Below are 55,555 nucleotides of genomic sequence, written 5' to 3' on the forward strand. Positions count from 1 at the left end.
TCCCATCGCGTTAAGCGAGTAAGATCCCTCGAAGATGACGAGGTCGATAGGTCCGAGGTGGAAGCGTGGCGACACGTGGAGCTGACGGATACTAATCGATCGAGGACTTAACCAAGAAAAGCGGAGGCGAGCGGTTCGCCGCGAAGGGCAAATGTTCTTCGCCTGGAGGGATGCTTGCATCCCGAAAGCGAAGGTTATTTGACCCCGAGCGGAGGCGAGCCGGAGCTAGACAGTACGAAAAGCGCAGGGCGCCTGGCTTCTTCCAAGCAGACGGTTATCTAGTTTTGAAGGAATGAACTCCTTCTTGACAAAATCAATCTGATGAATATAATAATATATGTCCAATAGAACAGCTTGCCTAGTGACTATAGCGGAGAGGAAACACCCGTTCCCATCCCGAACACGGAAGTTAAGCTCTCCAGCGCCGATGGTAGTTGGGGCCAGCGCCCCTGCAAGAGTAGGTCGTCGCTAGGCAGGATGAAGAAGCATGCCTTTTTTATGAAAGGCATGCTTCTTTTTTGCCTCATTTGTTTAGCCTCATTTGTTTATTTTTTCCTTGACCATATGCAAAACCGATATTGGTGTTTCATTTTTGGCAAAAAAGGATATCCTATGACTAGTCATTTTTGTCGGTAACTCTTGCATTTTTTTGTAATACACTATATAGTAGAGGTAAGGTCAAATATAGTCAAAGTCAACTTTGATTGTTAAGGAGGAGGGTAGAGTGCCAAATATTTCCGATATCATTGAGCAATATTTAAAACAGGTATTAAATATGAGCGACGAAGACATTGTCGAGATTAAACGCAGTGAAATTGCTAATAAATTTCAGTGCGTTCCATCACAAATTAATTATGTGATCAATACAAGGTTTACGCTCGAGAGAGGGTATATTGTCGAAAGCAAACGCGGAGGCGGCGGCTATATCCGCATTATGAAAGTGAAAACGAAAAGCGAGGCGCAATTAATCGATCAATTGTTGGAATTAGTCGGGCACCGCATCAGCCAATCCAATGCAGAAGATATCATTGAACGTCTTGTCGAGGAAAAAGTCATTTCTGAGCGGGAAGCAAAGATTATGTTAAGCGTGATGGATCGCTCTGTTTTATATATCGGTTTGCCGCAGCGGGATGAGCTGCGGGCGCGCATGCTCAAAGCGATGTTAACATCGCTGAAATACAAATAGGGGAGGGGACCGCGTTGATATGTCAAGAGTGTAAACAAAGACCAGCGACGATGCATTTTACGAAAATTATCAACGGTGAAAAAACTGAATTTCATCTTTGTGAACAATGCGCGAAAGAGCATGGCGATATGTTTATGTTTTACGAAAACGATGATTTTTCTTTAAACAATCTACTAGCCGGATTGCTTAATTTCCAAACGCCGATGAAAGAAATGGCCACCAATACGTTCTCAGGCCCGAATATTTTACAATGTGAAACATGTAAAATGACCTATCATCAATTCATCCAAATCGGGCGTTTTGGCTGCTCTGACTGTTATCGGACATTTGCGCGATATTTGCCCCCAATATTAAAAAGACTTCATAGCGGAAATACGACCCATTCCGGGAAAATACCGAAACGAAAAGGCGGAGTGCTTCATCTGCGCAAACAGATCTTCGTCCTAAAACAAAAGCTGCAGGAACTTGTAGCGAGAGAGGAATTTGAAAAGGCGGCAGAAGTCCGCGACCAAATTCGTTCTTTGGAATATCAGCTGCGTCAGCGTGGAGAGGGGGAAATGTAGCGGTATGTCATTTGAAAAGTTTTTTAATACGGCCGTTAGTTCTTGGATGAGCCAGGAAGGTCCTGATTCTGATATCGTGTTAAGCAGCCGTATCCGTTTGGCACGAAACATCGTTGACTTCCGTTTCCCAACCGTGTTTAGCAGCGAGGAGGCACAACAAATTGTTTCCCTATTCGAACAGACATTTGCCCATCGCTCTTATCATTCGGTCGGACGTTTTGAATTGTTAAAAATGTCAGAGCTTCAGCCGATTGAAAAAAGGGTATTAGTAGAAAAACATCTAATTAGCCCACATTTGGCAGAAGATTCGCCATTCGGTGCTTGCCTGCTATCGGAAAATGAAGAAGTGAGTATTATGATTAACGAAGAAGACCATATTCGCATTCAATGCTTATTTCCAGGGTTGCAATTAACCGAAGCATTGGAAGCAGCGAATGGGCTGGATGATTGGATTGAAGAGCATGTGAATTATGCCTTCGATGAAAAACTCGGCTATTTAACAAGCTGCCCAACCAACGTTGGGACAGGGATGCGCGCCTCTGTGATGATGCACCTTCCTGCCCTCGTTTTAACACAGCAAATCAACCGCATTATTCCAGCTATTAATCAATTGGGGTTGGTAGTACGCGGAACATACGGAGAAGGAAGTGAGGCTTTAGGTAATATATTTCAAATATCAAACCAAATTACATTAGGAAAATCAGAGGAAGATATTGTCGAAGATTTACAAAGCATCGTTAAGCAATTAATCGCCCAAGAGCGAATGGCAAGGGAGGCATTAGTCAAAACTTTAAACATAAAATTAGAAGACAGAGTATTCCGCTCGTATGGAATATTGGCCAACTGTCGGATGATTGAATCGAAAGAAGCGGCGCAGTGTTTGTCCGACGTGCGTTTAGGAATTGATTTAGGATACATTAAAAATATTTCGCGCAATATTTTAAATGAGCTAATGATTTTGACACAGCCTGGGTTTTTGCAACAATACGCCGGCGGTGCGCTGAGACCAGAGGAGAGGGATGTTCGTCGAGCGGCATTAATACGGGAACGTCTAAAAATGGAAGAGAGAAAAAATATGGAGGGTGATGAATAATGATGTTTGGCAGATTTACGGAACGGGCGCAAAAAGTATTAGCGCTAGCCCAAGAAGAAGCGATACGCCTGGGCCATAACAATATTGGCACGGAACATATTTTGTTAGCGCTGGTCCGCGAAGGGGAAGGAATCGCAGCGAAAGCATTAATGGCGTTGGGACTTGGGCCGGAAAAAATTCAAAAAGAAGTGGAGTCGCTGATTGGTCGCGGACAAGAAGTTTCCCATACGATTCACTATACACCGCGGGCAAAAAGGGTTATTGAATTATCCTTGGACGAAGCGAGAAAACTTGGCCATTCCTATGTGGGCACCGAACATATTTTGCTTGGTCTTATTCGCGAAGGCGAAGGGGTGGCGGCCCGTGTACTTAACAACTTGGGAGTCAGCTTGAATAAAGCGCGCCAGCAAGTATTACAGCTGCTCGGAAGCAACGAATCGGTTTCGGGTCATTCAGGAAGCGGTGCTTCCCATGTCAGCACGCCGACATTAGACAGCTTGGCCCGCGATTTAACGGCGATTGCCCGCGAAGGTCGATTGGACCCTGTTATTGGCCGAAGCAAAGAAATTCAGCGCGTAATTGAAGTGTTAAGCCGGCGCACGAAAAATAACCCGGTGTTGATCGGGGAGCCTGGTGTAGGGAAAACGGCAATTGCTGAAGGGCTTGCGCAGCAAATTGTCAACAATGAAGTGCCGGAAACGCTCCGCGATAAGCGGGTGATGACGCTGGATATGGGAACGGTCGTAGCCGGTACGAAATATCGCGGCGAGTTTGAAGATCGTTTGAAAAAAGTGATGGATGAAATTCGTCAGGCGGGGAATATCATTCTGTTCATTGACGAGCTTCATACTTTGATTGGCGCCGGCGGAGCAGAAGGCGCGATCGACGCATCGAACATTTTAAAACCGGCTCTTGCTCGCGGGGAGCTGCAATGTATCGGTGCGACGACATTGGATGAATACCGCAAATATATTGAAAAGGATGCAGCACTAGAACGCCGCTTCCAGCCGATTTATGTTGACGAGCCAACGGTGGAAGAATCGATTCAAATTTTAAAAGGGCTGCGTGACCGTTATGAAGCGCATCACCGTGTTTCTATTTCCGATGAAGCGATCATTCAAGCGGTCAAATTATCCGACCGGTATATTACAGATCGTTTTCTCCCGGATAAAGCGATTGACTTAATTGATGAAGCTTGCTCAAAAGTCCGTCTTCGTTCCTTTACCGCTCCGCCGAAATTAAAAGAACTGGAACAAAAACTGGAGGAAATCCGGAAAGAAAAAGATGCTGCAGTACAAAGCCAAGAATTTGAAAAAGCGGCTTCCTTGCGTGATATGGAGCAACGGCTGCGTGAAGAACTAGAAGAAACAAAACGGGCATGGAAGGAAAAACAAGGCCAAGAAAATTCGGAAGTAACGGTCGAGGACATTGCCATGGTCGTATCGAGCTGGACAGGAATCCCAGTTTCAAAATTGGCGCAAACAGAAACCGAGCGCTTGCTGAAACTAGAAGAAATTTTACATTCGCGTGTCGTTGGGCAAGACGAGGCCGTCAAAGCCGTAGCAAAAGCAGTGCGCCGCGCCCGTGCTGGATTAAAAGATCCAAAACGTCCAATCGGCTCATTTATTTTCCTTGGACCGACTGGGGTTGGAAAAACGGAGCTGGCCCGAGCGCTTGCTGAAGCGATGTTCGGCGATGAAGACGCTCTTATCCGCATCGATATGTCGGAATACATGGAGAAACACTCGACGTCCCGTTTAATCGGATCGCCTCCTGGTTATGTCGGATATGAAGAAGGCGGCCAGCTGACCGAAAAAGTGCGCCGCAAGCCGTATTCGGTCGTATTGCTGGATGAAATGGAAAAAGCCCATCCGGACGTATTTAACATTTTGCTGCAAGTGCTAGAAGACGGTCGTTTAACCGATTCGAAAGGAAGAACGGTAGATTTCCGTAATACGATTATCATCATGACGTCGAACGTCGGCGCGGACGCGTTGAAACGGAATAAATACGTCGGCTTTAGCGTCCAAGATGAAGATCAGAAGTACAAAGACATGAAAGGAAAAGTCATAGATGAGTTAAAGAAAGCGTTCCGTCCAGAGTTTTTAAACCGAATTGATGAAATTATCGTCTTCCATTCGCTCGAAAAACAACATTTAAAACAAATTGTCAGACTGATGGCAGGCACATTAATCAAACGCTTAAAAGAGCAAGATATTGATTTAGAGCTGACGGATGCGGCGATTGAAAAAATTGCCTCGGAAGGATATGACCCAGAGTATGGTGCTCGCCCACTGCGCCGCGCTCTACAAAAACATATCGAAGACCGTTTGTCGGAAGAGCTGTTAAAAGGAACGATTGCAAAGGGACAAAAAGTCATTGTCGATGTTAAAGACGGAGAATTCGTTGTATTATCAGAACAAGCGGTAATGTAATCAAAGTTTTTGCGAAAGGTATGCGGCAGCTCCATTGCCCATACCTTTTTGTTTCAATGTAAAAAAGAGAGGGTTTTTTCGATGGGGAAAAAGAAAACGAAATTTGTTTGTCAAGAATGCGGCTATGAATCAGCGAAATGGCTTGGAAGATGTCCAGGATGCAACACTTGGAATTCGCTGGTCGAAGAAATAGAGCGAGTAAAGCCGGCAACAAGAGGAGTGTTTGTCCATTCTGCATCTGATGCCTTGGCTAAACCGGTGCCGATTACTACCGTAACGACCACGCAGGAGCCGCGCATGCAAACGAATATGTCCGAATTTAACCGCGTATTAGGCGGAGGAATTGTAAAAGGTTCGCTCGTGTTAATCGGCGGGGATCCTGGTATTGGAAAGTCAACGCTTTTGTTGCAAGTTTCTGCGCAGCTTGCTGCGATGCAGCATAAAGTATTGTATATATCAGGCGAAGAATCGATTAAGCAAATGAAGCTACGCGCTGACCGCCTCCATGTGGTCTCCGATCAATTGTATGTGTTAGCGGAGGCAGATTTGGAATATATTGTAGAAGCAATAGAAAATATTCGCCCTGCTTGTGTGGTCATTGACTCTATTCAAACCGTGTATCGCGCTGATATTACATCTGCTCCGGGAAGTGTGGCGCAAGTGCGCGAATGCACGGCGGAATTAATGAAAATCGCGAAAACGAAAGGAATCGCCGTTTTTATCGTCGGGCATGTGACGAAAGAGGGTGCCATTGCCGGTCCGCGAATTTTAGAGCATATGGTTGATACTGTTCTTTATTTCGAAGGGGAGCGGCATCATACGTATCGCATTTTGCGGGCGGTAAAAAACCGGTTTGGTTCTACCAATGAAATTGGCATTTTCGAAATGAGGGATGTAGGGCTTGCCGAAGTCGAAAATCCTTCAGAGGTGTTTTTGGAAGAACGCTCCCGCGGTGCGGCGGGTTCAACGGTTGTTGCAGCGATGGAGGGAACTCGTCCTGTATTAGTCGAAATTCAAGCATTAGTATCGCCAACGAGCTTTGGCAATCCGCGGCGGATGGCAACCGGTATTGACCATAACCGTGTTTCTTTGTTGATGGCGGTATTAGAGAAGCGGGTAGGTCTGCTTTTGCAAAATCAAGATGCCTATTTGAAAGTGGCAGGAGGAGTCAAATTGGATGAACCGGCGATTGATTTGGCGATCGCCGTCAGCATTGCCTCCAGCTTTCGCGACCAGCCGACGAATCCGTCTGATGTGATTATCGGAGAGGTCGGTTTAACCGGGGAAGTGCGCCGCGTGTCCCGCATCGAACAGCGCGTGCAAGAGGCCGTCAAATTAGGCTTTTCTCGTATTATTATTCCAAAAAACAACTTAACGGGCTGGAATCCTCCTAAGCATATAACGGTCATTGGTGTATCCCACGTTTCCGAGGCGCTCGAGCATACGTTGCAGTAAAATCGTTACAAACCTATGCCAAATGTTTAAAAAACATTAAAAACTATGCTATTATTGGTTTCAAACATTGGAAACTGTTTATAATGTTAAATAGGGAGGTGAAGATCCAGACATGGTAAAGCGGATCGTGCAGCTATTTTTTCTTGTTGTCGGAGGAACATTAGGTGCTGTTTTTTTGCCTGATTTATTGCGGATCATGCATATAAGCGCTGTGCCGCTCTTAAATAATTCCTATACATTGGCAATATTAGGGGCAATTATTTTCTTTATGTTGACATTTTGGCTAGTCGATTATGTAGTTGATATGATTCGTTGGATGGAAGAATCGCTCGTTAAAGTGCCTGTTGCCGATTTATTGTTTGGCAGTTTAGGGCTCATTTTTGGCCTTATTATCGCATTTTTAGTTGTCATGCCGCTGCAATCGTTTCACATTCAAGTTGTCAATACGGTTCTGCCAATCTTTTTGACGATTTTGCTCGGTTATTTAGGATTCCGCGTTGGTTTTAGCAAACGGCATGAATTAATGAACTTATTTTCTCTTTCTAACCGAATGGCGAAGAGAAAAAGTGGAGAAGGAGAGGCAGAGCAGCCAAAGGGCGGTTCAGTGAAAATTTTAGATACAAGCGTCATTATTGACGGTCGGATTGCAGACATTTGTCAAACTGGTTTTTTAGAAGGACCCATTGTCATTCCGCGCTTTGTGCTGGAAGAATTGCAACATATTGCCGATTCTTCCGATGTGTTGAAACGCAACCGCGGCCGCCGCGGGCTGGACATTTTAAATCGCATCCAAAAAGAATTGGATATAAAAGTAGAAATTTATGAAGGCGATTTTGATGATATTCAGGAAGTCGACAGCAAGCTGGTGAAGTTAGCAAAATTGTTATCAGGAGTTGTTGTTACGAACGATTTTAATTTAAATAAAGTATGTGAGCTGCAAAATGTGCGTGTTCTTAATATTAACGATTTAGCCAATGCGGTGAAACCGGTTGTTCTGCCTGGGGAAGAATTAAACGTCCATGTTATCAAAGATGGCAAAGAGCATAATCAAGGAGTAGCGTATTTAGATGATGGCACGATGATCGTCGTCGAGGATGGAAAAGAGTACATTGGCAAACGGGTTGACGTCTTGGTGACGAGCGTGTTACAAACATCTGCAGGGAGAATGATTTTCGCCAAGCTAAAACTGTTGCAAAAAGCACTTTAAACAAATGAATAGGGGAAACGGCAATGAAGTATGAGGTAGTCATTCCAGCAGCTGGGCAAGGAAAGCGAATGAGAGCGGGAGTGAATAAACAGTTCATTGAGCTTCGTCATGAACCGTTGATCGTGCGCACATTGAAAGTGTTTGACAGCGATGAATGGTGCGACGGCATTATTGTGGTGATTAACGAAGCGGAAAGAACCCAATTTGAACAATTACTTTCCCGCTTTCATCTCAACAAAATTATCGCAGTGGTCAACGGCGGCAAAGAGCGGCAGCATAGCGTGTACAATGGACTGAAAGCGCTCAAAAGCAGCAATATTGTCCTTATTCACGATGGCGCCCGTCCATTCGTTACCGTGGAGCACATTCATGAATTAGTAACAGCAGCAAATGAGTATGGCGCAGCGGTTCCGGCGGTTCGCGTCAAAGATACGATCAAGAAAGTCCACGGACAGTTTGTGAAAGAGACGATGGAACGTTCTAGCTTGTGGGCTGTACAAACTCCACAAGCTTTTCATGTTTCTCTCATTTTACAGGCACATGAGCAAGCAAAAAAGGAAGGTTATATCGGCACGGACGATGCCAGCCTCGTCGAGCGAATCGGCGGAAAAGTAAAGATTGTGGAAGGCGATTACCGCAATATTAAATTAACGACACCGGATGACCTATTGTTTGCGGAAGCGATTTTATCGAGCCGCGCCAGTTTAAAAGGGAGGGGGAACGACATGTTTCGCATTGGTCAAGGATTTGATGTGCATCAGCTTGTTCATGGTCGTCCTTTAATTATAGGTGGCGTTCGCATTCCCTACGAAAAAGGGCTGCTTGGCCATTCCGACGCCGACGTATTGCTGCATGCGGTTGCAGATGCTTGTCTAGGGGCGATCGGCGCCGGCGACATCGGGAAGCATTTCCCGGACACAGACAACCGTTTTAAAGACGCGGATTCCGCGTTATTATTAAAACATGTATGGGAGCTAGTGAAACAGCAAGGATACGTGCTTGTGAACGTCGATTGCACGATTATTGCACAAAAGCCGAAAATGACGCCATATATTGAACAAATGAAAGAGAAAATTGCCGAATTGTTAGAAGGAGAACCATCACAAGTCAATGTAAAAGCCACAACGACGGAAAAGCTGGGCTTTACCGGCCGGGAAGAAGGAATTGCTGCGCAGGCAGTCGTATTATTGCAAAAACGGTAAGCTTCTGCGATGGACTGTATCGCGGAAAACAATCTATTTTGAACTTTGCCGCGATAAAATGTACAATAGTGGTACAAGCTTGATTATATTGGAGGTTATCAACAATGGCACAAGAAGTACGAGTGCGCTATGCACCAAGTCCAACCGGCCATTTGCATATTGGCGGGGCGCGGACAGCTTTGTTTAACTATTTATTTGCCCGTCATCATAACGGAAAATTTATTGTACGCATTGAGGATACGGATATTGAACGCAACGTAGAAGGCGGTGAACAATCGCAGCTGGAAAATTTAAAATGGCTCGGTATTGATTATGATGAATCCGTCGATAAAGACGGAGGATATGGTCCGTATCGCCAAACAGAACGTCTTGATATATACCGTAAATATGTTGATGAACTTTTAGAAAAAGGATACGCCTATAAATGTTTCTGTACGCCGGAAGAGCTCGAAAAAGAGCGGGAAGCACAAAGAGCAGCAGGTATCGCGGCGCCACAATATAGCGGAAAATGCCGCCATTTAACGAAAGAACAAGTTGCCCAATTGGAAGCGGAAGGAAAGCCATATACGATCCGCATCAAAGTTCCTGAAGGAAAGACATATGAATTTGAAGATATGGTGCGCGGAAAAGTGACGTTTGAATCGAAAGATATCGGCGATTGGGTCATTATGAAAGCGAACGGCATCCCGACATACAATTTCGCCGTTGTCATCGATGATCATTTAATGAAAATCACACATGTGTTCCGCGGCGAAGAGCACTTATCGAACACGCCGAAACAGCTGATGGTGTACGACTATTTCGGCTGGGAGCCGCCGCAATTTGCCCATCTGACCTTGATCGTAAATGAGCAGCGCAAAAAGCTTTCGAAACGCGACGAGTCGATTATTCAATTTGTCTCGCAGTATAAGGAGCTTGGCTATCTTCCGGAAGCGATGTTCAACTTTTTTGCGCTGTTAGGCTGGTCGCCAGAAGGAGAAGAAGAAATTTTCTCGAAAGAAGAACTAATCCGTATTTTTGATGTTTCCCGATTGTCCAAATCGCCGTCGATGTTCGATACGAAAAAGCTGACATGGATGAATAACCAATATATTAAAAAGCTAGACTTAGACCGGCTGGTGGAAATTTCTTTGCCGCATTTAATTAAAGCAGGGCGCCTGCCGGAGCAAATGAGCGAAGAACAGCGGCAATGGGCGCGCGATTTAATTGCCCTATATCAAGAGCAAATGAGTTACGGAGCAGAAATTGTAGAGCTATCGGAGCTGTTCTTTAAAGAAGAGATTGAGTATAATGAAGAGGCAAAACAAGTGTTGGCGGAAGAACAAGTTCCGGATGTATTGAAAGCATTTTTAGAAGAAGCGAAGCAACTCGAGCCATTTACGGCGGACAATATTAAAGCAGCCATTAAATCCGTGCAAAAGGCGACAGGACAAAAAGGGAAAAAATTGTTTATGCCAATCCGCGTCGCCGTAACCGGGCAAACTCATGGTCCGGAATTGCCGTTTGCGCTCCAATTACTAGGAAAAGAAAAAGTGATCAGCCGATTAGAAAAAGTTATTCATTAACCATTTTTGTACGCTTTTCATATAGTTTAAGTAAAAATGAAAATATGGAAAAAGCGTTGATGAGGAGAAGTAGGAAACATTGGCATTCCAGAGAGAATCACCTTGGCTGGAAGTGATTCATGACCGATGTTTTCCGAAATGCCCCTCGGAGCCTCCTTTCGAACCGGAACAGGGACGTTCTGTAGTAGATGGGAGCGGAGTTTCTCCGTTATCAGACTAGAGCGAGCTAAACGATCGTTTAGCTAAACAGAGTGGAACCGCGCGCAGAGCGTCTCTGTGTCTTTGGCACAGAGGCGCTTTTTTCTAATGAAAAAACAAAACCGTTATCGATATAATGCAAATTATTAAATAATGGTGGGGGGAGGACTATATGTTTAAAACACTAAAAGAAGATATTGAAGTGATTTTTGAGCAAGACCCGGCGGCAAGAAGCTATTTAGAGGTGATTTTAACGTATTCCGGTTTGCATGCGATTTGGGCGCATCGCATTGCTCATGCGTTGTACAAACGTAAATTTTATTTTCTCGCCCGTTTGATTTCGCAAATCAGCCGCTTTTTTACCGGCATTGAAATTCATCCGGGAGCGAAAATTGGTCGTCGCTTTTTCATCGACCATGGCATGGGAGTGGTTATTGGCGAAACGTGTGAAATTGGCGATAATGTAACTGTATACCAAGGCGTAACATTAGGCGGGACCGGGAAAGAGAAAGGGAAGCGCCATCCGACGATCAAAGATAACTGCTTAATTGCGGCAGGAGCAAAAGTGCTTGGATCGATTACGATCGGGGAAAACTCGAAAATAGGCGCTGGTTCGGTCGTCTTAAAAGACGTGCCACCAAACTCGACCGTTGTCGGGATTCCGGGACGGGTGGTTGTTCGTGACGGGGTGAGAGTGAAAAAAGACTTAAATCATACAGACTTGCCAGATCCAGTGGCTGATCGCATTAAAGAGCTGGAAGCGGAAATTGCCAAATTGCGCAGCGAAATCGAGAGCTTAAAACAGGAAAGGAAGAGCGAACATGAGCAGCATTCGGCTTTATAATACGCTAACAAGAAAAAAAGAAACGTTTGAACCGCTCGAACCAAATAAGGTGAAAATGTATGTATGCGGTCCGACGGTATATAACTATATTCATATCGGCAACGCCCGCGCCGCGATCGTATTTGATACCATTCGACGCTACTTAGAGTTCCGCGGCTATGAAGTGACATATGTATCCAATTTTACCGATGTCGATGACAAATTAATTAAAGCAGCGCGGGAGCTAGGGGAAGATGTGCCGACGATTGCCGAGCGGTTTATTCAAGCATATTTTGAAGATATTACCGCACTCGGCTGCAAAAAAGCGGATGTGCATCCGCGCGTCACCGAAAATATCGATGTCATTATTGCGTTTATTCAAGCGCTAATCGATAAAGGGTATGCATATGAAGTCGACGGCGATGTGTATTATCGCACGAGAAAATTTGCGGAGTACGGAAAACTTTCTCACCAGTCCATTGACGAACTAAGAGCGGGAGCGCGCATCGAAATCGGGGAAAAGAAAGACGACCCGCTTGACTTTGCTTTATGGAAAGCGGCAAAAGAAGGGGAAATTTGCTGGGACAGCCCGTGGGGAAAAGGCCGTCCGGGATGGCATATCGAATGCTCAGCCATGGCGCGCAAATATTTAGGAGATACGATTGATATTCATGCTGGCGGCCAGGATTTGACATTTCCTCATCATGAAAATGAGATCGCCCAATCGGAAGCATTAACGGGAAAACCGTTTGCAAAATATTGGCTGCATAACGGATATTTAAATATTAACAATGAAAAAATGTCAAAATCGCTTGGCAACTTCGTGCTCGTTCATGATATTATCCAGCAAATCGATCCGCAAGTGCTACGGTTCTTTATGCTTTCGGTTCATTACCGCCATCCGATCAACTATAGCGATGAGCTGTTAGAAAGCGCGAAAAAAGGATTAGAACGGTTAAAAACATCCTATTTTAACTTAAAACATCGATTGCAAAGCAGCACCAATTTAACTGATGACGACGAGCAATGGCTTGAGCGGATTTACGAGCAGCATGAGGCGTTTATCCGCGAAATGGACGACGATTTTAATACAGCTAATGGAATCGCCGTGTTATTTGAGCTGGCGAAACAAGCGAATTTATATTTGCATGAGAAAAATACATCGGAACGCGTCATTCATGCGTTTTTACGCGAGTTCGAACAGCTGCTCGGTGTGCTTGGCATTACGCTGCAAGAGGAAGAATTATTAGATGAGGAAATTGAAGAGCTTATCAAAAAGCGGAATGAAGCAAGAAAAAACCGCAATTTTGCCTTAGCCGATCAAATTCGTGATCAATTAAAAGCGAAAAACATTATTTTAGAAGATACGCCGCAAGGAACAAGATGGAAAAGAGGATAAAAGGAATGAGCTTGCTACAGCCGATCAAAGATGTAAAACAGCTAAATGGATTAGCGCTTGCCTACATTGGTGATGCCGTCTACGAAGTATATGTACGGCATCACCTTCTTGCCAATGGCAGCGTGAAACCGCACCAGCTTCATCGCCAAGCCATTCAATATGTATCAGCCAAAGCGCAGGCTAAAGTGTTACTAGCTTTATTGGAAAAAGAATTATTAACGGAAGAGGAACAGGCCATTGTCCGCCGTGGGAGAAACGCCAAATCCGGCACGATTCCGAAAAACACGGACGTGCAGACGTACCGGTATAGCACGGCGTTTGAAGCATTGATTGGCTATCATTTTTTAGGGAAAAATGAAAAGCGGGTGGAAGAGCTAATTCGTTGTTCATTTGCGATTATTGAAAGTAAGGAAAGGACGTTGTAACGATGGATTTTATTATTGGGAGAAACCCAGTGATGGAAGCGTTGAAGTCGCAGCGGGAAATCAATAAAATTTGGATCGCAGAAGGGGTGCAGCGCCACTCTGTGCAGCCGATTATTCAGCTTGCAAAACAAAATGGTGTGCTTGTGCAATACGTTCCGAAAAAAAAGCTCGATCAAATGGTAGAAGGGACACACCAAGGAGTGGTGGCTCAAGTTGCAGCATACCGTTACTACGAAATCGACGATTTATTCGCCCGGGCATCGGAAAAAAGCGAACCGCCGTTTTTTCTTATTCTCGATGAACTAGAGGATCCGCATAATTTAGGATCCATTATGCGAACGGCTGATGCGGTAGGGGCGCACGGCATTATTATTCCGAAGCGGCGTTCTGTCGGCTTGACGGCGACGGTAGCGAAAGCTTCCACAGGCGCTATCGAGCATATTCCCGTTGCTAGAGTGACAAATTTAGCGAGAACGATCGACGAATTAAAAGAGCGTGGGGTGTGGATTGTCGGGACTGATGCGAAAGCAAAAGACGACTACCGCTCCTTTGACGGAACAATGCCATTGGCTCTGGTAATTGGCAGTGAAGGAAAAGGAATCAGCAGACTTGTTTTAGAAAAATGCGATTTTCTCCTTCGTCTGCCGATGAGAGGGCATGTGACATCATTGAATGCTTCCGTCGCTGCAAGCATTCTCATGTATGAGGTGTACCGCAAGCGATATCCGTTAGGAGAATAAATGATGAATATTTTAATTGTTGATGGCTATAACATTATCGGTGCTTGGCCGGAACTCCGCGAACTAAAAGAGGAAGATGACCTTGCCGCGGCAAGGGATTTGCTGATTGACAAAATGGCGGAGTATCAAGCATTTACAGGAGACCGAGTCATTATCGTTTTTGATGCACACCTCGTACAAGGGAATGAGAAAAAATATAAAAACCATCAAGTCGAAGTAATATTTACGAAAGAACATGAAACGGCGGACGAGCGCATTGAACGGTTGGCTAAAAGCTTAATCAATGTACGAACGAAGGTGTATGTTGCTACGTCGGATTATACGGAGCAATGGACGATTTTTAGTCAAGGAGCACTGCGAAAGTCAGCCCGTGAGCTTTTAGCAGAAATGGAGACGATCGAAAAAGATATTTCCAAAAAACTGCAACACATGCAGCAACAAACCCCGATGTCCAAAGTCCCGTTAACCGAAGAAGTTGCTAAAATTTTCGAAAAATGGCGAAGAGGTCAAAAGTGAGTGGTTGACGCTGTAAAAATTTGTACTGTATAATAAATTCTAGCGATTTATGCGGTCGGGGGGATCAGCGTGGGTCAATGCTTCAAGGAAAAAATGTACAGTGATTACAAAAACATGGAAGATGAACGGTTAGTAGAGTTGGTACATCAAGGAGATGGGGATGCGCTAGATTTTTTAATTCATAAATACCAAAATTTCGTACGTGCTAAAGCCCGCTCTTATTTTTTAGTCGGCGCTGATCGGGAAGATATTGTTCAAGAAGGGATGATCGGCCTGTACAAGGCGGTTCGAGATTTTAAGGGGGACAAGCTCTCCTCTTTTAAAGCGTTTGCAGAACTTTGCATCACAAGGCAGATGATTACGGCTATTAAAACGGCAACAAGGCAAAAACATATTCCGTTGAATTCATACGTTTCCTTAGATAAGCCTATCTATGATGATGAATCAGACCGAACGTTGATGGATGTCATTTCCGGCACAAGAGCGACGGATCCGGAAGAGCTTATTGTCAATCGCGAAAAAGTAGACGATATTGAGGTCAAAATGGCAGAACTTCTTAGCGATTTAGAGAGAAAAGTGCTTGCTTTGTATTTAGATGGACGTTCGTACCAAGAAATTTCTGAAGAATTGAACCGCCATGTCAAATCGATTGATAACGCTCTTCAGCGTGTAAAAAGAAAGCTGGAAAAATATTTGGAGTACCGTGAAATCAGCCTTTGAGAACGTCTAACATAGGGGCAAACAAATCTGACGTTGACAGTGAAATGAGGGTGTGGTAAATTTTTATGGACATCCTTATAGAACGGTGGGACACTCATGCGAAAAAAAGTGATTTTAGCTTGCAGTAAATGCGGCGGCCGAAATTATGTAACGATGAAAAAAACAAGCCATGCAGCGGAACGCTTTGAAGCGAATAAATTTTGTAAAATTTGTAACATGCATACGCTCCACCGTGAAACGAAGTAGCGCTATGTGAGCAGTTTTTCAAGTCTGTTGGAGGTTACTAATCATGCAGCGAATCGTAAACTTTTTTAAAGAAGTAGCACGAGAAATGAAAAAAGTAAGTTGGCCAAACCGGAAGGAATTAGTTAATTATACCGCTATTGTATTAGCTACCGTTACGTTTTTTACGGTGTTTTTTGCCGTTATTGATTTAGGTATTTCCGAATTAATTCGTTTTGTTTTTGAATAAGTCTGCTGCCGATATGATATAATGAAAGATAATAATGTGAGCGTCTGACCCGGTAACGGGTTTTTGTTTTGCTTAAAAAAGGAAATGAAACCGATTTGGGGAGGGAAAGGACAGTTAAGTCCTAATCAATGGAAAAAAATTGGTATGTGATTCATACGTATTCCGGTTATGAAAATAAAGTAAAGGCCAATTTAGAAAAACGCGTCGAATCCATGGGTATGCAGGATAAAATATTTCGCGTTGTCGTTCCCGAAGAAACAGAAACAGATGTGAAAAACGGCAAAAGAAAAACGACGAAAAAGAAAGTATTTCCAGGCTATGTACTAGTGGAAATGGTGATGACCGATGATTCTTGGTATGTGGTGCGCAATACTCCTGGGGTAACGGGATTTGTCGGTTCAAGCGGGGCTGGCTCTAAACCAACCCCATTGATGGAAGAAGAAGTGAAAATGATTTTAAAACGGATGGGCATGCCATTGACAGACATCGATATAGATTATGAACTAAATGAAACGGTAAGGGTAAAAGAAGGTCCTTTTACTAACTTTACTGGTAAAATAGAAGCGATCGATGTGGATAAACGAAAAGTGAAAGTGCTTGTGAATATGTTTGGCCGTGAAACACCGGTGGAGTTGGAATTTTCGCAGATTGAAAAAATATGATGGAAAAGAACTTGCAATCAAAATCGAAAAGTGATAATATTTTAAAGTCAGTATGTCTCGTAAACCGAGACAAATATATTTCCGTACAAGCAATGAACTTATACAAGTGTATAAGGGAGCACTGTGATTTTTTAACACGCAGATCCTCTCAACCGAAACGGGAGATATGGAAAAAGGCTATATGACATTAGCCTTATGAGTGGGAGGGACTATCCCTAATACCACATCACGGACTTAAGGAGGTGTGTCTCGTGGCAAAAAAAGTTGTAAAAGTCGTCAAACTGCAAATTCCTGCGGGGAAAGCGAATCCGGCACCGCCAGTTGGTCCTGCATTAGGTCAAGCCGGTGTTAATATTATGGCGTTTTGTAAAGAGTTCAATGCTCGCACAGCTGACCAAGCGGGTTTGATTATTCCAGTTGAAATTACGGTGTTTGAGGACCGTTCATTTACATTTATTACAAAAACTCCGCCAGCTGCAGTGTTGCTGAAAAAAGCGGCCGGCATTGAATCCGGTTCTGGTGAACCAAACCGTAATAAAGTAGCGACAATCAAACGCGACAAAGTGCGTGAAATTGCGGAAATGAAAATGCCGGATTTAAACGCAGCAAGCATTGAGGCTGCGATGCGCATGGTTGAAGGTACAGCCCGCAGCATGGGCATTGTTATCGAAGACTAATGTGCATAGTGTTGGCTGAGGAGGTTGCGACTACAAGGAGTGATCCTTTTCGCAACCTTTATTCGTGGGAGGTTATTCCGCTAAAACCACAATGAGGAGGAATTATGTATGCCAAAAAGAGGAAAAAAATACTTAGAAGCATTGAAACTTGTAGACCGCTTTAAAGCGTATCCAATCGCAGAAGCGATTGAACTGGTGAAAAAAACGAACATTGCTAAATTTGATGCTACGGTGGAAGTTGCGTTCCGTTTAGGCGTGGATCCGAAAAAAGCGGACCAACAAATTCGCGGCGCGGTTGTATTGCCTCATGGTACAGGGAAAGTACGACGCGTATTAGTATTCGCTAAAGGGGAAAAAGCGAAAGAGGCGGAAGCAGCTGGCGCCGACTACGTTGGCGATACAGAATATATCAACAAAATCCAACAAGGTTGGTTTGATTTTGATGTCGTTGTCGCAACACCTGACATGATGGGTGAAGTTGGTAAACTGGGACGTATTTTAGGTCCAAAAGGATTAATGCCAAACCCGAAAACTGGCACCGTTACATTTGATGTCGCGAAAGCGGTGCAAGAAATTAAAGCTGGTAAAGTCGAATATCGCGTTGACAAAGCCGGCAACATCCACGTGCCGATCGGCAAAGTGTCGTTTGACAACGAAAAACTGGTAGAAAACTTCACTACGATTTACGAAGCGATTTTAAAAGCAAAACCAGCCGCTGCAAAAGGTACGTACGTGAAAAATGTAACGGTTACTTCGACGATGGGGCCTGGCATCAAAGTAGACCCATCTACAGTAGCGGTAGCACAATAAATATTGACTTCTTTCCATCCTTTTAGTAAAATGTCTTTTGTCTGAAAAAATGAATATCATTTGTACCGTAGACAGTAGGTGCTCTTAGGAGCTTAATTTCCTACCGAGGTATTTGTGCGATAGAAAAACGCGTTCAAGGCCGTTTTGCGCGTTTTGCGATACCTCCATGTCTACGTGGCATGGAGGTTTTTTACTGATGCGGTATAAGTGGTGTTTTCATTTTATCTTCTACAGGAGGTGTAAAAATGAGCAGCGCGATCGAACTCAAAAAACAAATTGTAGCAGAGATAGCTGAAAAGTTCCGCGCCAGCAAATCTACGGTTATCGTAGACTACCGCGGCTTAAACGTAGCGGAAATTACAGAGCTCCGCAAGCAGCTCCGCGAAGCGGGCGTTGAGTTCAAAGTGTATAAAAACACATTAACCCGCCGCGCGCTGGCGGAAGTTGGATTAGAAGGATTAAGCGACGTATTTACTGGACCAAATGCGATTGCATTTAGCAATGAAGATGTCGTAGCGCCTGCAAAAATTTTAAGTGAATTTGCCAAAGACCATGAAGCACTTGAAATTAAAGCAGGTGTCATTGAAGGCAACATTGCGACGCTGGAAGAAATCAATGCGCTTGCAAAACTTCCTTCCCGCGAAGGCTTGCTTTCTATGTTGCTTAGCGTTCTTCAGGCTCCAATTCGCAACTTTGCGCTTGTTACAAAAGCGGTTGCGGATAAAAAAGAAGAGCAAGGCGCATAATCTCGCATCCATATATGCATAAAATTATAAATTAAGGAGGAACTGACAATGACAAAAGAACAAATCATTGAAGCGGTTAAAAATATGACAGTATTAGAATTAAATGAATTAGTAAAAGCAATTGAAGAAGAGTTCGGCGTAACTGCTGCTGCTCCTGTAGTGGTTGCTGGCGGCGCTGCTGCTGGCGGCGAAGCTGCTGCTGAAAAAACAGAATTCGATGTTATTCTTGCTGATGCTGGTGCGCAAAAAATTAAAGTTATCAAAGTTGTTCGCGAAATCACTGGTCTTGGCTTAAAAGAAGCAAAAGACTTAGTTGACAACACTCCAAAACCAATTAAAGAAGGCGTTTCGAAAGAAGAAGCAGAAGAAATCAAAGCAAAACTTGAAGAAGTTGGCGCTAGCGTAGAAGTAAAATAATTGCTGTTTACAAGAAAAAAGCCCGCTGGTTTCAGCGGGCTTTTTTACTGCAAAAATGGGTATGATGGAAGATAGATGGGCAAAAGAAAGGTGATGAAATTGAGCGAACATTATTATTCTTCCAACCCGTCATCGGAAAGCCATCCTCATACGTGGACGTTTGTATTGCGGGGCAATAAGTTCGTATTTACCACGGACAGCGGCGTATTTTCCAAACGGGAAGTCGATTTTGGCACGCGGTTGTTGATTGAAACGTTTATGGAACCGGATATAGAGGGCGGTTTTTTGGATATTGGCTGCGGATATGGTCCGATCGGCTTGGCGGTTGCAAAGTCCTTTCCACACCGCCATGTAGACATGGTGGATATTAACAAGCGCGCGATCGAGTTGGCTATAGAAAATAAACAGGCCAACGATATTAAAAATGTAACGATTTATGAAAGTGATTTATTTGCGCAAGTAGGCGATAAAAAATTTGCTGCGATTTTAACCAATCCGCCGATTCGTGCCGGAAAACGCGTTGTTCACGCCATTTTTGAACAAAGCGCCGACCATCTTTACGAAAATGGGGAGCTGTGGGTTGTCATTCAAAAAAAGCAAGGGGCGCCGTCTGCGTTAAAAAAATTGGAAGAAGTGTTTTCACACGCAGAAGTGGTAGCGAAGAAAAAAGGATATTATATCATAAAGGCGAAAAAATGTTGACAGTGTTTTTGGGTTGTGATAACATTATACAATGCTAAATGTGTACATTTCCCTAGTAGGATGGTACGTATAATTTTGGTGATAATGGAAAAAATGATAAAATCAATAAACAGGTGAAAATATGGTTTTCTATGATAGAAACCATTTTCTTTTTTTCTCCATGAAAAGCATGGCTCCATGTTTACCTTCCAATTTGATTAATGTTTACATTTGAGGGGTGAATCACTTGACAGGCCGACTAGTTCAATATGGACGACACCGCCAACGGAGAAGTTACGCGCGCATTAGTGAAGTGCTCGAATTGCCGAATCTTATTGAGATTCAAACTTCCTCTTACAAATGGTTTCTTGATGAAGGATTGCGGGAAATGTTCCGCGAAATTTCCCCGATCGAAGACTTTTCCGGTAATCTTTCTCTTGAATTTATTGATTATAGTTTAGGGGAGCCGAAATATACGGTAGAAGAAGCGAAAGAACGCGATGTTACATATGCTGCGCCGCTTCGCGTAAAAGTCCGTTTAATTAACAAAGAGACAGGTGAAGTAAAGGAACAAGATGTGTTTATGGGTGATTTCCCGTTAATGACAGAAACAGGGACGTTTATCATTAACGGGGCAGAGCGGGTTATTGTATCCCAGCTTGTCCGCTCTCCGAGCGTGTACTACAGCGACAAAGTGGATAAAAACGGAAAACGAGGCTATTCAGCGACCGTGATTCCGAATCGCGGCGCCTGGCTAGAATACGAAACTGACGCCAAAGATGTTGTATATGTTCGCATTGATCGCACACGTAAACTGCCAGTTACGGTGCTTCTTCGTGCGCTCGGGTTTGGTTCCGATCAAGAAATTATTGATTTGATCGGCGACAATGAGTATTTGCGCAACACGCTTGAAAAAGATAATACGGATAGCACCGAAAAAGCGCTCATTGAAATTTACGAGCGCCTGCGCCCAGGCGAACCGCCGACGATTGAAAACGCGAAAAACTTGTTAATCTCTCGCTTTTTTGATCCGAAACGCTATGATTTAGCAAGCGTCGGACGTTATAAAATTAATAAAAAGCTCCATATTAAAAACCGCCTGTTTAACCAACGTCTTGCCGAAACATTAATCGATCCGGAAACAGGCGAGATTATTGCCGAAAAAGGAGCAATCATTGACCGCAGAATGTTAAATCGTTTGCTGCCATACCTTGAAAAAGGCATTGGCTTGCAAACTTATAAACCTAACGGGGGCGTAGTAGACGAGCCGATTTCTGTGCAGTCGATTAAAATTTACTCGCCAAATGACCCGGACAACGAAAAAGTGATCAATGTCATCAGCAACGGCTATATTGCTGAAGATGTCAAACATATTACTCCAGCGGATATTATCGCTTCCATCAGCTATTTCTTTAACTTGCTGCATGGGGTTGGCGATACGGACGATATCGACCATTTAGGAAACCGTCGTCTTCGTTCGGTCGGTGAATTGTTGCAAAACCAATTTCGCATCGGTTTATCTCGTATGGAGCGGGTTGTTCGCGAGCGTATGTCCATTCAAGATACAAACACGATTACACCGCAGCAATTGATCAACATTCGGCCGGTCATCGCTGCGATTAAAGAGTTTTTCGGAAGCTCGCAGCTTTCGCAATTTATGGACCAAACGAACCCGCTTGCCGAATTAACGCATAAGCGCCGTCTTTCGGCGTTAGGACCAGGTGGGCTGACGCGGGAGCGCGCAGGGTTTGAGGTGCGCGACGTTCACTACTCCCACTATGGACGGATGTGTCCGATTGAAACCCCTGAGGGCCCAAACATTGGATTAATTAACTCGTTATCGACTTATGCGAAAGTCAATAAATTCGGTTTCATTGAGACGCCGTATCGGCGCGTCGACCCGGAAACAGGAAGAGTAACCGATCAAATTGATTACTTAACGGCAGACGAAGAGGACAACTATGTTGTGGCTCAGGCGAACGTCCCGCTTGCGGAAGATGGAACGTTCTTAGAAGAAAATGTTGTCGCACGTTTCCGCGGGGAAAACATTGTCGTCAAACGCGACCGCGTTGACTATATGGACGTGTCGCCAAAGCAAGTTGTATCGGCAGCGACGGCATGCATCCCGTTCTTAGAAAACGACGACTCGAACCGCGCGCTTATGGGTGCGAACATGCAGCGTCAAGCAGTTCCGCTGTTAGAGCCGGAAGCACCAATTGTCGGTACAGGAATGGAATATGTATCGGCGAAAGACTCCGGTGCCGCTGTTATTTGTAAACATCGCGGTATTGTCGAACGGGTAGAGGCCAAAGAAATTTGGGTTCGCCGTCTCATTGAAGTAGACGGAAAGGAAGTAAAAGGAGACCTTGACAAATATCGTCTGTTGAAATTTGTCCGCTCGAACCAAGGAACTTGCTACAATCAGCGTCCGATTGTGAAAAAAGGTGACATTGTTGAAAAAGGTGAAATTTTAGCAGACGGTCCGTCGATGGACAAAGGTGAGCTTGCGCTTGGCCGCAACGTGCTTGTCGCCTTTATGACTTGGGACGGCTATAACTACGAAGACGCAATTATTATGAGCGAACGCCTCGTCAAAGAGGACGTATATACATCGATCCATATCGAAGAATATGAAGCGGAATCCCGCGATACGAAACTTGGTCCAGAGGAAATTACGCGCGATATTCCAAACGTCGGGGAGGATGCGCTAAAGAATTTAGATGAGCGCGGAATTGTCCGCATCGGTGCGGAAGTAAAAGACGGCGATTTGCTCGTTGGTAAAGTAACACCAAAAGGAATGACGGAGCTTACAGCCGAAGAACGGTTGTTGCACGCCATCTTCGGGGAAAAAGCACGCGAGGTGCGCGATACATCGCTGCGCGTTCCGCATGGCGGCGGCGGTATTGTGCTCGATGTGAAAGTATTTAACCGCGAAGACGGCGATGAGCTTCCGCCTGGCGTCAATCAGCTTGTCCGCGTCTATATTGTGCAAAAACGGAAAATTTCCGAAGGCGATAAAATGGCAGGCCGCCACGGAAACAAAGGGGTTATTTCCCGCATCTTGCCGGAAGAAGATATGCCGTTCTTGCCGGATGGCACACCGATTGATATTATGTTAAACCCGTTAGGTGTTCCGTCGCGGATGAACATCGGGCAAGTGTTTGAGCTGCATCTTGGGATGGCCGCGAAAAAACTCGGTCTTCATATTGCGTCGCCGGTATTTGACGGCGCTACAGAAGAAGATGTATGGAATATACTGGAAGAAGCAGGGATGCCGCGTGATGCAAAAACGGTTCTATACGATGGCAGAACGGGAGAACCGTTTGACAACCGCGTATCGGTCGGCATTATGTATATGATTAAGCTGGCGCACATGGTTGACGATAAGCTTCATGCTCGCTCAACGGGACCGTACTCGCTTGTTACGCAGCAACCGCTCGGTGGGAAAGCGCAATTTGGCGGACAACGTTTCGGCGAAATGGAAGTATGGGCGCTCGAAGCTTACGGTGCTGCGTATACATTGCAAGAAATACTTACCGTCAAATCGGACGATGTGGTTGGTCGCGTGAAGACATACGAAGCAATTGTCAAAGGGGAAAACATACCGGAGCCAGGTGTGCCGGAGTCGTTTAAAGTTTTAATTAAAGAGCTGCAAAGCTTAGGCATGGATGTGACGATTTTAACGAGCGATGAACAAGAAGTTAATATGGAAAACTTCGATGAGGACGAAGACCATGCTGCCGATGCGATTGTTTCGGAAGTGAAACCGGCAGAAAAGGAAAAAGCAGCTGAAAAAGACGCCGTCACGAAAGAATAAGCTTAACCGATAGTGATGGGGGAATATTCCTCCATCACTATCAAGGTGTTATCCAACAAACAAACAATTGAGGCAAAACCGATGGATAAAGAGGGAGGTATACCCCTTGCTAGATGTAAATAAATTTGAGTACATGAAAATCGGGCTCGCTTCACCGGAGAAAATCCGCTCCTGGTCGTATGGTGAAGTAAAAAAACCGGAAACGATTAACTATCGTACATTGAAGCCGGAAAAAGACGGATTGTTTTGCGAGCGCATTTTCGGGCCGACTAAAGACTGGGAATGCCATTGCGGAAAATATAAGCGCGTACGTTATAAAGGTGTTGTCTGCGACCGCTGCGGTGTCGAAGTTACTCGCTCGAAAGTCCGCCGTGAACGGATGGGTCATATTGAACTAGCCGCTCCTGTTTCACATATTTGGTATTTTAAAGGCATCCCAAGCCGTATGGGGCTTGTGTTGGATATGTCGCCGCGTGCGTTAGAGGAAGTGATTTATTTCGCTTCCTACGTGGTGACGGACCCAGGCGATACACCTTTAGAGAAAAAACAGTTGCTTTCCGAGAAAGAATATCGCGCCTATCGCGAAAAATACGGGCAATCGTTCCAAGCTTCCATGGGGGCGGAAGCCATTAAAAAGCTTCTCCAAGATATTGATTTAGATAAAGAAGTAGCGACGTTAAAAGAAGAGCTGAAAACGGCGCAAGGACAGCGTCGTGCTCGTATTATCAAGCGCTTGGAAGTGCTAGAGGCGTTCCGCAACTCAGGCAACGATCCTGCTTGGATGGTGCTTGATGTGCTGCCGGTTATCCCGCCTGAATTGCGGCCAATGGTGCAATTAGACGGCGGACGCTTTGCGACATCGGACTTGAACGATTTGTACCGCCGCGTAATTAACCGAAATAACCGCTTAAAACGTTTATTGGATCTTGGCGCACCAAATATTATCGTGCAAAACGAAAAACGGATGTTGCAAGAAGCCGTTGATGCGCTGATTGACAATGGTCGCCGCGGCCGCCCGGTAACAGGACCTGGCAACCGCCCATTAAAATCATTGTCCCATATGTTAAAAGGGAAACAAGGACGTTTCCGGCAAAACTTGCTCGGTAAGCGCGTCGACTATTCCGGCCGTTCTGTTATTGTTGTCGGTCCAAACTTAAAAATGTATCAATGCGGCTTGCCAAAAGAAATGGCGCTCGAACTCTTTAAGCCGTTTGTTATGAAAGAACTGGTAGAACGCGGATTGGCGCATAATATTAAAAGCGCGAAACGGAAAATTGAGCGCGTGCATCCAGAAGTATGGGACGTATTAGAAGATGTCATTAAAGAGCATCCAGTGCTTTTGAACCGTGCTCCGACGCTTCACCGTTTAGGCATTCAAGCTTTTGAACCAACGCTTGTCGAAGGCCGCGCGATTCGCTTGCATCCGCTTGTATGTACCGCGTATAACGCGGACTTTGACGGAGACCAAATGGCGGTTCACGTTCCGCTCTCGGCGGAAGCACAGGCGGAAGCGCGCTTGCTCATGCTGGCTGCGCAAAATATTTTGAACCCGAAAGACGGAAAGCCAGTTGTTACGCCTTCGCAAGACATGGTTTTAGGAAACTATTATTTAACGATGGAACGCGAAGGGGCCATCGGTGAAGGCATGGTATTTAAAGATACGGATGAGGCGTTGCTTGCCTATCATAATGGATATGTTCATTTACATTCGCGCATCGCTGTTCATGCCGGCTCATTGAAAAACGAAACGTTCACCGAAGAGCAAAACAACAAATTATTGCTCACTACCGTTGGCAAATTGATTTTCAACGAAATTTTGCCAAACTCGTTCCCTTACATTAATGAGCCGACAACAGAAAACATTGAGGGACGGACGCCGGATAAATATTTCCTTGATAAAGGCGTAAATGTGAAAGAAGAGATTCGCAAACGCGAACTTGTACCGCCGTTTAAGAAAAAAGTGCTTGGACAAATTATCGCGGAAGTATTCAAGCGGTTTAAAATTACGGAAACGTCGAAGATGCTTGACCGCATGAAAGATTTAGGTTTCCAATATTCGACAAAAGCTGGCATTACGATCGGCGTCGCTGATATCGTAGTATTGCCGGAAAAACAAGAAATTCTTGACGAAGCGCAAGCGAAAGTCGATACCGTATTGAAACAGTTCCGCCGCGGTTTAATTACCGATGAAGAGCGCTATGAACGTGTCATTTCGATTTGGAGCGCGGCGAAAGACAAAATTCAAGACAGACTAATGAAATCGTTGGATAAACGCAACCCGATCTTTATGATGAGTGATTCTGGAGCGCGCGGTAACGCTTCGAACTTTACGCAGCTTGCCGGAATGCGCGGTCTCATGGCCAACCCGGCAGGACGCATTATTGAGTTGCCGATCAAGTCGTCGTTCCGTGAAGGTTTAACGGTATTGGAATACTTTATTTCTACGCACGGGGCGCGCAAAGGACTGGCGGATACGGCTCTAAAAACAGCGGACTCTGGTTATCTCACAAGACGTCTTGTCGACGTGGCGCAAGATGTGATTGTGCGTGAAGAAGATTGTGGTACAGACCGCGGTATTCTTGCAAGAGCGTTAACAGACGGCACAGAAGTGATCGTCAAATTAGAAGAGCGCCTTGTCGGCCGCTATGCGCAAAAAACGGTGAAACATCCGGAAACAGGCGAAATACTCGTTCGTAAAGATGAAATGATCACCGAAGATATTGCGAACGAGATCATTAAAGCGGGGATTACAGAGGTATGGATTCGTTCTGCCTTTACATGCAATACGCGGCATGGCGTATGTAAAAAATGCTATGGCCGCAACTTGGCGACAGGCGCCGATGTCGAAGTCGGCGAAGCGGTCGGTATTATCGCGGCCCAGTCGATCGGGGAGCCTGGTACACAGCTGACGATGCGTACGTTCCATACAGGCGGTGTTGCCGGCGACGACATCACCCAAGGTTTGCCACGGGTACAAGAGCTGTTTGAAGCGCGGAATCCGAAAGGGCAAGCTGTCATTTCGGAAATTGACGGCGTTGTTGTTTCCATTAGCGAAACGCGTGATCATCAATATGAAATTGTTGTCAAAGGTGAGGTTGAAACGCGTTCATATGTTGCCCCTTACAACGCAAGACTAAAAGTCGAAGAAGGACAGCAAGTAGCGAGAGGTCAAGAGCTGACCGAAGGATCGATCGATCCAAAACAGCTGTTAAGAGTCCGCGACATTACATCGGTTCAAGAATACTTGCTGCGTGAAGTACAGAAAGTATACCGGATGCAAGGGGTAGAAATTAGCGACAAACATATTGAAGTGATGGTTCGGCAAATGCTGCGCAAAGTGCGTGTCATTGATGCAGGGGACACGGACGTGCTCCCAGGAACGCTGCTGGATGTGCATCAATTTACAGACGTCAATGAAAAAGCGCTTCTGGAAGGAAAACGCCCGGCGACCGCACGTCCGGTACTGCTTGGTATTACAAAAGCATCGCTTGAAACAGATTCGTTCTTATCGGCTGCATCGTTCCAAGAAACAACGCGCGTGTTGACCGATGCGGCGATTAAAGGAAAACGCGATGAATTGCTCGGCTTAAAAGAAAACGTCATTATCGGTAAGCTTGTTCCAGCCGGAACAGGAATGGCTCGTTATCGTAAAGTCAAGCCGGTAGTGAAGAAAGAAACAGAAAGCGATGCTGTTACATCCAAATAAATCTCTCGGTGCCAGCAAAGGAGGGTCCTCCTTTGCTGGCAATAAATTAAATGGATTGAAAATATAGTTGACAATGTCTTGCAAAAATGATAGTATATCAAAGGTGTTCCAAAAACCTGGTACTTTGGAGGATATGTTACATGTCTTATGAAAAAGTATTACAGGCTGGAAAGATTGTCGTTGGAACGAAACAAACAGTAAGAGCTCTGAAAGAAGGAAAAGCGCTCGAAGTCATCGTTGCCGAAGATGCTGATCCATCCATTGTTGATAAGGTAATGGAAGCAGCGAAAGAGGCTAATGTTCCCGTTACGAAAGTAGATTCGATGAAAAAGCTTGGCAAAGCGTGCAAAATTCAAGTAGGAGCAGCTGCTGTCGCGATTCTTCGGTAAAAACCATTTCGGTTTTTATCTTAAAAACGTTGTTTGTATAAATAATGAACCACCTGGATATGTGGGCTTAAGTTTATATGTGAAAGGAGGACAATTTAACATGCCTACAATTAACCAATTAGTCCGTAAAGGGCGCGAGAAAAAAGTAGTAAAATCCAAATCTCCAGCGTTAAATAAAGGATACAACAGCTTTAAAAAAGTGCAAACAAACGTTCCTTCACCACAAAAACGGGGTGTTTGTACACGTGTTGGTACGATGACTCCGAAAAAGCCAAACTCTGCGCTTCGTAAATATGCGCGTGTTCGTTTATCGAACGGTATCGAGGTAACAGCTTACATCCCTGGTATCGGCCATAACTTACAAGAACACAGCGTCGTATTAATTCGTGGCGGACGTGTAAAAGACTTGCCAGGGGTACGTTATCACATCATTCGTGGCGCCCTAGATACAGCAGGTGTGGCAAACCGCATGCAAGGGCGTTCGAAATACGGTGCGAAAAAACCAAAAGAATCGAAAAAATAATAAAGTAAATCGGATTTTTTACTGAAAGGAGGAAAAACTATGCCACGTAGAGGTCCAGTTGCAAAACGAGACGTACTACCAGACCCAATTTACAATTCGAAACTAGTAACCCGTCTAATCAATAAAATTATGGTGGACGGAAAAAAATCAAAAGCACAAAAAATTCTTTACACGGCATTTGATATTATCCGTGAACGTACGGGTAAAGATCCTATGGAAGTATTTGAACAAGCATTAAAAAATGTTATGCCTGTTTTGGAGGTTCGCGCACGCCGCGTCGGTGGGGCAAACTACCAAGTTCCTGTTGAGGTTCGCCCGGATCGCCGTGTGTCGTTGGGGCTTCGCTGGTTAGTGCAATATGCTCGTCTCCGCGGCGAAAAAACGATGGAAGAGCGCCTTGCGAATGAAATTATGGATGCGGCCAACAACACCGGTGCAGCGGTGAAAAAACGCGAAGATACGCACAAAATGGCGGAAGCAAACAAAGCGTTTGCACATTATCGTTGGTAATGATCAGTTAAAGATCTTTATTAGGGAAATAGGTGATGGTGGCAAAATCAGCTTGCCGCCTATACCTATATTCCTATGATTTTGTATTGTTTTAATTGTTTTATATGAGCGTGATTATTATACATGATACTTATTTGAAGGAAGGAGAAAATAACCACCATGGCAAGAGAGTTCTCCTTGGAAAACACTCGTAACATTGGGATTATGGCGCACATTGACGCCGGTAAGACAACAACAACAGAGCGTATCTTGTTCTACACAGGACGCGTTCATAAGATTGGTGAAGTCCATGAAGGTGCGGCCACAATGGACTGGATGGAACAAGAGCAAGAGCGCGGGATTACGATTACGTCTGCGGCGACAACTGCGCAATGGAAAGGTCATCGCATCAATATTATCGACACGCCAGGGCACGTAGACTTTACAGTAGAGGTAGAGCGTTCCCTTCGCGTGCTTGACGGTGCGATTACTGTTCTTGACGCGCAATCCGGTGTAGAACCGCAAACGGAAACAGTCTGGCGCCAAGCGACTACATACGGGGTTCCACGTATTGTATTCGTCAACAAAATGGACAAAATTGGCGCGGATTTCCTATATTCTGTAAAAACACTTCATGACCGCTTGCAAGCAAACGCGCATCCAGTGCAATTGCCAATCGGTGCGGAAGACCAATTCTCCGGCATTATTGACCTTGTCGAAATGTGCGCGTACCATTACCATGATGAACTTGGCAAAAATATTGAACGCATTGAAATTCCGGAAGAATACCGTGATATGGCGGAAGAATACCACAACAAGCTTATTGAAGCAGTTGCGGAATTAGATGAAGAACTGATGATGAAATATTTAGAAGGGGAAGAAATTACAACAGAAGAATTGAAAGCAGCGATTCGCAAAGCAACGATCAGTGTAGAATTCTTCCCTGTATTCTGCGGCTCCGCATTTAAAAACAAAGGTGTTCAATTGCTGTTAGATGGAGTCGTAGATTATTTGCCATCTCCAGTTGATATTCCGCCAATCAAAGGGGTTGTACCGGATACGGAAGAAGAAGTTGTTCGTGAATCAAGAGACGATGCTCCATTCGCAGCGTTAGCATTTAAAATTATGACAGACCCTTATGTTGGTAAATTAACGTTCTTCCGCGTGTACTCTGGTACGCTTGATTCTGGTTCATATGTCATGAACTCGACAAAACGCAAACGCGAACGTATCGGTCGTCTCCTACAAATGCATGCGAACCACCGTCAGGAAATTTCGAAAGTATATGCCGGTGACATCGCAGCAGCTGTAGGTTTAAAAGATACAACAACAGGCGATACTCTATGTGATGAAAAGAACCTTGTTGTATTAGAATCAATGGAATTCCCTGAACCAGTTATTAACGTAGCCATTGAGCCAAAATCAAAAGCAGACCAAGATAAAATGAGCCAAGCATTGCAAAAGTTACAAGAAGAAGACCCAACATTCCGTGCTTGGACAGATCCGGAAACTGGCCAAACGATCATTGCTGGTATGGGTGAGCTTCACCTAGACATCATCGTTGACCGTATGCGCCGTGAATTTAAAGTGGAAGCGAATGTTGGCGCTCCACAAGTTGCATACCGCGAAACATTCCGCAAATCGGCGCAAGTGGAAGGGAAATTCATCCGTCAATCCGGTGGCCGCGGTCAATACGGTCACGTTTGGATCGAATTCTCGCCAAACGAACGCGGAAAAGGGTTCGAATTCGAAAACGCGATTGTCGGTGGGGTTGTTCCGAAAGAATATATACCGGCAGTCCAAGCAGGTCTTGAAGAAGCAATGCAAAACGGGGTTCTTGCCGGATATCCAGTGGTCGACATTAAAGCGAAACTATTTGATGGTTCTTACCATGATGTCGACTCGAGTGAAATGGCGTTTAAAATCGCAGCTTCTTTAGCATTGAAAAACGCTGCGACTAAATGTGACCCTGTGTTGCTTGAGCCAATCATGAAAGTCGAAGTAATTATTCCAGAAGAATATCTTGGCGATATTATGGGCGACATCACTTCCCGCCGCGGACGCGTCGAAGGAATGGAAGCCCGCGGTAATGCACAAGTCGTCCGCGCGATGGTTCCGCTTGCGGAAATGTTTGGATACGCTACTTCGTTGCGTTCTAATACACAAGGACGCGGAACGTTCACGATGGTATTTGACCACTATGAAGAAGTTCCGAAAAACATTGCAGACGAAATCATCAAAAAAAATAAAGGTGAATAATTGATTTCTCTGCATAGTTTCGCTATAAATACTTATGTAAGACTTGGGAATCAATACAATCTGTATTGGTTCCCAGGCATCCTATATTTATATAAACCATTAAAATTATATTCTAATTTTAAGGAGGATATTTCTCATGGCTAAAGCGAAATTCGAACGTACGAAACCACACGTCAACATTGGTACTATCGGCCACGTTGACCACGGTAAAACGACGTTAACTGCTGCGATTACAACGGTTCTTGCTAAACAAGGTAAAGCAGAAGCAAAAGCGTATGACCAAATCGACGCAGCTCCAGAAGAACGTGAACGCGGTATCACAATCTCTACTGCACACGTTGAGTATGAAACTGAAAAACGCCACTATGCACACGTTGACTGCCCTGGACACGCGGACTACGTGAAAAACATGATCACAGGTGCAGCGCAAATGGACGGCGCGATCCTTGTTGTATCTGCAGCTGACGGTCCAATGCCACAAACTCGCGAACACATTCTTCTTTCTCGCCAAGTAGGTGTACCATACATCGTCGTATTCTTGAACAAATGCGACATGGTAGACGACGAAGAATTATTAGAACTAGTTGAAATGGAAGTTCGTGATCTATTATCTGAATATGACTTCCCTGGCGATGAAGTGCCTGTTATCAAAGGTTCTGCATTAAAAGCGCTTGAAGGCGATCCGCAATGGGAAGAAAAAATTGTTGAATTGATGAATGCAGTTGACGAATACATTCCAACTCCACAACGTGAAATTGACAAACCATTCATGATGCCAATTGAAGACGTATTCTCGATCACCGGTCGTGGTACGGTAGCAACTGGCCGTGTAGAACGCGGTACGCTAAAAGTTGGTGACGCAGTAGAAATCGTTGGTCTTTCTGACGAGCCAAAATCTACAACAGTTACTGGTGTAGAAATGTTCCGTAAACTTCTTGACCAAGCAGAAGCTGGTGACAACATCGGTGCGCTTCTTCGCGGTATTTCCCGTGACGAAGTAGAACGCGGTCAAGTACTTGCGAAACCAGGCTCTATCACACCACATACAAAATTTAAAGCGCAAGTTTACGTTTTAACAAAAGAAGAAGGTGGACGTCATACTCCATTCTTCTCTAACTATCGTCCACAATTCTACTTCCGCACAACAGACGTAACAGGTATCATCACGCTTCCAGAAGGCGTAGAAATGGTTATGCCTGGCGACAACGTTGAAATGACAGTAGAATTAATCGCGCCAATCGCGATCGAAGAAGGTACAAAATTCTCAATCCGTGAAGGTGGACGTACAGTAGGCGCAGGTTCTGTATCTGAAATCATTGAGTAATATACTTGCGCTTCTGTGGCAGAAAAACAAGCAGGTTTGCACAAGGCAAACCTGCTTGTTTTTTTATGCAATTTTTCGACAGGTTGAAAATGGACATTTAGCTATGTATAATTAAGAAGTGCGCAGAAAAACGAAGAAATAGCTTGCAATCCCGTTTACATATCTGTATAATATCAAATGTTGGTCTTTGACTGCGATGAAGTGGAAGGTTGCTGACACACCCGGTCGCTTTGCCATGGCGAGTGTGCAGGAAATTTCCATGGAGAATGTCTATTTTGAAAATAGGCGAAGAAGGAGGGAAAACAATGGCAAAAGAAAAAATTCGTATCCGTTTAAAAGCTTACGATCATCGAATTCTTGATCAATCTGCGGAGAAAATCGTAGAAACAGCAAAACGTTCCGGCGCAAAAGTATCCGGTCCGATTCCGTTGCCAACGGAAAGAACTGTTTATACGATTTTACGTGCTGTTCACAAGTATAAAGATTCTCGTGAACAATTCGAAATGCGTACACATAAACGCTTGATCGATATCGTAAACCCTACTCCACAAACAGTAGATTCATTAATGCGCCTTGATTTGCCATCTGGCGTTGATATTGAAATTAAACTTTAATTAAGCAGGAGGTGTGACGAATGACCAAAGGAATCTTAGGGAGAAAAATCGGTATGACGCAAGTATTCGCAGAAAATGGCGATTTAATTCCTGTAACCGTCATTGAAGCAACTCCAAACGTGGTATTGCAAAAGAAAACGATTGAAAAGGACGGTTATGAGGCGATCCAATTAGGTTTTGAGGATTTAAGCGAAAAACGCGCCAATAAGCCACAAATCGGCCACGCTGCGAAAGCGAATACTGCACCTAAGCGCTTCATCCGCGAAATCCGCGGCGCAAATGTCGATGAATACGAAGTTGGTCAGGAAGTCAAAGTAGATATTTTTTCTGAAGGCGATATTGTCGATGTGACTGGAATTTCAAAAGGGAAAGGATTCCAAGGCGCAATCAAACGGCATGGTCAATCGCGCGGACCAATGGCACACGGTTCTCGCTATCATCGTCGTCCTGGTTCGATGGGTGCGATTGCTCCAAACCGCGTATTTAAATCGAAAGAATTGCCAGGTCGCATGGGTGGACAACGTGTAACGATCCAAAACTTGAAAATCGTGAAAGTGGATCCAGAACGCAACCTTCTTCTTATCAAAGGAAACGTACCTGGTCCAAGAAAAGGTTTAGTGATCGTAAAAAGCGCAGTAAAAGCGAAAGCAAAATAACATTTTGCTAGGAAAGGAGGAACTATCCAATGCCAAAAGTAGCATTGTATAACCAGAACGGAGAAACAATCGGTGAAATTGAACTGAACGATTCCGTTTTTGGTATTGAGCCAAATAAATATGTGTTATTCGAAGCGGTCATTATGCAACGCGCTTCGCTGCGTCAAGGAACGCATAAAACAAAAAATCGTTCGGAAGTAAGTGGCGGCGGCCGCAAACCATGGCGCCAAAAAGGAACAGGTCGCGCTCGTCAAGGTTCGATTCGCGCTCCACAATGGCGTGGTGGTGGTACAGTATTCGGCCCGGTTCCGCGCAGCTACAGCTATAAGCTGCCGAAAAAAGTCCGTCGCTTAGCAATTAAATCGGCATTATCTTCTAAAGTTCTTGAAAACAACATTGTTGTTTTAGACAGCTTAACATTAGAAGCGCCAAAAACAAAAGAAATGGCAAAAATCTTAAACAATCTCTCAGTTGATCGCAAAGCGCTGATTGTAACAGATGACGTCAATGAAAATGTTGCACTATCTGCGCGCAATATTCCAGGCGTTACTGTGATTACAGCGAACGGCATTAACGTTCTTGATGTGTTAAACCATGATAAGCTTGTAATCACGAAAGCGGCCGTGGAGAAAGTAGAGGAGGTGCTTGCATAATGAAAGATCCTCGCGATATTATTAAGCGCCCCATCATCACGGAAAATACCATGAATTTAACAGCGCAAAAAAAATACACGTTTGAGGTAGATGTAAAAGCCAATAAAACCGAAGTAAAAGATGCTGTTGAAAAAATCTTTGGCGTAAAAGTAGCGAAAGTCAACATTATGAACTATAAAGGGAAATTTAAACGCGTTGGCCGTTACAGCGGTTATACAAACCGTCGCCGCAAAGCGATTGTAACGTTAACGCCAGACAGCAAAGAGATCGAACTGTTCGAAGTATAAAGTTTAAAAGCGAAGGAGGGAAACCAACATGGCGATTAAAAAATATAAACCGACATCCAACGGTCGTCGTGGCATGACAGTGCTTGATTTCTCAGAAATCACAACCGATCAGCCGGAAAAATCGTTGCTCGCGCCATTAAAGAAAAAAGCGGGTCGCAACAACCAAGGGAAAATTACAGTACGCCATCAAGGTGGCGGTCATAAACGTCAATACCGTATCATTGATTTTAAACGCGACAAAGATGGAATTCCAGGCCGCGTTGCTACAATCGAGTACGATCCAAACCGTTCCGCAAACATTGCATTAATTCATTATGCAGACGGTGAAAAACGTTATATTATTGCGCCGAAAAACCTTAAAGTAGGCATGGAAATTATGTCTGGACCAAATGCAGACATCAAAGTCGGCAACGCATTGCCGCTTGAAAATATCCCAGTTGGTACGCTTGTGCACAATATCGAGCTGAAACCAGGAAGAGGCGGACAGTTAGTTCGCGCAGCTGGCACATCCGCACAAGTTCTTGGGAAAGAAGGAAAATATGTCATTGTTCGTCTTGCATCTGGCGAAGTGCGCATGATTTTAGGTGCTTGCCGGGCAACAGTTGGTGAAGTAGGTAACGAACAGCATGAACTGGTCAACATCGGTAAAGCAGGTCGTGCTCGTTGGTTAGGTATTCGCCCAACAGTTCGTGGTTCGGTTATGAACCCTGTCGATCACCCGCACGGTGGTGGTGAAGGTAAAGCACCAATCGGACGTAAATCGCCAATGACTCCTTGGGGCAAACCGACACTTGGATTTAAAACTCGTAAAAAGAAAAATAAATCGGATAAATTTATTATCCGCCGTCGTAAAAAATAACGGGGTTGAACTACGGTTCTTAAGAACCGTAGCACAATCACGAAGGGAGGTTCATTTATGGGTCGCAGCTTAAAAAAAGGTCCGTTCTGTGATGAGCATTTAATGAAAAAAATTGAAAAATTAAATGAGACAGGACAAAAACAAGTAATTAAAACATGGTCTCGTCGTTCGACAATTTTCCCGCAATTTGTTGGTCATACGATTGCCGTATATGATGGACGCAAACATGTACCGGTTTATATTACGGAAGACATGGTCGGACACAAACTTGGCGAGTTCGCGCCAACACGTACGTTCAGAGGCCACGCTGGCGACGATAAGAAAACAAAACGTTAATGAGAGGAGGTTAAACACATGCAAGCTAAAGCTGTTGCAAGAACAGTCCGGATTGCTCCTCGTAAAGCACGTTTAGTGATTGATTTAATTCGAGGAAAAGAAGTTGGTGAGGCAGTAGCCATTCTTCGCCACACGCCAAAAGCTGCTTCTCCGATTATTGAAAAAGTGTTAAAATCTGCGGTAGCAAATGCTGAACATAACTATGACATGGACGTGAACAAACTGGTTATTACGGAAGCATATGTGGACGAAGGTCCAACGCTGAAACGTTTCCGCCCGCGCGCAATGGGACGTGCAAGCGCGATTAATAAACGCACAAGCCATATCACCATCGTTGTTTCAGAAAAGAAGGAGGGATAATAAGTGGGTCAAAAGGTGAATCCAGTCGGTCTCCGCATCGGCATTATTCGTGACTGGGACTCTAGATGGTACGCTGAAAAAGATTATGCGGACCTTTTACATGAAGATCTAAAAATCCGTGAGTATATTAATAAACGTTTGCAAGATGCTGCGGTGTCTCGCATTGAAATCGAACGTGCGGCAAACCGTGTTAATGTTACGATTCATACGGCTAAACCAGGCATGGTCATCGGTAAGGGCGGTTCGGAGGTAGAAGCGCTCCGCAAAGCGTTAACGCAATTAACTGGCAAGCGTGTTCACATTAACATCGTTGAAATCAAAAAACCAGATTTAGATGCGAAACTAGTAGCGGAAAACATTGCTCGCCAATTAGAAAACCGCGTTTCCTTCCGTCGTGCGCAAAAACAAGCAATTCAACGCGCAATGCGCGCAGGTGCAAAAGGGATTAAAACGATGGTATCCGGTCGTCTCGGCGGTGCTGATATCGCTCGTTCGGAACATTACAGCGAAGGAACTGTTCCACTCCATACACTTCGCGCTGACATCGATTACGGAACGGCAGAAGCGGATACAACATACGGAAAAATCGGCGTAAAAGTATGGATTTATCGTGGAGAGGTCCTTCCGACAAAAAAGAAAACTGAGGAAGGAGGAAAATAATTATGTTAATGCCAAAACGCGTAAAATATCGTCGTGAACATCGCGGACGCATGAAAGGTCGCGCAAAAGGCGGCACGGAAGTACATTTCGGTGAATACGGATTGCAAGCGTTGGAATCCGCTTGGATTACCAACCGCCAAATCGAGGCAGCTCGTCGTGCGATGACTCGTTATATGAAACGTGGCGGTAAAGTTTGGATTAAAATTTTCCCTTCTAAACCATATACAGCAAAACCGTTGGAAGTGCGGATGGGTTCCGGTAAAGGTGCTCCTGAAGGTTGGGTAGCGGTTGTTAAGCCAGGTAAAGTAATGTTTGAAGTTGGCGGTGTTTCAGAGGAAGTGGCACGTGAAGCATTGCGTCTTGCTTCTCACAAACTTCCGATTAAATGCAAATTCGTAAAACGCGAAGAAATTGGTGGTGAAGCAAATGAAAGCTAAGGAAATTCGTGAACTTACCACTGCCGAAATTGAACAAAAAATTAAAGCATTAAAAGAAGAGTTATTCAACCTTCGCTTCCAATTGGCAACAGGGCAATTGGAAAACACGGCACGCATTCGCCAAGTGCGTAAAGATATCGCACGTATGAAAACGATCATCCGTGAAAGAGAGATCGCTGCCAATAAATAAACGTTTGAGAGGAGGTTTGCGACATGAGTGAACGCAATCAACGCAAAGTATACGTAGGCCGCGTTGTATCCGATAAAATGGATAAAACGATTACCGTTCTTGTTGAGACGTACAAAAAGCATCCGCTTTACGGCAAACGCGTGAAATATTCGAAAAAATATAAAGCGCATGACGAAAATAACATTGCAAAAGTCGGCGACATCGTAAAAATTATGGAAACCCGCCCACTTTCGGCAACAAAACGTTTCCGCTTAGTGGAGATCGTTGAAAAAGCAGTTATCGTTTAATCATTACAAGGTTTGGTTCGGTGATATAATTCCGAAAGGAGGTTTCGTCGATGATTCAACAAGAATCTCGTTTAAAAGTGGCTGATAACTCAGGTGCACGGGAAGTGCTTGTTATTAAAGTTTTAGGTGGTTCTGGCCGCCGCTATGCAAACATTGGCGACGTTGTCGTTGCAACGGTCAAGGATGCTACACCAGGTGGCGTTGTTAAAAAAGGTCAAGTCGTAAAAGCAGTGGTTGTCCGTACAAAACGCGGTGTTCGCCGTTCTGACGGTTCTTACATCCGCTTTGACGAAAATGCTTGCGTTATCATTCGCGATGACAAAAGCCCGCGCGGTACGCGTATTTTCGGGCCAGTTGCTCGTGAATTGCGCGATAGAGACTTTATGAAAATCATTTCCTTAGCTCCAGAAGTAATTTAACGGACAGGAAAAGCCTTTTAAGGAGGTGCGAACTGCAATGCATGTAAAAAAAGGTGATAAAGTACAAGTAATCTCCGGTAAAGATAAAGGGAAACAAGGCGTTATTCTAGCGGCATTTCCTAAGAAAAACCGCGTGATTGTTGAAGGTGTCAATATCGTTAAAAAACATGCGAAACCATCACAAGCAAACCCGCAAGGCGGTATTATCACAAAAGAGGCACCAATTCACGTATCAAAAGTAATGCCTTTAGATCCAAAAACGGGAACTCCAACCCGCATTGGCTATAAGATTGTTGACGGCAAAAAAGTACGTTATGCAAAAAAATCCGGTGAGATTTTAGATAAATAATCGTGATGTCAGAAAGGAGGTACTCTTATGAACCGCCTGAAAGAGAAATATGTAAAAGAAGTGGTACCTGCTCTTATGAGCAAATTTAACTACAAATCTATAATGCAAGTCCCAAAAATTGAAAAAATCGTCATTAACATGGGTGTTGGCGATGCAGTACAAAATCCAAAAGCGCTTGACAGCGCAGTGGAAGAATTAACATTAATCGCTGGCCAAAGACCGGTTGTGACTCGCGCGAAAAAATCGATCGCTGGTTTCCGTCTTCGTGCAGGAATGCCGATCGGTGCGAAAGTAACATTGCGCGGAGAACGTATGTATGAATTTTTAGATAAACTGATTTCCGTGTCGCTTCCACGCGTCCGTGACTTCCGAGGTGTATCGAAAAAATCGTTTGATGGTCGCGGTAACTACACGCTAGGAATTAAAGAACAATTAATTTTCCCTGAGATCGACTATGATAAAGTCAATAAAGTGCGCGGCATGGATATCGTCATTGTTACGACAGCCAACACGGACGAAGAAGCACGTGAACTTTTAACATTGCTCGGCATGCCATTCCAAAAATAATGAATCCCATCCGTAAAGCAAGGGAGGCGAAATCGTGGCTAAAAAATCAATGATTGCGAAACAAAAACGTACGCCAAAGTTTAAAGTAAGAGCGTATACCCGTTGCGAACGCTGCGGCCGTCCGCACTCGGTTTATCGCAAATTTAAACTTTGCCGTATTTGTTTCCGTGAACTAGCATATAAAGGTCAACTTCCAGGCATTAAAAAAGCAAGCTGGTAATAAACCCACGAATTGGGAAGGAGGTAAAACATAATGGTGATGACAGATCCAATTGCAGATATGCTTACTCGCATTCGTAATGCGAACATGGTACGTCATGAGAAGCTTGAAGTACCGGCTTCGAAAATGAAACGCGAAATCGCGGAAATTTTAAAACGCGAAGGTTTTATTCGTGATTACGAATACATTGAAGACAACAAACAAGGCATTCTTCGTATTTTCTTAAAATACGGTCCAAATAATGAACGTGTAATCACTGGCTTAAAACGCATTAGCAAACCAGGTTTGCGCGTTTATGTTAAAGCGCATGAAGTGCCTCGTGTATTGAACGGATTAGGAATTGCGATTCTTTCTACATCGCAAGGCATTTTAACGGATAAAGAAGCGCGTCAAAAAGGAACTGGCGGCGAAGTAATCGCATACGTATGGTAATTCATTTTGTTAAGAATGGAGGTGTTTGTACATGTCACGTGTCGGTAAAAAGCCAATTGAAATTCCTTCTGGTGTAACAGTAACGGTAAACGGCAATACCGTTACAGTGAAAGGGCCAAAAGGAGAATTAACTCGCACTTTTCATCCAGATATGACTATCAAAGTAGAAGATAATATGATCACAGTTACTCGTCCGAGCGATGAGAAATTTCATCGTGCGCTTCATGGTACGACTCGCAGCTTGCTTGCAAACATGGTGGAAGGCGTATCGAAAGGATACGAAAAAGCGCTTGAGCTCGTTGGTGTCGGATATCGTGCGGCTAAACAAGGTAAAAAACTTGTCCTTAGCGTCGGTTTTTCTCATCCGGTAGAAATTGAACCGGAAGAAGGATTAGAAATTGAAGTTCCTTCGCAAACGAAAATCGTTGTAAAAGGTGCGGATAAACAACGTGTTGGCGAGCTTGCCGCGAACATTCGCGCGGTGCGTCCACCTGAGCCGTATAAAGGTAAAGGCATTCGCTACGAAGGTGAAGTTGTACGTCTTAAAGAAGGGAAAACTGGTAAATAACGCGGCTTAGCGAAATGAAAGGAGTGACATAAATGATCACGAAAATTGATAGAAACGCAGTTCGTAAAAGAAGACACGCACGCGTTCGTAAAAAAATATTTGGAACTGCCGAGCGTCCACGCTTAAATGTGTTCCGTTCTAACAAACACATTTATGCGCAAATTATTGATGATATGAAAGCTGTGACACTTGTCAGTGCTTCGACACTAGATAAAGAATTTGACTTGGAATCGACTGGAAATATTGAAGCAGCTAAAAAAGTCGGTGAGTTAGTAGCAAAACGGGCATTGGAAAAAGGCATTAAAAAAGTGGTGTTTGACCGCGGCGGATACTTATACCATGGACGGGTAAAAGCACTTGCCGATGCCGCTCGTGAAGCTGGCTTAGAATTTTAATCATAAAGGAGGGACAAAGATGCGTCGTATCGATCCAAATAAACTTGAACTTGAAGAGCGCGTAGTAGCGGTGAACCGTGTTGCAAAAGTAGTAAAAGGTGGACGTCGTTTACGCTTTTCCGCATTAGTCGTTGTCGGCGATAAAAACGGTCATGTTGGTTTTGGTACAGGTAAAGCACAAGAAGTTCCGGATGCGATTCGCAAAGCGATTGAAGATGCAAAGAAAAATTTAATTGAAGTACCGATCGTTGGCACAACAATTCCCCACGAAGTGATCGGCCATTTTGGCGCCGGAAAAATCATTTTAAAGCCTGCATCCGAAGGTACAGGGGTTATCGCTGGTGGTCCGGCACGTGCTGTATTGGAGTTAGCAGGTATCAGCGATATTCTTTCCAAATCGATCGGTTCAAACACGCCAGTGAACATGGTGCGCGCTACAGTGGATGGATTAAAACAATTAAAACGTGCTGAAGATGTAGCGAGATTGCGCGGCAAAACAGTTGAGGAACTGTTAGGATAAGGAGGGAAATATAGTGGCAAAAAAATTAGCGATTACCCTCACTCGCAGCGTTATCGGTCGTCCGGAAGATCAACGGATTACCGTTAAAACGTTAGGTTTACGGAAAATGCATCAAACTGTCATTCATAACGATAATCCTGCGATCCGCGGGATGATTAACAAAGTTGCACACCTTGTCAAAGTAAAAGAAATTGAAGAATAATGATCATAAGGAGGTGCTTCGCCATGAAACTTCACGAATTACAACCAGCACCGGGTTCCCGGAAAGAACGCAATCGCGTCGGCCGCGGTATCGGTTCTGGTAACGGCAAAACATCTGGCAGAGGTCAAAAAGGTCAAAACGCCCGCTCTGGCGGTGGGGTACGCCTCGGTTTTGAAGGTGGTCAAACTCCTTTATTCCGTCGTCTTCCAAAACGCGGTTTCACCAATATCAACCGCAAAGAATACGCCATTGTTAACCTTGACAAATTAAACCGTTTTGAAGACGGAACAGAAGTAACACCTGAGTTGCTGCTGGAAACAGGCGTCATCAGCAAATTGAAATCGGGCGTGAAAATTTTAGGCAAAGGACAAATTGAGAAAAAGCTAACGGTAAAAGCCCACAAATTCTCTGCTTCTGCCAAAGAGGCAATCGAAGCTGCTGGCGGTAAAACTGAGGTGATTTAATGTTTCGGACAATCTCCAACCTTATGCGCGTCGGTGATATAAGAAAAAAAATCATCTTTACTCTTCTTATGCTCATTGTGTTCCGGATTGGAACATTTATCCCCGTTCCGAATGTGAATGCGGATGTCTTAAAAGTGCAGGATCAGCTAAACGCTTTTGGCGTTCTTAACATATTCGGCGGCGGGGCATTGCAAAACTTCTCGATTTTTGCGATGGGCGTGATGCCGTATATTACAGCATCCATCATCATGCAGCTGCTGCAGATGGATGTTGTTCCTAAATTTACGGAGTGGTCGAAGCAAGGTGAGGTTGGACGACGTAAATTAGCTCAGTTTACCCGCTATTTTACGGTCGTTTTAGGTTTTATTCAGGCGTTCGGAATGTCGTATGGTTTTAACCGTATGGCATCGGGAGCGCTCGTTAAAGACCCTGGTATACCAACCTATTTATTAATCGCAACGGTTTTAACAGCCGGAACGGCATTTCTGATGTGGCTTGGTGAACAAATTACTGCAAAAGGTGTAGGAAACGGCATTTCGATTATTATTTTTGCCGGGATCGTTTCCGGTATCCCTGCTGTGCTCAATCAAATTTATGCACAGCAATTTGAAAATGCCGGCGAAGAGTTGTTTTTGCGCATTGTGAAGCTTCTGCTTGTTGCGTTAGCGGTAGTTGTTGTTATCGTTGGCGTTATTTACATTCAACAAGCATTCCGGAAAATTCCGATTCAATATGCTAAACGACTGGAAGGACGGAGCCCGGTTGGCGGGCATTCTACCCATTTGCCGCTGAAAGTGAATCCAGCGGGAGTTATTCCAGTGATTTTTGCCGTGTCATTTCTTGTTGCTCCACCGACAATTGCATCGTTTTTTGGATCGAATGATGTAACATTGTGGATTCGGAAAATATTCGACTACACACACCCAGTTGGCATGGTTCTTTACGTGCTATTAATTATCGCCTTTACGTATTTCTATGCCTTTGTTCAAGTCAATCCTGAACAAATGGCGGACAACTTGAAAAAACAAGGTGGTTATATCCCAGGGATACGTCCAGGGAAAAATACACAGGAGTATGTCACCAAAATTTTATACCGGCTTGTATTTGTCGGTTCGATATTTTTAGCAGCAGTTGCGGTCCTTCCTGTGTTCTTTGTCAATTTTGCTAATTTGCCACCTTCCGCTCGCATCGGTGGAACCAGTTTGCTCATTGTCGTCGGTGTTGCGCTCGAGACAATGAAACAGCTAGAAAGCCAGCTTGTGAAACGTCACTATCGAGGTTTTATTAAATAAAGAGGTCAGGAGCAACCGCCCCTTGCCTCTTAGAGCTGAGGGGGAGCGAGGATGAATTTAGTACTAATGGGTTTACCAGGTGCCGGAAAAGGCACTCAAGCGGAAAAAATTGTTGAGACATACGGAATTCCGCATATTTCCACTGGTGATATGTTCCGTGCGGCCATTAAAGAGGGAACACCATTAGGATTGCAAGCGAAAGAATATATAGATCGCGGTGATCTTGTTCCGGATGAAGTGACCATCGGCATCGTTCGCGAGCGTTTAAGCAAAGACGATTGTCAAAAAGGATTTTTGCTAGACGGGTTTCCACGGACGGTTGCCCAAGCGGAGGCGTTAGAAAACATTCTTGCCGAATTAAATCGCACGATTGATTATGTGATTCATATTCATGTAAATAAAGATATTTTAATGGAACGGTTGACAGGAAGAAGAATTTGTAAAAGCTGTGGCGCAACGTACCATCTTGTATTTAATCCGCCGGCCAAGCCAGGCGTTTGCGATAAATGCGGCGGCGAACTATACCAACGCGCCGATGATAATGAAGAGACGGTAGCGAACCGGCTCGAAGTAAACGCCAAACAAATGCAGCCGTTGCTGGATTTTTACGAGAAAAAAGGGTATTTACGCCACATTAACGGACAGCAAGATATTGAAAAAGTATTCGCAGATATTCGCGAACTTCTCGGAGGATTACAATAATGATTATTTGCAAAACTCCGCGTGAAATTGAAATCATGCGCGAGGCCGGGAAAATCGTGGCGCTGACCCGAAAAGAGTTAGAAAAACATATTCGACCTGGGATTACAACGAAAGAGTTGGATGCGATTGCGGAAGACGTAATACGCCAGTACGGTGCCATTCCTTCATTTAAAGGATACAACGGATTTCCAGGAAGCATTTGCACTTCTGTAAATGAAGAGCTTGTCCACGGAATTCCTGGCAACCGGGTATTAAAAGAAGGAGATATTATCAGCATTGATGTCGGCGCCCAATATAATGGCTATCATGCTGATTCCGCATGGACGTATCCTGTTGGGGAAATTGCGGAAGAAACGAAAAAGCTTCTTGAAGTAACGGAAAAATCCTTATATATAGGATTAGAAGAAGCAAAACCAGGTGCCCGTTTGTCCAATATTTCTCACGCGATTCAAACGTATGTGGAATCTCACCATTTTTCAATCGTTCGCGAGTATGTTGGGCACGGAATTGGTCAAGACTTACATGAAGACCCGCAAATACCGCATTATGGTCCGCCGAATAAAGGACCGCGTTTAAAACCAGGAATGACGTTATGTATTGAACCGATGGTCAATGCGGGCAGCCGCTATGTCAAAACACTTGCTGATAACTGGACCGTCGTTACGGTAGACGGAAAGATGTGTGCCCATTTTGAGCACACGATCGCCATTACAGAAAATGGCTATGAAATCTTGACAACCCTCTAATATAATCATGATGGACACGGATTGCGGAGCCGTTGGCCAATATGGTGTTCATTCGGTTTTTCGTAACACTATGTTACTCATTCGAAGGAGGGAGAGCCGCTCGATGGCTAAAGACGATGTAATTGAAGTGGAAGGCACTGTAGTCGAAACATTGCCAAATGCGATGTTTCGTGTAGAATTAGAAAATGGTCATACTGTATTGGCGCATGTTTCTGGTAAAATTCGCATGCATTTCATTCGGATTTTACCTGGAGATAAAGTTACGGTAGAATTATCTCCGTATGATTTGACACGCGGTCGAATCACGTATCGTTATAAATAATGAAAGCACTCCGTTTGACAGGGAGGTAAAAGACATGAAAGTAAGACCATCTGTAAAACCTATTTGTGAAAAATGTAAAGTTATTCGTAGACGTGGTAAAGTTATGGTGATTTGCGAAAATCCAAAACATAAACAACGACAAGGTTAATCTTTAAGGAGGTGCACAATATGGCACGTATTGCAGGTGTAGATATTCCACGTGATAAACGTGTAGTTATTTCGTTAACTTATATCTACGGAATCGGCAAACCAACTGCTCAAAAAATCTTGAAAGAAGCAGGTGTATCAGAAGATACTCGCGTTCGTGACTTGACAGAGGAAGAATTAGGGAGAATTCGCGAGATTGTCAGCCGCTTGAAAGTGGAAGGAGATCTTCGTCGCGAAGTATCGTTAAATATTAAACGTTTAATTGAGATCGGATGCTATCGTGGCCTTCGCCACCGTCGCGGCTTGCCGGTTCGCGGCCAAAATACGAAAAACAATGCTCGTACACGTAAAGGTCCACGCCGTACCGTAGCGAACAAGAAAAAATAATTAAGCAAAGGAGGTAATTCCACGAATGGCACGTAAAACAAATACACGCAAACGTCGTGTAAGAAAAAATATTGATACGGGTATTGCCCATATTCGTTCCACTTTTAACAATACGATCGTAACGATTACAGACGTTCACGGAAATACGATTGCTTGGTCCAGCGCTGGAGCGTTAGGTTTTAAAGGTTCCCGTAAATCGACGCCATTTGCGGCGCAAATGGCAGCGGAAGCAGCTGCAAAAGCTTCGATGGAACATGGAATGAAAACAGTAGAGGTAAATGTAAAAGGACCTGGTGCTGGTCGTGAGGCAGCGATTCGCGCATTGCAGGCAGCTGGATTGGAAATTACAGCAATTAAAGACGTAACTCCTATCCCGCACAATGGATGCCGTCCGCCAAAACGTCGCCGTGTGTAATATCCCTGTATAGAATTTGTATCCTTGTCAATAATGGGATATGATAAGTATCATTATGTACAGGGAAAATATTGCTTAGCCATTTGCACATTTGGGAACTTATTCATGGGGGAATTTCGATTAGGCGTGTATCGTTTGGTCGGGGTCTCGACGTTTTGAAGGAGGGTATAATAATCGATGATTGAAATTGAAAAACCGAAAATCGAAACGGTTGAAATCAGCGAAGATGCCAAATATGGCAAATTCGTCGTCGAACCGCTTGAGCGTGGATATGGTACAACTTTGGGTAACTCCTTACGTCGTATCCTATTATCTTCACTCCCTGGTGCTGCTGTGACATCGGTACAAATAGATGGTGTACTGCATGAGTTCTCAACGATTGATGGCGTCGTAGAAGATGTGACAGCAATCATTTTGAACATAAAAAAATTAGCGTTAAAGATTTATTCTGATGAAGAAAAAACGTTGGAAATCGATGTACAGGGTGAAGGAGTTGTCACAGCTGCTGATATTACTCACGACAGCGATGTGGAAATTTTAAACCCGGATCTTCATATTGCTACGTTGGCAGAAGGCGGACGTTTGCGTATGAGAATGACCGCCAAACGGGGACGTGGGTATGTTCCAGCTGAGGCCAACAAGCGCGAGGATCAGCCAATAGGCGTTATCCCTATCGATTCGATTTATACACCTGTTTCACGCGTTTCTTATCAAGTAGAGAATACGCGTGTCGGACAAGTGACGGACTATGATAAGTTAACCATTGATGTGTGGACAGATGGAAGCATCGGACCGAAAGAAGCCATTTCCCTCGGTGCGAAAATTTTAACCGAGCACTTAAATATTTTCGTCAGCCTGACAGATGAAGCGCAAAATGCGGAAATCATGGTGGAAAAAGAAGAAGATCAAAAAGAAAAAGTGCTCGAAATGACGATTGAAGAACTTGATCTTTCTGTCCGTTCCTACAACTGCTTGAAACGTGCCGGTATTAACACGGTTCAAGAACTGACGCAAAAAACAGAAGAAGATATGATGAAAGTGCGCAATCTTGGTCGCAAATCTCTTGAAGAAGTAAAAGCGAAGCTGGCTGAACTTGGGCTTAGCCTGCGGAAAGATGACTAGTTAACGTTGTTTAACTAGTATTTTCATGTTACTATGGAAATCGGCTTTGTCGAACGAAAACAGCCAGGAATAGGGGATGTTCGTCTATTTGTCGGTTGACTTGCTAAATATTGCAGTTTCATTTTGTTCGAGAAACGTTATTGTTACCATTTTTGTTAGCAGCTAAATAAGAGATTTGCATCGGATATCATGCGGAAAATATTATAAAGGAGGGACATCTCATGTCATACAGAAAATTAGGACGTACAAGCGCTCAACGTAAAGCATTGCTTCGCGATTTAGCAACAGATTTAATCATTAATGAGCGTATTGAAACAACAGAGGCGCGTGCGAAAGAATTGCGTTCTGTGATTGAAAAAATGATCACGCTTGGCAAGCGCGGTGATTTGCATGCACGCCGTCAAGCGGCAGCATTTATTCGTAAAGAAGTAGCAAACAGTGAAACAGGTCAAGACGCGCTGCAAAAGCTGTTCAGCGATATTGCACCGCGTTATCAAGATCGCCAAGGCGGTTATACTCGGATTATGAAACTTGGTCCTCGCCGCGGCGATGGAGCGCCAATGGTGATCATTGAACTAGTGTAATGTAAAGCAGTTCTGTTGACTAACAAGGGCGAGACAGTTTCTTTCGAACTGGATCTATGCCCTTTTTTTATTTTACTTGTTTGTAGTAGAGTAGAGGTGAGAGATAGAAGAGACAAGGAGAAGGAATTATGACAGAAACCATTTTATCCGTGGAGAAGCTATGTTTTCGCTATCCAAATCAATCTGATTATGCTGTGCAAAACGTAACATTCCAAGCGAAGCGTGGGGAATGGCTGGCGATTGTCGGGCATAACGGTTCAGGAAAATCAACCATTGCTAAATTGCTTATCGGGTTGTTAAGACCGGAAAGCGGTGTGATTAAGCTGTTTCATCATGTACTTGATGAGCAGACAGTTTGGGAAATCCGCCGTCGCGTTGGCATGGTATTCCAAAATCCAGATAATCAGTTTGTCGGAACGACGGTAGAAGATGATATCGCTTTTGCTCTGGAAAACAACGGGGTTCCCCGCGAAGAAATGGTCAAAAGAGTTCATGAAGCGATTCGGCAAGTTCATATGGAAGAGTTTTTGCACCATGAACCACATCACCTTTCCGGCGGTCAAAAGCAGCGCGTTGCGATTGCAGGCATCCTTGCCTTGCGGCCGGATCTCATCATTTTAGATGAGGCAACATCAATGCTAGATCCAAAAGGAAGGCAGGAAGTATTAGACACCGTCCGTGATTTAAACAAAAAACAACGTATCACTGTGTTGTCCATCACCCATGATTTAGAGGAAGTTGCTAAGGCCGACCGCGTTATTGTCATGAATAGAGGGGAAATAATGACAGAAGGAACGCCGAAACAAATTTTTGCGCTTGGGACAAAACTAGAACGAATAGGTTTGGATTTGCCGTTTGCGGTAAAAATAAGAGACCGGCTAAAACAGTGCGGAATCCCGCTATCTTCAAGCTACTTTACGATAGAGGAGTTGGTAGAAGAATTATGGACATTATATTCCAAAAGGTAGAACATGTATATAATGCCAACTCACCGTTTGCCCGTCGAGCGTTATACAACGTGGACATCATGATTGAAAACGGTTCTTATGTGGCGGTTGTCGGTCATACTGGTTCAGGAAAATCGACGTTGTTGCAACATCTAAACGGGTTGCTTCAGCCGACAAGCGGCACAGTGACGGTAGGAAATCAAACGATTACAAATAAAAAACGCCAAAGGGACTTAAAACCGCTCCGCAAACAGGTTGGTATTGTCTTTCAATTTCCAGAACACCAACTGTTTGAGGAAACAGTGGAGAAAGATATATGTTTCGGACCAATGAATTTCGGTGTTCCAGAGGAGGAAGCAAAAAGGAAGGCAAGAGAGCTGATTAAGCTAGTCGGGCTTCCGGAGGACGTATTAAGTAAGTCACCGTTTGATTTAAGCGGCGGGCAAATGCGCCGTGTTGCCATTGCCGGGGTGTTGGCGATGGAACCTGATGTGATTGTGTTGGACGAGCCGACAGCTGGCCTAGACCCACGCGGGCGTAAAGAAATCATGGAAATGTTCTACCGCCTTCATCGTGAAAAACAGCTGACGACCGTATTAGTTACCCATAGCATGGAGGATGCTGCCACATATGCAGATTATATGATTGTTATGCATAAAGGGACCGTGTGGAAAACGGGAACACCACAACAAATTTTTCAAGATAGCGATTCTTTAGAGGAAATTGGGCTCAATGTACCGGAGACAGTGCGTCTAAAAAAAGAATTGGAGAAAAAGTTAGGGATTATCCTGCCATCTCCGTGTTTGACGATCGAAGAGACCGTAGACGCCATTCAAAAATTATTTTCCAAGGTGAACACTCATGATGAATAGCATGATTATTGGCAAATATGTACCTGGCAATTCCGTCATTCACCGCATGGACCCGCGTGCCAAACTGTTAATCATCTTTATGTACGTATTTATCGTCTTTTTAGCGAATAATAGTGTTACTTATGCCGTATTAACGGTATTTACATTTGGTTTTCTCGCATTGTCGCGCATCCCGTTATCGTTTGTGATTAGAGGTTTAAAGCCGATTATATGGATTATCGTCTTTACTTTTTTGCTGCATGTCTTGATGACAAAAGAGGGGGATGTGCTATACCAAATTGGTTCCTTTTCGATTTACGAAGGCGGCGTCAAGCAAGGAATTTTTATTTCGTTACGCTTTCTACTGCTCATTATTATTACTACTTTATTAACTTTAACCACCACCCCGATCGAAGTGACTGACGGAGTGGAAATCCTACTGGCGCCGCTAAAAAAAATGCGCGTTCCTGTCCATGAACTGGCGCTAATGATGTCTATTTCTCTTCGTTTTATCCCGACGCTAATGGAAGAAACGGAGAAAATTATGAAAGCACAAACAGCCCGCGGCGTCGATTTTACTGAAGGCCGATTTTCGGAAAGAATGAAAGCGATTGTATCACTGCTTGTGCCGCTATTTATCAGTTCGTTTAAACGTGCTGAGGAACTGGCAACCGCGATGGAAGCGCGCGGCTACCGCGGCGGCGAGGGAAGAACGAAATTTCGCCAGTTGGTATGGAAATGGACTGATACCGCTTTTTTAACAGCAGTATTGCTGTTGGCTGTTGTGCTGTTTGTATTACGTTCGTAATGAGGAGGAAATGATGAATAAACGGATGAAATGTACGCTTGCCTATGACGGTACCTATTTTTCGGGCTATCAAGTTCAACCTGGCAAACGCACGGTCCAAGGGGAACTTGAAAGAGTGCTAACACAAATGCATAAGGGCCAAATGGTGCGTGTGGCTGCTTCAGGAAGGACGGATGCCGGTGTTCATGCATGTGGGCAAGTGATTCATTTCGATACGGCTTTATCGCTTTCGCCCCAACAATGGAAAAAAGCATTAAATGCTCTATTGCCGGATGATATTGTGATTAAACATGTGCAGGAAGTGGATGCTTCTTTTCATGCCCGTTTTGCCGCCAAGGCCAAAGAATATCGGTATAAAGTGCGGAATGCCAAGGAGCGAGATGTGTTTTTGCGTCATTACTGCTATCATTATCCGTATGCGCTGGATATCGAAGCAATGAAACAGGCATTGCGATTGATCGAAGGGACACATGACTTTACGAGCTTTTGTTCCGCCAAAACCGATATAGATGATCGTATACGGACTATTTATCAAGCGGACATGGCCGTTGATCAGGAGATGTTGGAATTTCGTCTGATTGGCAATGGATTTTTGTATAATATGGTGCGGATTATTGTTGGAACTATTTTGGAAGTTGGTCAAGGAAAACGGAGCGCAGACAGCATTTCCACTATTTTGGAAGCAAAAGACCGGCGTTATGCTGGCCCGACTGCTCCGCCTCAAGGTCTGTACTTATGGAAAGTATATTATGACAACTAGTCCTGGTGTAACATTTTCTTGACATTGATATGCTAAAGAGATATTATGTAATATGGTATGTATTTTTCCACGATTAGCCCCGGAAAGTAATCGTGTTGAGATAAATTTTATAGCAAATTGCATGTTTATTTTTTATTTTAGGAGGGAACAGAATGCGTACAACTTACATGGCGAAGCCAAATGAGGTAGAACGTAAATGGTACGTTGTCGACGCTGCTGGCAAAACGTTAGGACGCCTTGCAAGTGAAGTAGCAGCAATTTTGCGTGGCAAACATAAACCAATATTCACACCACACGTGGATTGCGGCGATCATGTCATCGTGATCAATGCAGATAAAGTGGAATTAACCGGGAAAAAATTAACGAAAAAACTTTATTATCGTCACAGCTTGCATCCAGGTGGATTAAAAGTAAGAACGGCTTTAGAAATGCGTACAAACTATCCAGAGCAAATGATTGAAAGAGCGGTACGTGGAATGCTTCCAAAAGGCCACTTAGGTCGTCAAATGTTTAAAAAACTGCACGTATATCGTGGAAGCGAACATCCACATCAAGCACAAAAACCAGAAGTTTATGAAATTCGCGGATAATTCATGAAGGAGGGTATTATTTTGGCACAGGTACAATATTATGGCACAGGTCGTCGCAAAAGCTCTGTTGCACGCGTGCGCCTTGTTCCAGGAGACGGACGCATTATCGTCAACAACCGTGACATTCGTGACTATATCCCAACAGAAGCGTTAATCGAAGTGGTGAAACAACCGCTAGTGTTAACAGAAACATTAGGAAATTATGATGTGTTGGTAAACGTAAAAGGCGGCGGATTTGCTGGTCAAGCAGGTGCGATTCGCCACGGCATTGCCCGTGCGTTATTGCAAGTAGACCCGGATTATCGCCCAATATTAAAACGTGCAGGATTATTAACACGCGATGCTCGCGTGAAAGAACGGAAAAAATACGGTCTCAAAGGTGCTCGTCGCGCTCCACAATTCTCGAAACGTTAATCTTATTTTTCCACAAATCTCAGCCATATCGGCTGGGATTTTTTTCTTTTCCCTCACCTTTTTTCTTCACGCATGTTTAGGATGAATCGTTGAAAACTACATCCTAAAGGAGCGTGAAAGAACATGAATGTCATTACTTCATTTAAGGAAAAAAAACGCGAAAAGCAAATACTATACGAGCGAAAAATGTTGCGCGAGTTGTCGTTGGAAAAGTTAAAAACGAAAGTCATTGAACAATTTGGTCCTTTTTATCATATGTATCGCGTATTCCCAGCCATTATTGAGGAAGGATGCATCGATATCGCGATTGAGGCGTATTTGCTCGGTGCAAACTACAGCCGGTTTGGTTACTATGGGGAGCCGACAGAAAGCGTAAGAAGACGATGTGCGCAAGAGGAAAAATATTTAATCGATACATTATTCGATTTCCTTTGCTTTTGGGGCAATATCGATGACGAATTGGTAAGCGAATCGCTTTATTATACATGCGAGCATTATATCATTTATTGGTGGACAGAAGGATTTGAAAAAGGAAAAAAACGCCGGCGCTTGAAACTTCACTGAAAGAAGTTCTATTTTTGCCTCTTGTCCCATATAACATAGAGTAGGGGAAACGCAGGAGGAGAAATAATGAAAGGAAAATGGTTGGGCGCTCTTGTCATTAGTTTGGCCATTATTATTGTTTTGTTCCAATACCTTTTTTCCGATCCAACTTCAACAAAATCATGGAATCTTCCGCTATCTGGAAGGATTATCATTTTAGACCCTGGTCACGGCGGACCAGATGGCGGAGCGGTCGGCGGCGATGTGGTGGAAAAAGAAGTGGCGCTGAAAGTGGCGGCGAAATTGCGTGACTACTTGCAGCAGCAAGGAGCGCTCGTGCTGATGACAAGGGAAACGGACAGCGATCTTGCTGATAAAGACACGCGCGGCTACAGCCGGCGGAAAACAGAGGATTTGCGAAAGCGCGTCGCTTTTATTAATGAATCAGAAGCGGATTTATTTATTAGCATTCATCTCAATGCGATCCCTTCTCCGCGTTGGCGTGGAGCGCAAACCTTTTATTATGGTTCATTGATAGAAAATGAACGGCTTGCTAGGTTTATCCAGGACGAGTTACGGCGTAATCTTGAAAATACAAACCGTGTAGCCAAAGTTATTGATACCGTTTATTTGTTAAAATATGCGAAAAAACCTGGCGCGCTCGTCGAAATTGGTTTTTTATCCAATCCGGAGGAGAGGGAACTTTTAGCTTCCAATCACTATCAAACCAAACTTGCCGCCTCGATATACAAAGGAGTGCTGCGATATTTTTCCAATGAGAAAAATCCCCCAAAGTAGGGGGATTCCTTTTTTTACATAATGGCTATGCGATCATTATATATGATATAGTAAAAATATGAAACAGAATATATACATAAGGGCTGGTGATGATCGATGCTTACGGAGAACGAGGTTAGAGCGTTGCTTGAAAACATCAAAGATCCGTTTTTAAACAAAACGTTTAAAGAAACAAATGCGATCCAAGAAATTAAAATTAAGGAAGACAAAAAACATGTTAGCGTCAAAATTGCATTGGCCAAAACGGGAACAGCAGAACAGCTTCGGGTGCAAACGACAGTTGTCCAACTATTAAAAGATGCGGGCGCTGCTTCGGTAGGCTTGCGGTTTGCACAGCTTCCTGAAGAAGTAGTAGCAAAATATGAAGGGAGCAAGTCCAAAACTACTTACATTGCGATTGCCAGTGGAAAAGGCGGGGTCGGAAAGTCGACCGTTTCCGTCAATTTGGCTGTTTCTCTCGCTCGTCTTGGCAAAAAGGTAGGGCTCATTGATGCCGATATTTATGGATTTAGTGTTCCGGACATGATGGGCATTGTCGAACGCCCGACGGTGCGCGGTGATAAAATTATTCCGGTGGAACGTTTTGGAGTAAAAGTCATTTCCATGGCCTTTTTTGTCGAAGATAACGCTCCTGTTATTTGGCGTGGTCCAATGTTGGGAAAAATGTTAAACAACTTTTTCAAAGAAGTGGAATGGGGCGATCTAGACTACCTATTATTGGATTTACCTCCTGGAACAGGAGATGTTGCGTTAGATGTCCATACGATGCTGCCATCGTGCAAAGAAATTATCGTTACTACTCCGCATCCGACAGCGGCGTTTGTGGCGGCGCGCGCGGGGGCAATGGCGCTTCGTACCGAGCATGAAATTATCGGTGTGATTGAGAATATGTCCTATTTTGAAAGCCGCAAAACAGGCGAAAGAGAATATGTATTCGGCAAAGGCGGCGGCGAAAAGCTTGCCAAAGAGTTGCAAACAGAACTATTAGGCCAATTGCCACTGCAGCAACCAGATTGGAATGATGATGATTTTGCTCCATCGGTGTATGCCGAGGATCATCCGATTGGACAAATATATATGGACATCGCCCGCAAAATTATCGAAAAATGTTAAATAAAAAAGGAGATGCATCTCTAAGAGATGTTCTCCTTTTAGCTTTCTCCTCCTTGCCCTTGCTGATCTCCGCTGCTTTCTTCTCCCTCTCCCGTTTCTTCACCATCGTCTTGTTTTTTTGTTTCCTGTTGTATGTTTTCAGCCGATTTGATTAATATGTCTTGAATTTTTGCTTGGAACAATGGACTGTTCAGCGTTTCGGTGATGACTTGCTGCAGATGTTGGCGAAACTCCTTGCTTTTTAACACGTCTAGCATTGCTTTTTCCATTTCAGGATTTTTCAAAATATCTATCATCATCCCTTGATATTCCGGGTCTTTCATCAACGCTTTGATCGTTTTTTCATGCTCCGTTTTTAAGCTTTTGGCAAAGCTTTCCGCAATTTTGGGATCTTGTAGTGCTTTCTCCCAAAATTTTATTCCTTGTTCAGAAGTCAGTACTTTTTGCAACGTGTCTTTGATGACGGTTTGTTCCATGATGAGTTGTTGCTTCATTTTTTCATCCGTCATGATTTCTTGAATCGCCTTTTTTCCTTCATCCGTTTTTAAAATATCAACGACCATTTTTTTCGTTTCGTCATAATCAGGGGGAGGTGCACTAATTTCTTGAGGAGCACAAGAACCAAGGATAAGAAAATAGCTCAATAACAGGAGCAATGTGCTTTTTTTCATGTAGGTAAGCTCCTTTCTTGCAAAAGTCCCTCACCCTTAATATGAATTTTCAACAGAAAAATATGCATTTGCTTTATTCCAAGCTGGCTTTTTTCCGAAGTCGTTGATAAAATTTAAAGCGAATCATGTTGAGAATAATGGGGGATGGAGTTGTGAACAGCCGTAAATGGGTGCGTTTATTTTTAACGACATTAGCTATCGGAGGAATAACGACGGCAATTATAGGAATCGTTTTTAATTGGGGCCAATACCAAAAACTGCTGTTACAATTGGACGTAGTGGAAATTTTCGCTGTATTGATGTGGCATATTGGTGTTGGCTTTATTTTTAGTGTCGTGAGCCAAGCGGGTTTTTTTGCTTATTTAACTA

The 55,555-nt window shown here is 44.1% G+C and carries 70 protein-coding genes, 2 rRNA genes and 2 other annotated features (1 of these 74 cut by a window edge); of the genes, 71 read left to right on the plus strand and 1 reads right to left on the minus strand.

The window, feature by feature from the left end; all coding sequences use genetic code 11:
- From HT574_RS17955 to HT574_RS18300, 70 genes are all read left to right on the plus strand, one after another.
- Positions 1–115: ribosomal RNA gene (locus tag HT574_RS17955) — 23S ribosomal RNA — on the plus strand; the annotation flags it as partial.
- A gap of 242 nt (positions 116–357) precedes the next feature.
- Positions 358–474, plus strand: a 5S ribosomal RNA gene (rrf, locus tag HT574_RS17960).
- Positions 475–724: 250 nt separating this feature from the next.
- A complete protein-coding gene (locus HT574_RS17965; RefSeq protein ID WP_175245648.1) occupies positions 725–1,186 on the plus strand; it encodes a CtsR family transcriptional regulator in 462 nt (153 codons plus the stop codon).
- Between the two features lie 14 nt (positions 1,187–1,200).
- Complete coding sequence (gene mcsA / locus HT574_RS17970) at positions 1,201–1,749, plus strand: protein-arginine kinase activator protein McsA (protein WP_175245649.1); 549 nt, start codon at positions 1,201–1,203, stop codon at positions 1,747–1,749.
- Between the two features lie 4 nt (positions 1,750–1,753).
- Entirely contained in the window at positions 1,754–2,842 is a 1,089-nt protein-coding gene (gene mcsB / locus HT574_RS17975; RefSeq protein WP_175245650.1) for a protein-arginine kinase McsB, read from the plus strand.
- The gene (gene clpC, locus HT574_RS17980) at positions 2,842–5,277 is read left to right on the plus strand and encodes an ATP-dependent protease ATP-binding subunit ClpC (RefSeq protein ID WP_175245651.1); all 2,436 of its coding nucleotides are present in this window, start codon (positions 2,842–2,844) and stop codon (positions 5,275–5,277) included. Before mcsB ends, clpC begins: the two co-directional genes overlap by 1 nt.
- A gap of 81 nt (positions 5,278–5,358) precedes the next feature.
- A complete protein-coding gene (gene radA, locus HT574_RS17985; protein ID WP_175245652.1) occupies positions 5,359–6,732 on the plus strand; it encodes a DNA repair protein RadA in 1,374 nt (457 codons plus the stop codon).
- A gap of 112 nt (positions 6,733–6,844) precedes the next feature.
- Positions 6,845–7,939 carry a PIN/TRAM domain-containing protein gene (locus tag HT574_RS17990; RefSeq protein ID WP_061579343.1) on the plus strand — a complete coding sequence of 365 codons (1,095 nt, stop codon included), beginning with the start codon at positions 6,845–6,847 and terminating at the stop codon, positions 7,937–7,939.
- 23 nt (positions 7,940–7,962) lie between these two features.
- Entirely contained in the window at positions 7,963–9,141 is a 1,179-nt protein-coding gene (locus tag HT574_RS17995; RefSeq protein ID WP_175245653.1) for a bifunctional 2-C-methyl-D-erythritol 4-phosphate cytidylyltransferase/2-C-methyl-D-erythritol 2,4-cyclodiphosphate synthase, read from the plus strand.
- A gap of 104 nt (positions 9,142–9,245) precedes the next feature.
- Positions 9,246–10,706, plus strand: coding sequence for a glutamate--tRNA ligase (gene gltX, locus HT574_RS18000; protein WP_175245654.1), 1,461 nt, complete (start codon positions 9,246–9,248; stop codon positions 10,704–10,706).
- Positions 10,707–10,753: 47 nt separating this feature from the next.
- Positions 10,754–10,985: a binding site (T-box leader), on the plus strand.
- A 91-nt stretch (positions 10,986–11,076) separates the two neighbouring features.
- Complete coding sequence (gene cysE / locus HT574_RS18005) at positions 11,077–11,748, plus strand: serine O-acetyltransferase (protein ID WP_017434039.1); 672 nt, start codon at positions 11,077–11,079, stop codon at positions 11,746–11,748.
- Complete coding sequence (gene cysS / locus HT574_RS18010) at positions 11,726–13,126, plus strand: cysteine--tRNA ligase (RefSeq protein ID WP_175245655.1); 1,401 nt, start codon at positions 11,726–11,728, stop codon at positions 13,124–13,126. The genes cysE and cysS overlap by 23 nt, the downstream gene beginning before the upstream one ends.
- Before the next feature lie 5 nt (positions 13,127–13,131).
- Positions 13,132–13,551, plus strand: a complete 420-nt coding sequence (locus HT574_RS18015; RefSeq protein WP_175245656.1) for a Mini-ribonuclease 3 — start codon at positions 13,132–13,134, stop codon at positions 13,549–13,551.
- A 2-nt stretch (positions 13,552–13,553) separates the two neighbouring features.
- Entirely contained in the window at positions 13,554–14,291 is a 738-nt protein-coding gene (rlmB, locus tag HT574_RS18020; protein WP_017434036.1) for a 23S rRNA (guanosine(2251)-2'-O)-methyltransferase RlmB, read from the plus strand.
- 3 nt (positions 14,292–14,294) lie between these two features.
- On the plus strand, positions 14,295–14,807 hold the full coding sequence (locus HT574_RS18025) for an NYN domain-containing protein (RefSeq protein WP_175245674.1): 513 nt from the start codon (positions 14,295–14,297) through the stop codon (positions 14,805–14,807).
- 93 nt (positions 14,808–14,900) lie between these two features.
- Complete coding sequence (sigH, locus tag HT574_RS18030; protein ID WP_100225052.1) at positions 14,901–15,527, plus strand: RNA polymerase sporulation sigma factor SigH; 627 nt, start codon at positions 14,901–14,903, stop codon at positions 15,525–15,527.
- A gap of 96 nt (positions 15,528–15,623) precedes the next feature.
- Positions 15,624–15,773 (plus strand): 50S ribosomal protein L33, encoded by a 150-nt coding sequence (rpmG, locus tag HT574_RS18035; protein ID WP_175245657.1) that lies wholly within the window; start codon positions 15,624–15,626, stop codon positions 15,771–15,773.
- A gap of 43 nt (positions 15,774–15,816) precedes the next feature.
- The gene (secE, locus tag HT574_RS18040) at positions 15,817–15,999 is read left to right on the plus strand and encodes a preprotein translocase subunit SecE (protein ID WP_017434032.1); all 183 of its coding nucleotides are present in this window, start codon (positions 15,817–15,819) and stop codon (positions 15,997–15,999) included.
- A gap of 128 nt (positions 16,000–16,127) precedes the next feature.
- Complete coding sequence (nusG, locus tag HT574_RS18045) at positions 16,128–16,661, plus strand: transcription termination/antitermination protein NusG (protein WP_017434031.1); 534 nt, start codon at positions 16,128–16,130, stop codon at positions 16,659–16,661.
- Positions 16,662–16,912: 251 nt separating this feature from the next.
- Positions 16,913–17,338, plus strand: a complete 426-nt coding sequence (gene rplK, locus HT574_RS18050) for a 50S ribosomal protein L11 (protein WP_017434030.1) — start codon at positions 16,913–16,915, stop codon at positions 17,336–17,338.
- 108 nt (positions 17,339–17,446) lie between these two features.
- Positions 17,447–18,148: a 50S ribosomal protein L1 gene (gene rplA / locus HT574_RS18055; protein WP_175245658.1), complete on the plus strand. Its 702-nt coding sequence runs from the start codon at positions 17,447–17,449 to the stop codon at positions 18,146–18,148.
- A 47-nt stretch (positions 18,149–18,195) separates the two neighbouring features.
- Positions 18,196–18,349: a sequence feature (ribosomal protein L10 leader region), on the plus strand.
- 44 nt (positions 18,350–18,393) lie between these two features.
- Complete coding sequence (gene rplJ, locus HT574_RS18060) at positions 18,394–18,894, plus strand: 50S ribosomal protein L10 (RefSeq protein ID WP_017434028.1); 501 nt, start codon at positions 18,394–18,396, stop codon at positions 18,892–18,894.
- Between the two features lie 48 nt (positions 18,895–18,942).
- The gene (rplL, locus tag HT574_RS18065; protein WP_017434027.1) at positions 18,943–19,311 is read left to right on the plus strand and encodes a 50S ribosomal protein L7/L12; all 369 of its coding nucleotides are present in this window, start codon (positions 18,943–18,945) and stop codon (positions 19,309–19,311) included.
- Between the two features lie 99 nt (positions 19,312–19,410).
- The gene (locus tag HT574_RS18070; RefSeq protein ID WP_026078351.1) at positions 19,411–20,013 is read left to right on the plus strand and encodes a class I SAM-dependent methyltransferase; all 603 of its coding nucleotides are present in this window, start codon (positions 19,411–19,413) and stop codon (positions 20,011–20,013) included.
- 226 nt (positions 20,014–20,239) lie between these two features.
- Positions 20,240–23,809 carry a DNA-directed RNA polymerase subunit beta gene (rpoB, locus tag HT574_RS18075; protein WP_042410124.1) on the plus strand — a complete coding sequence of 1,190 codons (3,570 nt, stop codon included), beginning with the start codon at positions 20,240–20,242 and terminating at the stop codon, positions 23,807–23,809.
- Between the two features lie 106 nt (positions 23,810–23,915).
- Entirely contained in the window at positions 23,916–27,515 is a 3,600-nt protein-coding gene (gene rpoC / locus HT574_RS18080; RefSeq protein WP_175245659.1) for a DNA-directed RNA polymerase subunit beta', read from the plus strand.
- 140 nt (positions 27,516–27,655) lie between these two features.
- Entirely contained in the window at positions 27,656–27,904 is a 249-nt protein-coding gene (locus HT574_RS18085) for a 50S ribosomal protein L7ae-like protein (protein ID WP_017434023.1), read from the plus strand.
- A gap of 100 nt (positions 27,905–28,004) precedes the next feature.
- Positions 28,005–28,427 carry a 30S ribosomal protein S12 gene (gene rpsL / locus HT574_RS18090; RefSeq protein WP_017434022.1) on the plus strand — a complete coding sequence of 141 codons (423 nt, stop codon included), beginning with the start codon at positions 28,005–28,007 and terminating at the stop codon, positions 28,425–28,427.
- 39 nt (positions 28,428–28,466) lie between these two features.
- Positions 28,467–28,937, plus strand: a complete 471-nt coding sequence (gene rpsG, locus HT574_RS18095; protein WP_017434021.1) for a 30S ribosomal protein S7 — start codon at positions 28,467–28,469, stop codon at positions 28,935–28,937.
- Positions 28,938–29,096: 159 nt separating this feature from the next.
- Positions 29,097–31,175 (plus strand): elongation factor G, encoded by a 2,079-nt coding sequence (gene fusA, locus HT574_RS18100; RefSeq protein WP_175245660.1) that lies wholly within the window; start codon positions 29,097–29,099, stop codon positions 31,173–31,175.
- Between the two features lie 136 nt (positions 31,176–31,311).
- The gene (tuf, locus tag HT574_RS18105; protein ID WP_175245661.1) at positions 31,312–32,499 is read left to right on the plus strand and encodes an elongation factor Tu; all 1,188 of its coding nucleotides are present in this window, start codon (positions 31,312–31,314) and stop codon (positions 32,497–32,499) included.
- 305 nt (positions 32,500–32,804) lie between these two features.
- Positions 32,805–33,113, plus strand: coding sequence for a 30S ribosomal protein S10 (rpsJ, locus tag HT574_RS18110; protein ID WP_003247558.1), 309 nt, complete (start codon positions 32,805–32,807; stop codon positions 33,111–33,113).
- Positions 33,114–33,133: 20 nt separating this feature from the next.
- On the plus strand, positions 33,134–33,769 hold the full coding sequence (rplC, locus tag HT574_RS18115) for a 50S ribosomal protein L3 (protein WP_017434017.1): 636 nt from the start codon (positions 33,134–33,136) through the stop codon (positions 33,767–33,769).
- A gap of 29 nt (positions 33,770–33,798) precedes the next feature.
- Positions 33,799–34,422, plus strand: coding sequence for a 50S ribosomal protein L4 (gene rplD, locus HT574_RS18120; RefSeq protein ID WP_175245662.1), 624 nt, complete (start codon positions 33,799–33,801; stop codon positions 34,420–34,422).
- Positions 34,422–34,709 carry a 50S ribosomal protein L23 gene (rplW, locus tag HT574_RS18125; RefSeq protein ID WP_017434015.1) on the plus strand — a complete coding sequence of 96 codons (288 nt, stop codon included), beginning with the start codon at positions 34,422–34,424 and terminating at the stop codon, positions 34,707–34,709. Before rplD ends, rplW begins: the two co-directional genes overlap by 1 nt.
- A 28-nt stretch (positions 34,710–34,737) precedes the next feature.
- Entirely contained in the window at positions 34,738–35,568 is an 831-nt protein-coding gene (gene rplB / locus HT574_RS18130) for a 50S ribosomal protein L2 (protein WP_017434014.1), read from the plus strand.
- Between the two features lie 57 nt (positions 35,569–35,625).
- Positions 35,626–35,904, plus strand: coding sequence for a 30S ribosomal protein S19 (gene rpsS, locus HT574_RS18135; protein WP_003247570.1), 279 nt, complete (start codon positions 35,626–35,628; stop codon positions 35,902–35,904).
- Between the two features lie 18 nt (positions 35,905–35,922).
- Positions 35,923–36,264: a 50S ribosomal protein L22 gene (gene rplV / locus HT574_RS18140; RefSeq protein ID WP_012748888.1), complete on the plus strand. Its 342-nt coding sequence runs from the start codon at positions 35,923–35,925 to the stop codon at positions 36,262–36,264.
- Between the two features lie 3 nt (positions 36,265–36,267).
- A complete protein-coding gene (gene rpsC / locus HT574_RS18145) occupies positions 36,268–36,924 on the plus strand; it encodes a 30S ribosomal protein S3 (RefSeq protein WP_017434013.1) in 657 nt (218 codons plus the stop codon).
- Positions 36,925–36,926: 2 nt separating this feature from the next.
- Positions 36,927–37,361, plus strand: a complete 435-nt coding sequence (gene rplP / locus HT574_RS18150) for a 50S ribosomal protein L16 (RefSeq protein WP_012748890.1) — start codon at positions 36,927–36,929, stop codon at positions 37,359–37,361.
- A complete protein-coding gene (gene rpmC, locus HT574_RS18155) occupies positions 37,351–37,551 on the plus strand; it encodes a 50S ribosomal protein L29 (RefSeq protein ID WP_017434011.1) in 201 nt (66 codons plus the stop codon). The genes rplP and rpmC overlap by 11 nt, the downstream gene beginning before the upstream one ends.
- Before the next feature lie 23 nt (positions 37,552–37,574).
- Positions 37,575–37,838: a 30S ribosomal protein S17 gene (rpsQ, locus tag HT574_RS18160; protein WP_003247581.1), complete on the plus strand. Its 264-nt coding sequence runs from the start codon at positions 37,575–37,577 to the stop codon at positions 37,836–37,838.
- 50 nt (positions 37,839–37,888) lie between these two features.
- Positions 37,889–38,257 (plus strand): 50S ribosomal protein L14, encoded by a 369-nt coding sequence (gene rplN / locus HT574_RS18165; protein WP_175245663.1) that lies wholly within the window; start codon positions 37,889–37,891, stop codon positions 38,255–38,257.
- A gap of 37 nt (positions 38,258–38,294) precedes the next feature.
- The gene (gene rplX / locus HT574_RS18170; RefSeq protein WP_017434010.1) at positions 38,295–38,606 is read left to right on the plus strand and encodes a 50S ribosomal protein L24; all 312 of its coding nucleotides are present in this window, start codon (positions 38,295–38,297) and stop codon (positions 38,604–38,606) included.
- Positions 38,607–38,633: 27 nt separating this feature from the next.
- Entirely contained in the window at positions 38,634–39,173 is a 540-nt protein-coding gene (gene rplE / locus HT574_RS18175; RefSeq protein WP_017434009.1) for a 50S ribosomal protein L5, read from the plus strand.
- Positions 39,174–39,207: 34 nt separating this feature from the next.
- Positions 39,208–39,393: a type Z 30S ribosomal protein S14 gene (locus tag HT574_RS18180; protein ID WP_003247599.1), complete on the plus strand. Its 186-nt coding sequence runs from the start codon at positions 39,208–39,210 to the stop codon at positions 39,391–39,393.
- A 33-nt stretch (positions 39,394–39,426) separates the two neighbouring features.
- Positions 39,427–39,825: a 30S ribosomal protein S8 gene (gene rpsH, locus HT574_RS18185; RefSeq protein WP_017434008.1), complete on the plus strand. Its 399-nt coding sequence runs from the start codon at positions 39,427–39,429 to the stop codon at positions 39,823–39,825.
- Between the two features lie 31 nt (positions 39,826–39,856).
- Positions 39,857–40,393 carry a 50S ribosomal protein L6 gene (gene rplF, locus HT574_RS18190; RefSeq protein ID WP_017434007.1) on the plus strand — a complete coding sequence of 179 codons (537 nt, stop codon included), beginning with the start codon at positions 39,857–39,859 and terminating at the stop codon, positions 40,391–40,393.
- A gap of 32 nt (positions 40,394–40,425) precedes the next feature.
- Positions 40,426–40,788: a 50S ribosomal protein L18 gene (gene rplR / locus HT574_RS18195; RefSeq protein WP_017434006.1), complete on the plus strand. Its 363-nt coding sequence runs from the start codon at positions 40,426–40,428 to the stop codon at positions 40,786–40,788.
- 19 nt (positions 40,789–40,807) lie between these two features.
- The gene (rpsE, locus tag HT574_RS18200) at positions 40,808–41,308 is read left to right on the plus strand and encodes a 30S ribosomal protein S5 (RefSeq protein ID WP_017434005.1); all 501 of its coding nucleotides are present in this window, start codon (positions 40,808–40,810) and stop codon (positions 41,306–41,308) included.
- A 13-nt stretch (positions 41,309–41,321) separates the two neighbouring features.
- Positions 41,322–41,510 (plus strand): 50S ribosomal protein L30, encoded by a 189-nt coding sequence (gene rpmD / locus HT574_RS18205; RefSeq protein WP_017434004.1) that lies wholly within the window; start codon positions 41,322–41,324, stop codon positions 41,508–41,510.
- 23 nt (positions 41,511–41,533) lie between these two features.
- Positions 41,534–41,974, plus strand: coding sequence for a 50S ribosomal protein L15 (gene rplO / locus HT574_RS18210; RefSeq protein ID WP_017434003.1), 441 nt, complete (start codon positions 41,534–41,536; stop codon positions 41,972–41,974).
- The gene (secY, locus tag HT574_RS18215; RefSeq protein ID WP_175245664.1) at positions 41,974–43,266 is read left to right on the plus strand and encodes a preprotein translocase subunit SecY; all 1,293 of its coding nucleotides are present in this window, start codon (positions 41,974–41,976) and stop codon (positions 43,264–43,266) included. Before rplO ends, secY begins: the two co-directional genes overlap by 1 nt.
- Positions 43,267–43,317: 51 nt before the next feature.
- Positions 43,318–43,968, plus strand: coding sequence for an adenylate kinase (locus tag HT574_RS18220; RefSeq protein ID WP_175245665.1), 651 nt, complete (start codon positions 43,318–43,320; stop codon positions 43,966–43,968).
- On the plus strand, positions 43,968–44,714 hold the full coding sequence (gene map / locus HT574_RS18225; RefSeq protein ID WP_017434000.1) for a type I methionyl aminopeptidase: 747 nt from the start codon (positions 43,968–43,970) through the stop codon (positions 44,712–44,714). The genes HT574_RS18220 and map overlap by 1 nt, the downstream gene beginning before the upstream one ends.
- Before the next feature lie 103 nt (positions 44,715–44,817).
- Positions 44,818–45,036, plus strand: a complete 219-nt coding sequence (infA, locus tag HT574_RS18230) for a translation initiation factor IF-1 (RefSeq protein ID WP_003247618.1) — start codon at positions 44,818–44,820, stop codon at positions 45,034–45,036.
- 34 nt (positions 45,037–45,070) lie between these two features.
- Positions 45,071–45,184, plus strand: coding sequence for a 50S ribosomal protein L36 (gene rpmJ, locus HT574_RS18235; protein WP_003247619.1), 114 nt, complete (start codon positions 45,071–45,073; stop codon positions 45,182–45,184).
- Between the two features lie 20 nt (positions 45,185–45,204).
- On the plus strand, positions 45,205–45,570 hold the full coding sequence (gene rpsM, locus HT574_RS18240) for a 30S ribosomal protein S13 (protein WP_017433999.1): 366 nt from the start codon (positions 45,205–45,207) through the stop codon (positions 45,568–45,570).
- Between the two features lie 25 nt (positions 45,571–45,595).
- Positions 45,596–45,985: a 30S ribosomal protein S11 gene (rpsK, locus tag HT574_RS18245; protein WP_017433998.1), complete on the plus strand. Its 390-nt coding sequence runs from the start codon at positions 45,596–45,598 to the stop codon at positions 45,983–45,985.
- Positions 45,986–46,162: 177 nt separating this feature from the next.
- Positions 46,163–47,107: a DNA-directed RNA polymerase subunit alpha gene (locus HT574_RS18250; RefSeq protein ID WP_017433997.1), complete on the plus strand. Its 945-nt coding sequence runs from the start codon at positions 46,163–46,165 to the stop codon at positions 47,105–47,107.
- Positions 47,108–47,328: 221 nt separating this feature from the next.
- Positions 47,329–47,691 (plus strand): 50S ribosomal protein L17, encoded by a 363-nt coding sequence (gene rplQ / locus HT574_RS18255; protein WP_017433996.1) that lies wholly within the window; start codon positions 47,329–47,331, stop codon positions 47,689–47,691.
- Between the two features lie 128 nt (positions 47,692–47,819).
- Positions 47,820–48,659 carry an energy-coupling factor ABC transporter ATP-binding protein gene (locus HT574_RS18260; RefSeq protein ID WP_175245666.1) on the plus strand — a complete coding sequence of 280 codons (840 nt, stop codon included), beginning with the start codon at positions 47,820–47,822 and terminating at the stop codon, positions 48,657–48,659.
- Positions 48,635–49,510 (plus strand): energy-coupling factor ABC transporter ATP-binding protein, encoded by an 876-nt coding sequence (locus tag HT574_RS18265; protein ID WP_175245667.1) that lies wholly within the window; start codon positions 48,635–48,637, stop codon positions 49,508–49,510. The genes HT574_RS18260 and HT574_RS18265 overlap by 25 nt, the downstream gene beginning before the upstream one ends.
- Positions 49,500–50,297, plus strand: coding sequence for an energy-coupling factor transporter transmembrane component T family protein (locus tag HT574_RS18270; RefSeq protein ID WP_175245668.1), 798 nt, complete (start codon positions 49,500–49,502; stop codon positions 50,295–50,297). Before HT574_RS18265 ends, HT574_RS18270 begins: the two co-directional genes overlap by 11 nt.
- Positions 50,298–50,310: 13 nt before the next feature.
- Positions 50,311–51,057, plus strand: coding sequence for a tRNA pseudouridine(38-40) synthase TruA (gene truA / locus HT574_RS18275; RefSeq protein WP_175245675.1), 747 nt, complete (start codon positions 50,311–50,313; stop codon positions 51,055–51,057).
- Between the two features lie 152 nt (positions 51,058–51,209).
- The gene (rplM, locus tag HT574_RS18280; RefSeq protein ID WP_175245669.1) at positions 51,210–51,647 is read left to right on the plus strand and encodes a 50S ribosomal protein L13; all 438 of its coding nucleotides are present in this window, start codon (positions 51,210–51,212) and stop codon (positions 51,645–51,647) included.
- Positions 51,648–51,668: 21 nt separating this feature from the next.
- Entirely contained in the window at positions 51,669–52,061 is a 393-nt protein-coding gene (gene rpsI / locus HT574_RS18285) for a 30S ribosomal protein S9 (RefSeq protein ID WP_017433990.1), read from the plus strand.
- A 123-nt stretch (positions 52,062–52,184) separates the two neighbouring features.
- Positions 52,185–52,625, plus strand: a complete 441-nt coding sequence (locus HT574_RS18290) for a YbaK family protein (RefSeq protein ID WP_175245670.1) — start codon at positions 52,185–52,187, stop codon at positions 52,623–52,625.
- 66 nt (positions 52,626–52,691) lie between these two features.
- Complete coding sequence (gene cwlD / locus HT574_RS18295) at positions 52,692–53,402, plus strand: N-acetylmuramoyl-L-alanine amidase CwlD (RefSeq protein WP_017433988.1); 711 nt, start codon at positions 52,692–52,694, stop codon at positions 53,400–53,402.
- Positions 53,403–53,498: 96 nt separating this feature from the next.
- Complete coding sequence (locus HT574_RS18300) at positions 53,499–54,515, plus strand: Mrp/NBP35 family ATP-binding protein (protein WP_017433987.1); 1,017 nt, start codon at positions 53,499–53,501, stop codon at positions 54,513–54,515.
- Positions 54,516–54,553: 38 nt separating this feature from the next.
- On the opposite strand, the gene gerD is transcribed toward HT574_RS18300, so the two are convergent.
- Entirely contained in the window at positions 54,554–55,186 is a 633-nt protein-coding gene (gene gerD / locus HT574_RS18305; protein WP_175245671.1) for a spore germination lipoprotein GerD, read from the minus strand.
- A 152-nt stretch (positions 55,187–55,338) separates the two neighbouring features.
- Here gerD and HT574_RS18310 point away from each other — a divergent pair, with 152 nt between their 5' ends.
- On the plus strand, positions 55,339–55,555 hold the 5' portion of the coding sequence (locus tag HT574_RS18310) for a KinB-signaling pathway activation protein (RefSeq protein ID WP_175245672.1). The gene runs 389 nt beyond the window's last position; only the first 217 of its 606 coding nucleotides appear in the window; its start codon is at positions 55,339–55,341; its stop codon lies off the right edge, out of view.

The organism is Parageobacillus sp. VR-IP, assembly GCF_013357975.1.
Taxonomy (GTDB): Bacteria; Bacillota; Bacilli; order Bacillales; family Anoxybacillaceae; genus Saccharococcus; species Saccharococcus caldoxylosilyticus.

What these genes read in the sequence shown, in the direction of transcription:
- mcsB (WP_175245650.1), top strand. Translation starts at nt 1,754, where the DNA reads ATGTCATTTGAAAAGTTTTTTAATACGGCCGTTAGTTCTTGGATGAGC.
- clpC (WP_175245651.1), top strand. Translation starts at nt 2,842, where the DNA reads ATGATGTTTGGCAGATTTACGGAACGGGCGCAAAAAGTATTAGCGCTA.
- radA (WP_175245652.1), top strand. Translation starts at nt 5,359, where the DNA reads ATGGGGAAAAAGAAAACGAAATTTGTTTGTCAAGAATGCGGCTATGAA.
- HT574_RS17990 (WP_061579343.1), top strand. Translation starts at nt 6,845, where the DNA reads ATGGTAAAGCGGATCGTGCAGCTATTTTTTCTTGTTGTCGGAGGAACA.
- HT574_RS17995 (WP_175245653.1), top strand. Translation starts at nt 7,963, where the DNA reads ATGAAGTATGAGGTAGTCATTCCAGCAGCTGGGCAAGGAAAGCGAATG.
- gltX (WP_175245654.1), top strand. Translation starts at nt 9,246, where the DNA reads ATGGCACAAGAAGTACGAGTGCGCTATGCACCAAGTCCAACCGGCCAT.
- cysE (WP_017434039.1), top strand. Translation starts at nt 11,077, where the DNA reads ATGTTTAAAACACTAAAAGAAGATATTGAAGTGATTTTTGAGCAAGAC.
- cysS (WP_175245655.1), top strand. Translation starts at nt 11,726, where the DNA reads ATGAGCAGCATTCGGCTTTATAATACGCTAACAAGAAAAAAAGAAACG.
- HT574_RS18015 (WP_175245656.1), top strand. Translation starts at nt 13,132, where the DNA reads ATGAGCTTGCTACAGCCGATCAAAGATGTAAAACAGCTAAATGGATTA.
- rlmB (WP_017434036.1), top strand. Translation starts at nt 13,554, where the DNA reads ATGGATTTTATTATTGGGAGAAACCCAGTGATGGAAGCGTTGAAGTCG.
- HT574_RS18025 (WP_175245674.1), top strand. Translation starts at nt 14,295, where the DNA reads ATGAATATTTTAATTGTTGATGGCTATAACATTATCGGTGCTTGGCCG.
- sigH (WP_100225052.1), top strand. Translation starts at nt 14,901, where the DNA reads ATGTACAGTGATTACAAAAACATGGAAGATGAACGGTTAGTAGAGTTG.
- rpmG (WP_175245657.1), top strand. Translation starts at nt 15,624, where the DNA reads ATGCGAAAAAAAGTGATTTTAGCTTGCAGTAAATGCGGCGGCCGAAAT.
- secE (WP_017434032.1), top strand. Translation starts at nt 15,817, where the DNA reads ATGCAGCGAATCGTAAACTTTTTTAAAGAAGTAGCACGAGAAATGAAA.
- nusG (WP_017434031.1), top strand. Translation starts at nt 16,128, where the DNA reads ATGGAAAAAAATTGGTATGTGATTCATACGTATTCCGGTTATGAAAAT.
- rplA (WP_175245658.1), top strand. Translation starts at nt 17,447, where the DNA reads ATGCCAAAAAGAGGAAAAAAATACTTAGAAGCATTGAAACTTGTAGAC.
- rplJ (WP_017434028.1), top strand. Translation starts at nt 18,394, where the DNA reads ATGAGCAGCGCGATCGAACTCAAAAAACAAATTGTAGCAGAGATAGCT.
- rplL (WP_017434027.1), top strand. Translation starts at nt 18,943, where the DNA reads ATGACAAAAGAACAAATCATTGAAGCGGTTAAAAATATGACAGTATTA.
- HT574_RS18085 (WP_017434023.1), top strand. Translation starts at nt 27,656, where the DNA reads ATGTCTTATGAAAAAGTATTACAGGCTGGAAAGATTGTCGTTGGAACG.
- rpsL (WP_017434022.1), top strand. Translation starts at nt 28,005, where the DNA reads ATGCCTACAATTAACCAATTAGTCCGTAAAGGGCGCGAGAAAAAAGTA.
- rpsG (WP_017434021.1), top strand. Translation starts at nt 28,467, where the DNA reads ATGCCACGTAGAGGTCCAGTTGCAAAACGAGACGTACTACCAGACCCA.
- fusA (WP_175245660.1), top strand. Translation starts at nt 29,097, where the DNA reads ATGGCAAGAGAGTTCTCCTTGGAAAACACTCGTAACATTGGGATTATG.
- tuf (WP_175245661.1), top strand. Translation starts at nt 31,312, where the DNA reads ATGGCTAAAGCGAAATTCGAACGTACGAAACCACACGTCAACATTGGT.
- rpsJ (WP_003247558.1), top strand. Translation starts at nt 32,805, where the DNA reads ATGGCAAAAGAAAAAATTCGTATCCGTTTAAAAGCTTACGATCATCGA.
- rplC (WP_017434017.1), top strand. Translation starts at nt 33,134, where the DNA reads ATGACCAAAGGAATCTTAGGGAGAAAAATCGGTATGACGCAAGTATTC.
- rplD (WP_175245662.1), top strand. Translation starts at nt 33,799, where the DNA reads ATGCCAAAAGTAGCATTGTATAACCAGAACGGAGAAACAATCGGTGAA.
- rplW (WP_017434015.1), top strand. Translation starts at nt 34,422, where the DNA reads ATGAAAGATCCTCGCGATATTATTAAGCGCCCCATCATCACGGAAAAT.
- rplB (WP_017434014.1), top strand. Translation starts at nt 34,738, where the DNA reads ATGGCGATTAAAAAATATAAACCGACATCCAACGGTCGTCGTGGCATG.
- rpsS (WP_003247570.1), top strand. Translation starts at nt 35,626, where the DNA reads ATGGGTCGCAGCTTAAAAAAAGGTCCGTTCTGTGATGAGCATTTAATG.
- rplV (WP_012748888.1), top strand. Translation starts at nt 35,923, where the DNA reads ATGCAAGCTAAAGCTGTTGCAAGAACAGTCCGGATTGCTCCTCGTAAA.
- rplP (WP_012748890.1), top strand. Translation starts at nt 36,927, where the DNA reads ATGTTAATGCCAAAACGCGTAAAATATCGTCGTGAACATCGCGGACGC.
- rpmC (WP_017434011.1), top strand. Translation starts at nt 37,351, where the DNA reads ATGAAAGCTAAGGAAATTCGTGAACTTACCACTGCCGAAATTGAACAA.
- rpsQ (WP_003247581.1), top strand. Translation starts at nt 37,575, where the DNA reads ATGAGTGAACGCAATCAACGCAAAGTATACGTAGGCCGCGTTGTATCC.
- rplN (WP_175245663.1), top strand. Translation starts at nt 37,889, where the DNA reads ATGATTCAACAAGAATCTCGTTTAAAAGTGGCTGATAACTCAGGTGCA.
- rplX (WP_017434010.1), top strand. Translation starts at nt 38,295, where the DNA reads ATGCATGTAAAAAAAGGTGATAAAGTACAAGTAATCTCCGGTAAAGAT.
- rplE (WP_017434009.1), top strand. Translation starts at nt 38,634, where the DNA reads ATGAACCGCCTGAAAGAGAAATATGTAAAAGAAGTGGTACCTGCTCTT.
- rpsH (WP_017434008.1), top strand. Translation starts at nt 39,427, where the DNA reads ATGGTGATGACAGATCCAATTGCAGATATGCTTACTCGCATTCGTAAT.
- rplF (WP_017434007.1), top strand. Translation starts at nt 39,857, where the DNA reads ATGTCACGTGTCGGTAAAAAGCCAATTGAAATTCCTTCTGGTGTAACA.
- rplR (WP_017434006.1), top strand. Translation starts at nt 40,426, where the DNA reads ATGATCACGAAAATTGATAGAAACGCAGTTCGTAAAAGAAGACACGCA.
- rpsE (WP_017434005.1), top strand. Translation starts at nt 40,808, where the DNA reads ATGCGTCGTATCGATCCAAATAAACTTGAACTTGAAGAGCGCGTAGTA.
- rplO (WP_017434003.1), top strand. Translation starts at nt 41,534, where the DNA reads ATGAAACTTCACGAATTACAACCAGCACCGGGTTCCCGGAAAGAACGC.
- secY (WP_175245664.1), top strand. Translation starts at nt 41,974, where the DNA reads ATGTTTCGGACAATCTCCAACCTTATGCGCGTCGGTGATATAAGAAAA.
- HT574_RS18220 (WP_175245665.1), top strand. Translation starts at nt 43,318, where the DNA reads ATGAATTTAGTACTAATGGGTTTACCAGGTGCCGGAAAAGGCACTCAA.
- map (WP_017434000.1), top strand. Translation starts at nt 43,968, where the DNA reads ATGATTATTTGCAAAACTCCGCGTGAAATTGAAATCATGCGCGAGGCC.
- infA (WP_003247618.1), top strand. Translation starts at nt 44,818, where the DNA reads ATGGCTAAAGACGATGTAATTGAAGTGGAAGGCACTGTAGTCGAAACA.
- rpmJ (WP_003247619.1), top strand. Translation starts at nt 45,071, where the DNA reads ATGAAAGTAAGACCATCTGTAAAACCTATTTGTGAAAAATGTAAAGTT.
- rpsM (WP_017433999.1), top strand. Translation starts at nt 45,205, where the DNA reads ATGGCACGTATTGCAGGTGTAGATATTCCACGTGATAAACGTGTAGTT.
- rpsK (WP_017433998.1), top strand. Translation starts at nt 45,596, where the DNA reads ATGGCACGTAAAACAAATACACGCAAACGTCGTGTAAGAAAAAATATT.
- HT574_RS18250 (WP_017433997.1), top strand. Translation starts at nt 46,163, where the DNA reads ATGATTGAAATTGAAAAACCGAAAATCGAAACGGTTGAAATCAGCGAA.
- rplQ (WP_017433996.1), top strand. Translation starts at nt 47,329, where the DNA reads ATGTCATACAGAAAATTAGGACGTACAAGCGCTCAACGTAAAGCATTG.
- HT574_RS18260 (WP_175245666.1), top strand. Translation starts at nt 47,820, where the DNA reads ATGACAGAAACCATTTTATCCGTGGAGAAGCTATGTTTTCGCTATCCA.
- HT574_RS18265 (WP_175245667.1), top strand. Translation starts at nt 48,635, where the DNA reads ATGGACATTATATTCCAAAAGGTAGAACATGTATATAATGCCAACTCA.
- HT574_RS18270 (WP_175245668.1), top strand. Translation starts at nt 49,500, where the DNA reads ATGATGAATAGCATGATTATTGGCAAATATGTACCTGGCAATTCCGTC.
- truA (WP_175245675.1), top strand. Translation starts at nt 50,311, where the DNA reads ATGAATAAACGGATGAAATGTACGCTTGCCTATGACGGTACCTATTTT.
- rplM (WP_175245669.1), top strand. Translation starts at nt 51,210, where the DNA reads ATGCGTACAACTTACATGGCGAAGCCAAATGAGGTAGAACGTAAATGG.
- HT574_RS18290 (WP_175245670.1), top strand. Translation starts at nt 52,185, where the DNA reads ATGAATGTCATTACTTCATTTAAGGAAAAAAAACGCGAAAAGCAAATA.
- cwlD (WP_017433988.1), top strand. Translation starts at nt 52,692, where the DNA reads ATGAAAGGAAAATGGTTGGGCGCTCTTGTCATTAGTTTGGCCATTATT.
- HT574_RS18300 (WP_017433987.1), top strand. Translation starts at nt 53,499, where the DNA reads ATGCTTACGGAGAACGAGGTTAGAGCGTTGCTTGAAAACATCAAAGAT.
- gerD (WP_175245671.1), bottom strand. Translation starts at nt 55,186, where the DNA reads ATGAAAAAAAGCACATTGCTCCTGTTATTGAGCTATTTTCTTATCCTT.